Source organism: Micromonospora sp. NPDC007271, assembly GCF_040634005.1.
In the GTDB taxonomy this organism is placed as follows: Bacteria; Actinomycetota; Actinomycetes; order Mycobacteriales; family Micromonosporaceae; genus Micromonospora.
In genome coordinates this window covers 3,968-59,743 of sequence record NZ_JBEYER010000029.1, presented here as the reverse complement: position 1 = coordinate 59,743, position 55,776 = coordinate 3,968, and the positions used below count along the sequence as shown (strand labels likewise).

General features: G+C 73.4%; 53 protein-coding genes and 2 pseudogenes (1 of these 55 running past the window's edge). 26 read left to right on the top strand and 29 right to left on the bottom strand.

Going from position 1 to position 55,776, the window contains the following annotated elements; genetic code table 11:
- Window positions 1–995: the 3' portion of an adenylyl cyclase gene (locus tag ABZ570_RS13380; RefSeq protein WP_358061647.1), read on the top strand. 799 nt of this gene lie to the left of the window's left edge; the window shows 995 of its 1,794 coding nt (coding positions 800–1,794); its start codon lies off the left edge, out of view; its stop codon occupies window positions 993–995.
- Window positions 996–1,094: 99 nt separating this feature from the next.
- On the opposite strand, the gene ABZ570_RS13375 is transcribed toward ABZ570_RS13380, so the two are convergent.
- Both ABZ570_RS13375 and ABZ570_RS13370 read right to left on the bottom strand, forming a co-directional pair.
- Window positions 1,095–1,688, bottom strand: coding sequence for an ATP-dependent Clp protease proteolytic subunit (locus ABZ570_RS13375; RefSeq protein WP_358061644.1), 594 nt, complete (start codon window positions 1,686–1,688; stop codon window positions 1,095–1,097).
- 136 nt (window positions 1,689–1,824) lie between these two features.
- A complete protein-coding gene (locus ABZ570_RS13370; protein WP_358061641.1) occupies window positions 1,825–2,409 on the bottom strand; it encodes a helix-turn-helix transcriptional regulator in 585 nt (194 codons plus the stop codon).
- A 145-nt stretch (window positions 2,410–2,554) separates the two neighbouring features.
- Here ABZ570_RS13370 and ABZ570_RS13365 point away from each other — a divergent pair, with 145 nt between their 5' ends.
- Window positions 2,555–3,568, top strand: a complete 1,014-nt coding sequence (locus ABZ570_RS13365; RefSeq protein ID WP_358061638.1) for a potassium channel family protein — start codon at window positions 2,555–2,557, stop codon at window positions 3,566–3,568.
- A 61-nt stretch (window positions 3,569–3,629) separates the two neighbouring features.
- Here ABZ570_RS13365 and ABZ570_RS13360 read toward each other — a convergent pair whose 3' ends face one another.
- From ABZ570_RS13360 to ABZ570_RS13350, 3 genes are all read right to left on the bottom strand, one after another.
- Complete coding sequence (locus tag ABZ570_RS13360; RefSeq protein ID WP_358061635.1) at window positions 3,630–4,664, bottom strand: 2-oxoacid:ferredoxin oxidoreductase subunit beta; 1,035 nt, start codon at window positions 4,662–4,664, stop codon at window positions 3,630–3,632.
- Window positions 4,657–6,504 (bottom strand): 2-oxoacid:acceptor oxidoreductase subunit alpha, encoded by a 1,848-nt coding sequence (locus ABZ570_RS13355; protein WP_358061632.1) that lies wholly within the window; start codon window positions 6,502–6,504, stop codon window positions 4,657–4,659. The genes ABZ570_RS13360 and ABZ570_RS13355 overlap by 8 nt, the downstream gene beginning before the upstream one ends.
- A gap of 288 nt (window positions 6,505–6,792) precedes the next feature.
- Window positions 6,793–7,827 carry a hypothetical protein gene (locus ABZ570_RS13350; RefSeq protein ID WP_358061629.1) on the bottom strand — a complete coding sequence of 345 codons (1,035 nt, stop codon included), beginning with the start codon at window positions 7,825–7,827 and terminating at the stop codon, window positions 6,793–6,795.
- A 126-nt stretch (window positions 7,828–7,953) separates the two neighbouring features.
- On the opposite strand from ABZ570_RS13350, the gene ndhC reads away from it, so the two are divergent.
- Entirely contained in the window at window positions 7,954–8,331 is a 378-nt protein-coding gene (ndhC, locus tag ABZ570_RS13345; protein WP_358061626.1) for an NADH-quinone oxidoreductase subunit A, read from the top strand.
- 16 nt (window positions 8,332–8,347) lie between these two features.
- Here ndhC and folP read toward each other — a convergent pair whose 3' ends face one another.
- Window positions 8,348–9,217: a dihydropteroate synthase gene (gene folP, locus ABZ570_RS13340; RefSeq protein ID WP_358061623.1), complete on the bottom strand. Its 870-nt coding sequence runs from the start codon at window positions 9,215–9,217 to the stop codon at window positions 8,348–8,350.
- A gap of 152 nt (window positions 9,218–9,369) precedes the next feature.
- On the opposite strand from folP, the pseudogene ABZ570_RS13335 reads away from it, so the two are divergent.
- From ABZ570_RS13335 to ABZ570_RS13315, 5 genes and pseudogenes are all read left to right on the top strand, one after another.
- A pseudogene (locus tag ABZ570_RS13335) lies at window positions 9,370–9,729 on the top strand (DivIVA domain-containing protein); the annotation flags it as partial.
- Window positions 9,730–10,271: 542 nt separating this feature from the next.
- Complete coding sequence (locus tag ABZ570_RS13330; protein ID WP_358061620.1) at window positions 10,272–10,766, top strand: SRPBCC family protein; 495 nt, start codon at window positions 10,272–10,274, stop codon at window positions 10,764–10,766.
- Window positions 10,767–10,813: 47 nt separating this feature from the next.
- Window positions 10,814–11,398, top strand: a complete 585-nt coding sequence (locus ABZ570_RS13325; RefSeq protein ID WP_358061617.1) for a DNA-3-methyladenine glycosylase I — start codon at window positions 10,814–10,816, stop codon at window positions 11,396–11,398.
- A gap of 62 nt (window positions 11,399–11,460) precedes the next feature.
- The gene (locus tag ABZ570_RS13320; RefSeq protein ID WP_358061614.1) at window positions 11,461–12,081 is read left to right on the top strand and encodes a hypothetical protein; all 621 of its coding nucleotides are present in this window, start codon (window positions 11,461–11,463) and stop codon (window positions 12,079–12,081) included.
- Window positions 12,082–12,145: 64 nt separating this feature from the next.
- On the top strand, window positions 12,146–12,898 hold the full coding sequence (locus tag ABZ570_RS13315) for a glucose 1-dehydrogenase (protein ID WP_358061611.1): 753 nt from the start codon (window positions 12,146–12,148) through the stop codon (window positions 12,896–12,898).
- Between the two features lie 21 nt (window positions 12,899–12,919).
- On the opposite strand, the gene ABZ570_RS13310 is transcribed toward ABZ570_RS13315, so the two are convergent.
- Both ABZ570_RS13310 and ABZ570_RS13305 read right to left on the bottom strand, forming a co-directional pair.
- Window positions 12,920–13,711: an enoyl-CoA hydratase-related protein gene (locus ABZ570_RS13310; protein WP_358061608.1), complete on the bottom strand. Its 792-nt coding sequence runs from the start codon at window positions 13,709–13,711 to the stop codon at window positions 12,920–12,922.
- Window positions 13,712–13,714: 3 nt separating this feature from the next.
- Window positions 13,715–14,533, bottom strand: a complete 819-nt coding sequence (locus ABZ570_RS13305) for a PaaX family transcriptional regulator C-terminal domain-containing protein (protein WP_358061605.1) — start codon at window positions 14,531–14,533, stop codon at window positions 13,715–13,717.
- A gap of 190 nt (window positions 14,534–14,723) precedes the next feature.
- On the opposite strand from ABZ570_RS13305, the gene ABZ570_RS13300 reads away from it, so the two are divergent.
- Window positions 14,724–14,891: a DUF3117 domain-containing protein gene (locus ABZ570_RS13300; RefSeq protein ID WP_013283866.1), complete on the top strand. Its 168-nt coding sequence runs from the start codon at window positions 14,724–14,726 to the stop codon at window positions 14,889–14,891.
- A 146-nt stretch (window positions 14,892–15,037) separates the two neighbouring features.
- Window positions 15,038–16,498 (top strand): leucyl aminopeptidase family protein, encoded by a 1,461-nt coding sequence (locus ABZ570_RS13295; protein WP_358061602.1) that lies wholly within the window; start codon window positions 15,038–15,040, stop codon window positions 16,496–16,498.
- A gap of 82 nt (window positions 16,499–16,580) precedes the next feature.
- Here ABZ570_RS13295 and ABZ570_RS13290 read toward each other — a convergent pair whose 3' ends face one another.
- Window positions 16,581–17,231, bottom strand: coding sequence for an O-methyltransferase (locus ABZ570_RS13290; protein WP_358061671.1), 651 nt, complete (start codon window positions 17,229–17,231; stop codon window positions 16,581–16,583).
- A 215-nt stretch (window positions 17,232–17,446) separates the two neighbouring features.
- On the opposite strand from ABZ570_RS13290, the gene ABZ570_RS13285 reads away from it, so the two are divergent.
- Window positions 17,447–18,835, top strand: coding sequence for a trypsin-like peptidase domain-containing protein (locus ABZ570_RS13285; RefSeq protein WP_358061668.1), 1,389 nt, complete (start codon window positions 17,447–17,449; stop codon window positions 18,833–18,835).
- Window positions 18,836–18,908: 73 nt separating this feature from the next.
- Window positions 18,909–19,331: a preprotein translocase subunit TatB gene (locus tag ABZ570_RS13280; protein ID WP_358061599.1), complete on the top strand. Its 423-nt coding sequence runs from the start codon at window positions 18,909–18,911 to the stop codon at window positions 19,329–19,331.
- Window positions 19,332–19,383: 52 nt separating this feature from the next.
- On the opposite strand, the gene ABZ570_RS13275 is transcribed toward ABZ570_RS13280, so the two are convergent.
- The 3 genes from ABZ570_RS13275 to ABZ570_RS13265 form a co-directional block, all read right to left on the bottom strand.
- The gene (locus ABZ570_RS13275) at window positions 19,384–20,529 is read right to left on the bottom strand and encodes an Mrp/NBP35 family ATP-binding protein (RefSeq protein WP_358061596.1); all 1,146 of its coding nucleotides are present in this window, start codon (window positions 20,527–20,529) and stop codon (window positions 19,384–19,386) included.
- Between the two features lie 85 nt (window positions 20,530–20,614).
- Window positions 20,615–21,211, bottom strand: coding sequence for a DUF1003 domain-containing protein (locus ABZ570_RS13270; protein WP_358061593.1), 597 nt, complete (start codon window positions 21,209–21,211; stop codon window positions 20,615–20,617).
- Complete coding sequence (locus ABZ570_RS13265) at window positions 21,204–22,490, bottom strand: CBS domain-containing protein (protein WP_358061590.1); 1,287 nt, start codon at window positions 22,488–22,490, stop codon at window positions 21,204–21,206. Before ABZ570_RS13265 ends, ABZ570_RS13270 begins: the two co-directional genes overlap by 8 nt.
- 32 nt (window positions 22,491–22,522) lie before the next feature.
- Between ABZ570_RS13265 and ABZ570_RS13260 the strand changes: the two genes are divergently transcribed.
- Together ABZ570_RS13260 and ABZ570_RS13255 are read left to right on the top strand one after the other, a co-directional pair.
- Window positions 22,523–23,392, top strand: coding sequence for a PhzF family phenazine biosynthesis protein (locus ABZ570_RS13260; protein WP_358061587.1), 870 nt, complete (start codon window positions 22,523–22,525; stop codon window positions 23,390–23,392).
- Window positions 23,393–23,509: 117 nt separating this feature from the next.
- Window positions 23,510–24,019 carry a hypothetical protein gene (locus ABZ570_RS13255; RefSeq protein ID WP_358061584.1) on the top strand — a complete coding sequence of 170 codons (510 nt, stop codon included), beginning with the start codon at window positions 23,510–23,512 and terminating at the stop codon, window positions 24,017–24,019.
- 137 nt (window positions 24,020–24,156) lie between these two features.
- Here ABZ570_RS13255 and ABZ570_RS13250 read toward each other — a convergent pair whose 3' ends face one another.
- A complete protein-coding gene (locus ABZ570_RS13250; RefSeq protein ID WP_358061582.1) occupies window positions 24,157–24,837 on the bottom strand; it encodes an HAD family hydrolase in 681 nt (226 codons plus the stop codon).
- 107 nt (window positions 24,838–24,944) lie between these two features.
- Between ABZ570_RS13250 and ABZ570_RS13245 the strand changes: the two genes are divergently transcribed.
- Window positions 24,945–25,901 carry a DMT family transporter gene (locus tag ABZ570_RS13245; protein ID WP_358061579.1) on the top strand — a complete coding sequence of 319 codons (957 nt, stop codon included), beginning with the start codon at window positions 24,945–24,947 and terminating at the stop codon, window positions 25,899–25,901.
- A gap of 90 nt (window positions 25,902–25,991) precedes the next feature.
- Window positions 25,992–28,193: an APC family permease gene (locus tag ABZ570_RS13240; protein WP_358061576.1), complete on the top strand. Its 2,202-nt coding sequence runs from the start codon at window positions 25,992–25,994 to the stop codon at window positions 28,191–28,193.
- A gap of 266 nt (window positions 28,194–28,459) precedes the next feature.
- Here ABZ570_RS13240 and ABZ570_RS13235 read toward each other — a convergent pair.
- Together ABZ570_RS13235 and ABZ570_RS13230 are read right to left on the bottom strand one after the other, a co-directional pair.
- Window positions 28,460–28,870, bottom strand: a pseudogene (locus ABZ570_RS13235) (GNAT family N-acetyltransferase); the annotation flags it as partial.
- A 46-nt stretch (window positions 28,871–28,916) separates the two neighbouring features.
- Complete coding sequence (locus ABZ570_RS13230) at window positions 28,917–29,747, bottom strand: SDR family NAD(P)-dependent oxidoreductase (RefSeq protein WP_358061573.1); 831 nt, start codon at window positions 29,745–29,747, stop codon at window positions 28,917–28,919.
- 127 nt (window positions 29,748–29,874) lie between these two features.
- Here ABZ570_RS13230 and ABZ570_RS13225 point away from each other — a divergent pair, with 127 nt between their 5' ends.
- Entirely contained in the window at window positions 29,875–30,831 is a 957-nt protein-coding gene (locus ABZ570_RS13225; RefSeq protein ID WP_358061570.1) for a CoA ester lyase, read from the top strand.
- Window positions 30,832–30,894: 63 nt separating this feature from the next.
- Here the strand turns inward: ABZ570_RS13225 and ABZ570_RS13220 are convergent, their stop codons facing one another.
- Window positions 30,895–31,416: a DUF4190 domain-containing protein gene (locus ABZ570_RS13220; protein ID WP_358061567.1), complete on the bottom strand. Its 522-nt coding sequence runs from the start codon at window positions 31,414–31,416 to the stop codon at window positions 30,895–30,897.
- A 117-nt stretch (window positions 31,417–31,533) separates the two neighbouring features.
- On the opposite strand from ABZ570_RS13220, the gene ABZ570_RS13215 reads away from it, so the two are divergent.
- Complete coding sequence (locus ABZ570_RS13215; RefSeq protein WP_358061564.1) at window positions 31,534–32,424, top strand: SDR family NAD(P)-dependent oxidoreductase; 891 nt, start codon at window positions 31,534–31,536, stop codon at window positions 32,422–32,424.
- 3 nt (window positions 32,425–32,427) lie between these two features.
- On the opposite strand, the gene ABZ570_RS13210 is transcribed toward ABZ570_RS13215, so the two are convergent.
- Window positions 32,428–32,868 carry a DUF4190 domain-containing protein gene (locus ABZ570_RS13210; protein WP_358061561.1) on the bottom strand — a complete coding sequence of 147 codons (441 nt, stop codon included), beginning with the start codon at window positions 32,866–32,868 and terminating at the stop codon, window positions 32,428–32,430.
- Between the two features lie 176 nt (window positions 32,869–33,044).
- On the opposite strand from ABZ570_RS13210, the gene ABZ570_RS13205 reads away from it, so the two are divergent.
- On the top strand, window positions 33,045–34,241 hold the full coding sequence (locus ABZ570_RS13205; protein WP_358061558.1) for an acyl-CoA dehydrogenase family protein: 1,197 nt from the start codon (window positions 33,045–33,047) through the stop codon (window positions 34,239–34,241).
- A 69-nt stretch (window positions 34,242–34,310) separates the two neighbouring features.
- Window positions 34,311–36,203 carry a hypothetical protein gene (locus ABZ570_RS13200; RefSeq protein ID WP_358061555.1) on the top strand — a complete coding sequence of 631 codons (1,893 nt, stop codon included), beginning with the start codon at window positions 34,311–34,313 and terminating at the stop codon, window positions 36,201–36,203.
- 31 nt (window positions 36,204–36,234) lie between these two features.
- On the opposite strand, the gene ABZ570_RS13195 is transcribed toward ABZ570_RS13200, so the two are convergent.
- A complete protein-coding gene (locus ABZ570_RS13195) occupies window positions 36,235–36,885 on the bottom strand; it encodes a PH domain-containing protein (RefSeq protein ID WP_358061552.1) in 651 nt (216 codons plus the stop codon).
- 94 nt (window positions 36,886–36,979) lie between these two features.
- Between ABZ570_RS13195 and ABZ570_RS13190 the strand changes: the two genes are divergently transcribed.
- A complete protein-coding gene (locus ABZ570_RS13190; RefSeq protein WP_358061549.1) occupies window positions 36,980–37,633 on the top strand; it encodes a TetR family transcriptional regulator C-terminal domain-containing protein in 654 nt (217 codons plus the stop codon).
- A gap of 25 nt (window positions 37,634–37,658) precedes the next feature.
- Here the strand turns inward: ABZ570_RS13190 and ABZ570_RS13185 are convergent, their stop codons facing one another.
- Window positions 37,659–38,066: a CoA-binding protein gene (locus ABZ570_RS13185; RefSeq protein WP_358061546.1), complete on the bottom strand. Its 408-nt coding sequence runs from the start codon at window positions 38,064–38,066 to the stop codon at window positions 37,659–37,661.
- A 36-nt stretch (window positions 38,067–38,102) separates the two neighbouring features.
- Entirely contained in the window at window positions 38,103–40,166 is a 2,064-nt protein-coding gene (locus ABZ570_RS13180; protein WP_358061543.1) for an intein-containing Rv2578c family radical SAM protein, read from the bottom strand.
- 91 nt (window positions 40,167–40,257) lie between these two features.
- On the opposite strand from ABZ570_RS13180, the gene ABZ570_RS13175 reads away from it, so the two are divergent.
- Window positions 40,258–40,638: a DUF393 domain-containing protein gene (locus ABZ570_RS13175; protein WP_358061540.1), complete on the top strand. Its 381-nt coding sequence runs from the start codon at window positions 40,258–40,260 to the stop codon at window positions 40,636–40,638.
- 59 nt (window positions 40,639–40,697) lie between these two features.
- On the opposite strand, the gene ABZ570_RS13170 is transcribed toward ABZ570_RS13175, so the two are convergent.
- The 6 genes from ABZ570_RS13170 to ABZ570_RS13145 form a co-directional block, all read right to left on the bottom strand.
- A complete protein-coding gene (locus ABZ570_RS13170; protein WP_358061537.1) occupies window positions 40,698–41,396 on the bottom strand; it encodes a cellulose binding domain-containing protein in 699 nt (232 codons plus the stop codon).
- A 122-nt stretch (window positions 41,397–41,518) separates the two neighbouring features.
- Window positions 41,519–41,899, bottom strand: coding sequence for a DUF742 domain-containing protein (locus tag ABZ570_RS13165; protein ID WP_358061534.1), 381 nt, complete (start codon window positions 41,897–41,899; stop codon window positions 41,519–41,521).
- Entirely contained in the window at window positions 41,877–42,323 is a 447-nt protein-coding gene (locus ABZ570_RS13160; RefSeq protein ID WP_358061531.1) for a roadblock/LC7 domain-containing protein, read from the bottom strand. The genes ABZ570_RS13165 and ABZ570_RS13160 overlap by 23 nt, the downstream gene beginning before the upstream one ends.
- A complete protein-coding gene (locus tag ABZ570_RS13155; protein WP_358061528.1) occupies window positions 42,324–44,276 on the bottom strand; it encodes a nitrate- and nitrite sensing domain-containing protein in 1,953 nt (650 codons plus the stop codon).
- A 43-nt stretch (window positions 44,277–44,319) separates the two neighbouring features.
- Window positions 44,320–46,899, bottom strand: a complete 2,580-nt coding sequence (locus tag ABZ570_RS13150; RefSeq protein ID WP_358061525.1) for a LuxR C-terminal-related transcriptional regulator — start codon at window positions 46,897–46,899, stop codon at window positions 44,320–44,322.
- Between the two features lie 5 nt (window positions 46,900–46,904).
- Window positions 46,905–48,176 carry an Hsp70 family protein gene (locus ABZ570_RS13145; protein ID WP_358061522.1) on the bottom strand — a complete coding sequence of 424 codons (1,272 nt, stop codon included), beginning with the start codon at window positions 48,174–48,176 and terminating at the stop codon, window positions 46,905–46,907.
- A 286-nt stretch (window positions 48,177–48,462) separates the two neighbouring features.
- Between ABZ570_RS13145 and ABZ570_RS13140 the strand changes: the two genes are divergently transcribed.
- The 3 genes from ABZ570_RS13140 to ABZ570_RS13130 all read left to right on the top strand — a co-directional run bounded on the left by ABZ570_RS13140 (window position 48,463) and on the right by ABZ570_RS13130 (window position 52,814).
- Entirely contained in the window at window positions 48,463–49,377 is a 915-nt protein-coding gene (locus tag ABZ570_RS13140) for an IniB N-terminal domain-containing protein (protein ID WP_358061519.1), read from the top strand.
- Window positions 49,378–49,488: 111 nt separating this feature from the next.
- A complete protein-coding gene (locus tag ABZ570_RS13135) occupies window positions 49,489–51,351 on the top strand; it encodes a dynamin family protein (protein WP_358061516.1) in 1,863 nt (620 codons plus the stop codon).
- Window positions 51,348–52,814, top strand: coding sequence for a dynamin family protein (locus ABZ570_RS13130; protein ID WP_358061513.1), 1,467 nt, complete (start codon window positions 51,348–51,350; stop codon window positions 52,812–52,814). The genes ABZ570_RS13135 and ABZ570_RS13130 overlap by 4 nt, the downstream gene beginning before the upstream one ends.
- Here ABZ570_RS13130 and ABZ570_RS13125 read toward each other — a convergent pair.
- The 3 genes from ABZ570_RS13125 to trxA form a co-directional block, all read right to left on the bottom strand.
- Complete coding sequence (locus ABZ570_RS13125; protein ID WP_358061510.1) at window positions 52,728–53,630, bottom strand: MFS transporter permease; 903 nt, start codon at window positions 53,628–53,630, stop codon at window positions 52,728–52,730. The genes ABZ570_RS13130 and ABZ570_RS13125 overlap by 87 nt on opposite strands.
- Window positions 53,627–54,067: a hypothetical protein gene (locus ABZ570_RS13120; protein WP_358061507.1), complete on the bottom strand. Its 441-nt coding sequence runs from the start codon at window positions 54,065–54,067 to the stop codon at window positions 53,627–53,629. The genes ABZ570_RS13125 and ABZ570_RS13120 overlap by 4 nt, the downstream gene beginning before the upstream one ends.
- 146 nt (window positions 54,068–54,213) lie before the next feature.
- Window positions 54,214–54,576 (bottom strand): thioredoxin, encoded by a 363-nt coding sequence (gene trxA / locus ABZ570_RS13115; protein WP_358061504.1) that lies wholly within the window; start codon window positions 54,574–54,576, stop codon window positions 54,214–54,216.
- A gap of 547 nt (window positions 54,577–55,123) precedes the next feature.
- Here trxA and ABZ570_RS13110 point away from each other — a divergent pair.
- On the top strand, window positions 55,124–55,639 hold the full coding sequence (locus ABZ570_RS13110; protein ID WP_358061501.1) for a MaoC family dehydratase: 516 nt from the start codon (window positions 55,124–55,126) through the stop codon (window positions 55,637–55,639).
- Window positions 55,640–55,776 lie beyond the last annotated feature (137 nt).

Genomic DNA, 55,776 nt, shown 5'->3' with positions numbered 1-55,776 from the left:
GGCGGGTGGCCGTCCCCGGGCTGCGCCACCACACCGCCGGCACCACCTGGGGCGCGGGTGCCCGGCCGGTGCCCTCGCTGCCGCTGGCCGACTTCTTCGTCGCCAGGCCCACCGACTCGGCGAAGCGGATCAACCAGGAGTTGTCCGGGGGGCGACACCTGTTGCTCACCCCCGGCGTCTACCACCTGGACCGGGCGCTGCGGGTCAAGCACCCGGACACCGTCGTGCTCGGCCTCGGCATGCCCAGCCTCGCCCCGACCACCGGCGACGCGGCCCTGCGCATCGAGGACGTGGACGGGGTACGCATCGCAGGGGTACTGGTCGACGCCGGGCCGGTCGAGTCGGAGGTGCTGGTCGAGGTCGGCAGGCGGAACAGCCACCGGTCGCACGCGACCAACCCGATCTCGCTCCAGGACGTCTTCTTCCGGATCGGCGGGCCGTACGCGGGCCGGGCGGCCACCAGCCTGGTGGTCAACAGCCGGCACACCCTGATCGACAACATCTGGGCCTGGCGCGGCGACCACGGCAAGCCGGGCACCATCGGCTGGACCGTCAACACCGCCGGGACCGGGGTGGTGGTCAACGGCGACGACGTGACCGCGTACGGGCTCTTCGTCGAGCACTACCAGCGGTGGCAGACCGTCTGGAACGGCGAGCGCGGACGCACCGTCTTCTACCAGAGCGAGCTGCCGTACGACCCGCCGAGCCAGGCCGCCTGGCGCAGCCCCACCGGGCAGGGTTGGGCGTCGTACAAGGTTGCCGAGCACGTCCGCGAGCACGAGGCGTGGGGCCTGGGCGTCTACTCGTACTTCAATCAGAAGGTGGACATCCGCTGCGACCGGGCGATCGAGGCGCCGCGCCGGGCCGGGGTGCGCTTCCACGACGCGATCACCGTCTTCCTGGACGGCAGTGGCGGCATCGAGCGCACCGTCAACGAGGCCGGTACGCCGGTCGTCGGCTCGTACGGCACCAGCCCGGTGATCAGCTACCCGTGAGACGAGCGCGGCCGGCCGGCGGGACCAGCCCGCCGGCCGCCGTCGCGTTCGCGTCCACCTCGCCGGCCGCCCCGTGCCGCCCGGCGGGCCCCGCGCCCGTCAGGCCGGAAGCTGCTCGGCGCGGGTGATGACCTGGTCGATCAGGCCGTACTCGCGGGCCTGCTCGGCGGTGAACCAGCGGTCCCGGTCCCAGTCGCTCTGGATCTCGTCCAGCGTGTGCCCGCTGTGCCGGGCGATCAGCTCCTGCATGGTCCGCTTCACGTGCAGCATGTTCTCCGCCTGGATGGTGATGTCGGCGGCGGTGCCACCCATCCCGCCCGACGGCTGGTGCATCATGATCCGCGAGTGGGGGAGCGCGAAGCGCTTGCCGGCCGCGCCGGCGCAGAGCAGGAACTGCCCCATCGAGCCGGCCATCCCGAGCGCCAGGGTTGCCACGTCGTTCTTGACGTACCGCATGGTGTCGTAGACCGCCATCCCGGCGCTGACCGAGCCGCCCGGCGAGTTGATGTAGAGGAAGATGTCCCGCTCCGGGTCCTCGGCGGCGAGGAGCAGGATCTGCGCGCAGATCTGGTTGGCCGAGGTGTCGGTGACCTCGGTGCCGAGGAAGATGATGCGCTCCTTGAGCAGCCGCTCGAAGACCTGGTCGCCGAAGGACGGCTGCCCGCCGTCCAACATCCAGATGCCGTACCCCATGACCTGACCACCCTCCGTGCCGCCGGTGGGCGACGGACCGCCCGGCAACCGGCGATCTCCAGCCTCCGGCCGACGGCGGCGCAGGGGCCAGCGCTTCTGCCGCCGGCAGATCCGCCGTGGGCAGAACCGGCCGGGCCTACGCGGCGGTCAGCCGCCGCCCGCCGGCCCGGGCCCGCCGCCGGGCCAGCGTGACCGAGGTACGCGGACGACGGCGCACGGCCGGTGGCGACGGGATCAGCCAGATCCGGGTGCCCGTCCCGAAGACCGCCGGCGACGCGTACCCGATCGCGGGACCGATGGGCGCCGGCCCGGTGGCCGACGGCCGCAGCGCCCCGCCGAGGAGCGGGACCGGGGTGCCGGGACGCCGGGTGACGTGCAGCCGCGGCCCGCCGCCGACCCGCAGCTGCGGGCCGCTGCGCGCGCCGCGCCCCGCCGGCGCCCGGTCCAGCCGGGCCAGCGTCAGCCCGGAGGTCACCGGCGCCCGCCGTTCCACCCGTCGCAGCTCGTCGCGGGCCTCCTCGAGCAGGTCGGAGAGGTGGATGCCGAGCGCCCGACAGATCGCCGCCAGCACCTCCGAGGAGGCCTCCTTGCGGCCGCGCTCCACCTCCGACAGGTACGGCAGCGACACCCCGGCCGCCTGGGCGACCTCGCGCAGCGTGCGGCCCTGCCGCAGCCGAACCCGGCGGAGCACCCCGCCGATCACCCGTCGCAGCAACGACATGCGGGCCTCCTCGCGGTCGTCGTCCCGACGCCCCCATCATGCCCCGTCCGGCCGCCCGGGAGGCAACCGCGACCCGAGCGGCCGACGAGCGACGTACCCGCTATCTTGTGCACGTGCAGGCGACGGTGGCGGGGCAGGGCCGACGGTGATCCATTTTCCGGCGCACCGACGGGCGCCGCTGCGCGCGCTCAGTCTGCGCCTGCTCGCGGCACTGGCCCTGGTCTGTGCCACCGTGGCGGTGGTCTGGCTGGACCGGGACGGCTACCACGACGGCAACAACGAGGGCGGGCTGACCCTCCTCGACTGCTTCTACTACGCGGTGGTCTCGCTCTCCACCACCGGCTACGGGGATGTCACCCCGGCCAGCCAGTCGGCACGGCTGGTCAACGTCCTGTTCGTCGCCCCGGCCCGGGTGCTCTTCCTGGTCATCCTGGTCGGCACCACCCTGGAAGTCCTGACCGACCAGTACCGGAACGGCCGGCGTCTGACCCGGTGGAGGAGGACCGTGAAGGACCACGTGATCATCTGCGGCTACGGCACCAAGGGCCGCAGTGCCGTCTCCGCGCTGCTGGAGAACGGGATGGACAAGTCGCGGATCGTGGTGGTGGAGCGCAGCGCTGCCGCGCTGCGGCAGGCCACCTCGGCCGGGCTGGTCACCATCGAGGGCTCGGCGACCCGCTCGGCGGTGCTGGAGGAGGCACACGTCCGGACGGCCAAGGCGGTGATCATCGCGACCGACAGCGACGACTCGTCGGTGATGGTGGCGCTCACCACCCGGCAGCTCACCGCCGGCCAGGTCCGGATCATCGCCGCGGTCCGCGAGGCGGAGAACGCGCCGCTGCTGAAGCAGAGCGGCGCGCACCACGTGATCGTCTCCTCGGCTACCGCCGGCCGGCTGCTCGGTCTCTCCACCTCCGCCCCGCCGCTGATCGACGTGGTGGAGGACCTGCTCACCCCGGGGCAGGGCATGGCGCTGGCCATGCGCTCGGCCGACCGCGACGAGGTGGGCCGGTCGCCGCGCGAGCTGGACTCGCTGGTCATCGCCCTGGTCCGGCGCGGTCGGGTGGTGACGCTCACCGACCGGGCCGGCGCGGAGATCGAGACCGGCGACATGATCGTGTACGTGCGCGACGACCGCCCCCAGACCACCACCGTCTGACCTCCGAACGCGAAAGGCGGCCGCCCCGGTCGGGACGGCCGCCTTCGGCATGGTCAGCGGATCACCTGATCGTCCAGGTGTCGCCGCTGGCGAGGAGGCCGGCGAGTTGCTGCTCCGGGGTCTGGTCGACCTTCGCCTTCGCGGTGGCGACCTGTTCCTGCACGACGCTGTCGTACGTGGGGCGGGTGACGGAGCGGAACACGCCGATGGGGGTGTTCCGCAGGTCCAGGCCGGGCAGTCGGGTCAGGGCGAAGGCGTAGGCGGGGTCGGTGACCGCCGCGTCGTGGACGACGATCTGGTCGGCCGGGGTGGTGGCGGTGTCGCGGACCTCCAGGCCGAAGCCGCCCGGCGGGTGGACGACACAGTGCTGGCCGTCCTTGCCGAACGTGATCGGCTGCCCGTGCTCGAGCCGGAGGAGGAAGTCGTCGCGGGTGGCCGGCTCCTTGAGCTGGTCGAAGGCGCCGTCGTTGAAGATGTTGCAGTTCTGGTAGATCTCCACGAACGCGGAGCCCTGGTGCTCGGCGGCGGCCCGCAGCACCGACTGCAGGTGCTTACGGTCGGAGTCGATGGTGCGGGCGACGAAGGTGGCTTCCGCGCCCAGCGCCAGGGACAGGGGGTTGAACGGGGCATCCGCCGAGCCGACCGGGGTCGACTTGGTGATCTTGCCGACCTCGGAGGTGGGCGAGTACTGCCCCTTGGTCAGGCCGTAGATCCGGTTGTTGAACAGCAGGATCTTGAGGTTGACGTTGCGGCGCAGGGCGTGGATGAGGTGGTTGCCGCCGATGGACAGGGCGTCGCCGTCGCCGGTGACGACCCAGACGGACAGGTCCGGCCGGGTGGCGGACAGGCCGGTGGCGATCGCCGGGGCGCGGCCGTGGATGGAGTGCATCCCGTAGGTGTTCATGTAGTACGGGAACCGCGACGAGCAGCCGATGCCGGAGATGAACACCATCCGCTCGCGGGGGATGTTCAGCTCCGGCATGAAGCCCTGGACGGCGGCGAGGATGGCGTAGTCGCCGCAGCCGGGGCACCAGCGGACTTCCTGGTCGGACTTGAAGTCCTTGGCGGTGAGCTTGAGGGCCACGGGCTCAGACATTCTTGCAGACCTCTTCCAGCATCGTCTCCAGCTCGGCGGCGGTGAACGGCAGGCCGCGGACCTGGTTGTAGCCGATCGCGTCGACCAGGTATCTGGCGCGGATCACGTGGGCGAGTTGGCCGAGGTTCATCTCGGGGATGACCACCCGGTCGTAGGCGGCCAGCACGTCGCCGAGGTTGGCCGGCATCGGGGCCAGGTGCCGCAGGTGGGCCTGCGCGACGGGCAGGCCGCGTTGGCGCAGGCTGCGGCAGGCCGCACCGATCGGCCCGTAGGTGGAACCCCAGCCCAGAACGAGCACCCGGGCGTCACCGTCGGGGTCCTCCACCTCCACGTCCGGCACCGGGATCGTCTCGATACGGGCCGCGCGGGTGCGGACCATGAAGTCGTGGTTGGCCGGATCGTAGGAGATGTCGCCGGTCTTGTCGGCCTTCTCCAGGCCGCCGATACGGTGCTCGAGACCGGGGGTGCCGGGGATCGCCCACGGCCGGGCCAGGGTCTGCGGGTCCCGCAGATACGGCAGGAACGTCACCCCGTCCTCGCCGTTGGGGGCGGTCGCGAAGTCCACCCGCAGGTCCGGCAGCGACTCCACGTCGGGCAGCAGCCACGGCTCGGAGCCGTTGGCCACGTAGTTGTCGGAGAGCAGGATCACCGGCGTGCGATACGTCAGCGCGATCCGCGCCGCCTCCAGCGCCGCGTAGAAGCAGTCCGCCGGGGAACGGGGGGCGATCACCGCGACGGGGGCCTCACCGTGCCGGCCGTACAGGGCCATGTTCAGGTCGGCCTGCTCGGTCTTGGTCGGCATGCCCGTCGACGGGCCGGCCCGCTGCACGTCCACGATCACCAGCGGCAGTTCCAACGCCACCGCCAGGGAGATCGTCTCCCCCTTGAGCGCCACGCCGGGGCCGCTGGTGGTGGTCACCCCCAGGGAGCCGCCGTAGGAGGCGCCCAACGCCGCGCCCACGGCGGCGATCTCGTCCTCGGCCTGCATCGTGACCACGCCGAAGCGCTTGTGCTTGCTCAACTCGTGCAGGATGTCCGACGCCGGCGTGATCGGATACGCGCCCAGGAACACCGGCAACCCCGACCGCACCCCCGCGGCCACCAGGCCCAGCGACAGCGCCTGGTTACCGGTGATGTTCCGGTAGGTGCCCGGCACCATCCGCGCCGGCTTCACCTCGTACCGGACGGAGAAGTCCTCCGTGGTCTCGCCGAAGTTCCAGCCGGCGCGGAAGGCGGCCACGTTCGCCGCGACCAGCTCCGGGCGGGCGGCGAACTTGCGCTCCAGGAATCGCAGCGTCGACTCGAACGGCCGCGAATACATCCAGGACAGCAGACCCAGCGCGAACATGTTCTTCGCCCGCTCCGCGTCCTTCTTCGACACGTCATGCCCGGCCAGCGCGCCGATCGTCATCGACGTCAACGCCACCGGGTGCACCACGTACCCGTCGAGCGAGTCGTCCTCCAACGGGCTGGACGTGTAGCCCACCTTGGTCAGGTTCCGCTTGGTGAACTCATCCGTGTTCACGATGATGTCCGCGCCCCGCGGCAGATCCACCAGGTTCGCCTTCAACGCAGCCGGATTCATCGCCACCAGCACGTTCGGCGCGTCGCCCGGGGTCAGAATGTCGTAGTCGGCGAAGTGCACCTGGAAACTCGACACACCCGGCAACGTGCCCGCGGGGGCCCGGATCTCCGCCGGGAAGTTCGGCAACGTCGAGATGTCGTTGCCCAGCTGGGCCGTCTCCGACGTGAACCGGTCACCGGTGAGCTGCATGCCGTCACCCGAGTCACCGGCAAACCGGATCACGACCCGGTCCAGTTGACGGATCTGCTTGGTCACGCCCGCACCTCGCTTCGCTCAGCGCCGTCCCAGGGGCGGCTGAACATGATGGTGACGCCGCCTTGCCCGGCCACGTGCCCTCCTAGACGCGCTGTTGCCGCCGGCCGTCCGTGGGTGGCCCGGCCCGCTCCATTTCTCACGTCAGAGCCTACGTCGGCCCCTTAGGGCAACCTTGGTCGAGGTCCGACGTATGGGACCCGACCAAGCCACTGTATGCCCGGATTTGGGGCGTTTAGTGCCGCTGCTCGTAATTCACATCACCGCAGGACCGGACACCGGCGGCACGGGTCACTCGGAGGTGACGGGACCGCCGGCCGGATCGGCCGCCGGCGCGTTCAGCCGGCGCCGCAGCGAGATGGTGGCCAGCACCAGAGCGAGCACCACCAGCAGCAGGGAGCCCGCGATCAGCGTGACCGCCAGCCGCTGCGACGAGTCGCGGCCGTCGCCGGCGGCGGCCCGCCCGACGGCCAGCACGCCCTGCGAGCCGGCCGGGGCCGGCACGGCGACCGGCGGCGTGGCCAGCGCGGCGGCGGCGCTGATCCGGAAGCTCATCCGCACCTGCCGGTCCCGCCCGTTGCCCGGGTCCAGTCGGCCGACGACCGTGCCGGACAGCGGCGCCCGCCGCTGGGCCTCCGCCGTGGCGGCCACCGGGAGCCGCAGGGTGGCGCTCTGCCCGGCCGGCACCCGGCCCAGGTCGCACCGGGTGCGGCCCGGGGCCGCCGCGCTGCACCCGGCCGGTGGATCGGTGACGCTCACCCCCTCGGGAAGGACCACGTCGACCCGGCCGGCGGCGCCGACCCTGCCGGTGTTGCCGAGGCGTACGTCGAGGGCGCTCGGGGTGCCGTTGATGTCGAAGAGCACCTCCTCGGCGCGAAGTGCGATGCCGGGATCGCTGGTCATCCGTACCCCCGGCCGGCCCCCGGCCGGGCCGCTCGAAGGCGGGGTCGCGACGGAGGGCGCGACGGTCGGGGGAGCGGGGGCGGCGGGCCCCGGTGCGCCGGTGGCGGGCGCCGGGCCGCCGGGGGCGGTGGTCGAGGCCGGCGGGGTCGGCGTCGTGGTCTTCGGGGGTGCGCTCGCCGTTGGTGGGGCCGTGGTCGGCTCCGTGGTGGTGGGGCCCACGGTCGGCGTCGTGTCCGTCGGGTCGGCGGCGGGCTCCGTCGCCGGGTCGGTGGCCGCCCGAACCACGCCGGTCACCGTCGGTGCGGCCGTCGCCCACGCGGGCCACCCCGTGACCGCCGCCGCGAGTCCGGCGGCCAGGACGGGCGCGAGCAGCACGGAGGTGCGTCGGTGCGCGACCGGCCGGGCGGTACGTACGCGGGGCATCTGTCCTCCGTGACGCAGTCGGTTCTCATTATTCGCCAACAGTTGCTGTGCGGCACTAGTCCCACACGAAAATGAATTTGTAACGTGTCCGGAACATCCGGAGGCCGGCCCGGTAGGCTGCCGACCGTGACCGGTTACCTCGGCTCGTACGCCACGCTCGGTCTCCTCCTGCTCGCCGCCCTCCTCTTCTTCGTTACGGCGTTCTCGGCCAATCGGCTGTTACGTCCTGGCCGTCCGGCCGATCCCTGGGGCAAGCGGGCCAGCTACGAGTGCGGCATCGACCCGGTCGGCGGCGACTGGGCGCAGATGCAGATCCGCTACTACGTCTACGCGTACCTGTACGTGCTCTTCGCGGTGGAGGCGGTCTTCCTCTTCCCCTGGGCGCTGGTCTTCGACCGGCCCGGGTTCGGCGTGACCACCGTGGTCGAGATGGCGGTCTTCGTCGGCGTGGTGGCGCTCGGCATCCTCTACGCCTGGCGCAAGAACATCCTTCGCTGGACCTGAGGACGGCTCCCAGGGCTCAGGCCAGGCCGCGGCGGGTCAGCGCCGGTGGCCGGTCCCCCTTGATCGAGGCGACCATGTCCAGCACCCGCCGGGTCTCGCGGACCTGGTGGGCCCGGAACACCCGGGCGCCCAGCCAGGCCGACACGGCGGTGGTGGCGAGCGTGCCCTCCAGCCGGTCCGGCACCGGCAGGTCCAGCGTCTCGCCGATGAAGTCCTTGTTCGACAGGGCGACCAGCAGCGGCCACCCGGTGTCGGTGAGTTCCCCCAGCCGCCGGGTGATCTCCAGCGAGTGCCGGGTGTTCTTGCCGAAGTCGTGCGCCGGGTCGATCAGGATCCCGTCCGGGCGTACGCCGAGGGCGACCGCGCGTTCGGCGAGCCCGGTCACCGTCGTGACCACGTCGGCCACCACGTCGTCGAACGCGGCCCGGTGCGGCCGGGTCCGCGGGGCGAGGCCGCCCGCGTGCGAGCAGACCAGCCCGGCACCCGTCTGCGCGGCCACCCGGGCCAGCGCGGGATCCGCCCCCGACCAGGTGTCGTTGAGCAGGTCGGCGCCGGCGGCCACCGCCTCCACCGCCACCTCGGCCCGCCAGGTGTCGATCGAGATGACCACCTCGGGGAAGGCGGCCCGGACCGCGGCGATGGTGTCCACCGTCCGCCGGAGTTCCTCGGCCACGTCGACCTCGTCGCCGGGCCCGGCCTTGACCCCGCCGATGTCGATGATCTCCGCGCCCTCGGTCACCGCCCGCTCCACCGCGCGCAGCGCGCTGTCGTGGGCGAAGGTGGCGCCCCGGTCGAAGAACGAGTCCGGTGTGCGATTGACGATCGCCATCACGACCAGCTCGCCCGGGGAGAACGTCCGCCCACCGAGCCGCAGCGCCCCGGCCATGCCCGCCTCCTGATCCCCGGTCGTCCGCCCGGCCGTCCCCGACGCTATCCGGTCCCGCTCCGGCCGGCCCGCCCGGTACGCCGAGGCAGCGAATCATGATCTGAGCGTGTGGAGGGCTCGCCCGATCCCGGCCCGCATGCCACGATTTCCCCATGGGTCAGGTTCTGCTCCTCTTGGTCGTCGCGCTGACCGTCGCGGCGGTGGTGTTCGGAGTGACGGTGCTGGTGTCCGGGCGCGATCCGGGCCTGACACCCGTCGAGCCGGACGGGTGGGCCGTGCCCCTGCCCGGCACCCGCCCGCTGCACGAGTCGGACGTCGCCGAGGTGCGCTTCGACACCGCGCTGCGCGGGTACCGGATGGCCCAGGTCGACCAGGCGATGCGGCGGGCCGCGTACGACATCGGCTACAAGTCCGAGCTGATCGGCGTGCTGGAGTCCGAGGTCGCCGCGCTCCGCGCGGGGCGGATCGAGGAGGCCGACGCGCTGCGCCGGACCAGGGAGCGGGCCGCCGGCAACGGCGATGCCCTGGCCGACCCGACGAGCCCGGCCGCCGATCGCCCGGCCGCCGATCGCCCGGCCGGCGCGACGCCCCCGACCGCCGACCCCGCTGCCGTCGAAGGCAGTGCCAGCGACCGCGCGGCCACCGGCCGCGGTGCCGACGACGACAGTGCCAGTGACCGCGGTGCCGGCGATCACCTGGGTGCCGAGGCGGGGGTGGCTGCCGCGCCGGCCGCAGCCGCCGTCGAGGACGAGACGGTGCCCGCCACGGACGTCCCGGCGCCGGCCGGCCCGCTCGCCCCGGTCGCCGCGCCCGTCGAGCCGGAGCAGGCCGACCGCCCCGTCTCCCTGCGCCCGCCGGCCGACGCCGGCTCCGCCGCCCCGGCCGCCACCGAGCCCGACGGACAGCAGGCCGGCGGCACCGGCCAGCAGGTGGCGGGCACCGGCCAACCGGCGGCCGGCAGGGTCGGTACCGCCGGCCCGGCCGGCGCTGCCACGGATGACGCCGACGTCGACGGTGACCGGGAGCGCGGCGGGGTGGTCCGGTCGGAGTCGGCGTGACGGGCCCGGAGGGCGACGGATTCGCCGAGGCGGCCCAGCCGGGCGCCGGAGAGGTCACCGCGGCGGTGATCGTCAACGCGCGGGCCGAGCGGGTCTTCGCGGCGCTGACCGACTGGGAGCGGCAGTCCGACTGGATCCCGCTCACCACTGTGCGGGTGGTGGAGGGGGACGGCGGCGAGGGGAGCCTGGTCGAGGCGGTCACCACGCTCGGACCGGCCGTGCTGCGGGACGAGATGCGGGTGGTCCGGGTGGACGCCCCGTACGAGGTCGGGGTGGTGCACTGCGGCAAGCTGCTGCGCGGCCCGGGCGTGCTGCGCTGCACGCCGGTGGAGCGGGACCGGACCCAGGTGGTCTGGCACGAGTGGTTCCACCTGCCCGCCGGGACCGCCGGCCGGGTCGCCCGGCCGGTGCTCTGGCCCGGCTCGAAGCTCGGTCTCACCCAGGCGTTGAAGCGGTTCGCCCGGCTGGTGGAGCAGGGTCGGCTGCCCTGACCGGCGGGCCCGGCCCGGTGTCGGTGGCTTGGCCTACCGTGTACGCCGTGACTGACCTGGTGACGGGCACCGACGGGCTGCCCCGCTGCGCCTGGGGGGCGAGCACCCCGGACTACGCCGTCTACCACGACCGGGAGTGGGGCCGGCCGCTGCGCGGCGACGACGCGCTCTACGAGCGGCTGACCCTGGAGGCGTTCCAGTCCGGCCTGTCCTGGCTGACCATCCTGCGCAAGCGCCCGGCCTTCCGGCTCGCCTTCGACGAGTTCCGGATCGAGAAGGTCGCCGGCTACGGCGAGGCCGACGTCGCCCGGCTGCTCGCCGACGCGGGGATCGTGCGCAACCGGGCCAAGGTCGAGGCGGCCGTCGCCAACGCCCGGGCCGCCCTGGCGCTCCCCGACGGCCTCTCCGCGCTGCTCTGGTCGTACGCGCCGCCGCCCCGGCCGGCCCGGCCGCGGTCGTTCGCGGAGGTGCCGGCGCTCACCCCGGAGTCCACCGCGCTGGCCAAGGCGCTCAAGAAGCGTGGCTTCCGGTTCGTCGGCCCCACCACGGCGTACGCGCTGATGCAGGCCACCGGGATGGTGGACGACCACCTCGCCGGCTGCCACGTCGCCGTCGAGCCGGCTCGGGCGTGACCCGGGCGGCGTCCGGCGGACGTGGCGGGACCGGCACCGGCCGGGCGTGATGGGATTGCCCCATGACCGACACCGAGCTCCGTACGAGCGGGACGAGCGAGAGCACCTCGTCCGGCGCCTGGGCGGTGCTGCTGCCCGCCGAGCGGTACGAGGCCGAGCGGCTGGTGCACCACGACACGCTGGAGCTGACCGGGCTGGACGGCGTGGCCCGGCCCCGGCCGGGTGACCGGGTCGCGGTGCTGGTCGGCGAGCCGCTGCGGCTGGTGGCCCTCGGCCGGGTCGCCCTGGCCACCGCGGAGACCCGGGAGGATCCGGACGACCCGCAGTCCGAGGCGGGCCCGGGGGCGCTGGTGGTGACGTACACCCGGCGGGTGCTCGACGAGCCGGTGCCGGTCGACGGCCTGGCCCTGGACGGACCGGTGACCGGGCTCGACCCGGCGGTGTGGCGGGAGTTGGCCGACCGGGTCGGCCCGCCCCCGGCCCGCCGGTCCTGGCTGGTCAGCCTCGACCTGCCGATCGAGGCGGCCTCGCCCGCCGAGGCGGTCCGCCTCTTCTGGTCGTACGTGCAGGAGCTGGGCCCCCGGGAGCTGCCCGCCTTCGTCTCACCCAGCGGCGACGAGCTGGCCATGCAGGCGTTCGTGCTCGGCGCCGAGGCCAACCAGGATCCGGAAGAGGACGACTGACCCCTGGCGGCCCGGTTACCGTGCCCGGGAGGGCCGGCGACGGCCGGCGGCGCGAGGGGGGCGGATGCGGTTCGAGGACAAGGTCGCGTTCATCACCGGCGGGGCGTCCGGGCTCGGTGCGGCGACTGCCCGACGGTTCGCGGCCGAGGGTGCCAAGGTGGTGATCGCCGACATCGACGCCGAGGCCGCCGAGCGGACGGCCGCGGACCTGCCCGACGCGTACGCGGTGACCGTGGACACCGGCGAGGCCGCCTCCGTCGAGCAGGGCATCGGCGACGCCGTGCGGCGGTACGGCCGGATCGATGTGATCTTCAACAATGCCGGCATCGACGGTCAGCAGCAGCCGTTGCACGAGATGGATCTGGCGAACTGGGAGCGGGTCCGCCGGGTCAACGGCGACGGGATGTTCTTCGTCCTCCGCTACGGCATCGCGGCCATGCTCCAGGGCGGCGGGGGCGCGATCGTCAACACCTCGTCGACGACCGCGCTGGCCGCGCAGGAGAACATCTCCCCGTACACCTTCACCAAGGCCGGCATCGTCGGCCTGACCCGTTCGGCGGCGATCGAGTACGCGGCGCGCGGCATCCGGGTCAACGCGGTCGCCCCGACCGTGGTGATGACCCCGCTGGTGGAGCACTTCATCGACAGCGCCCCCGACCCCGCGCAGATGCGCCGGCAGATGGCGGCGTTCAACCCGAAGCCCGGCATCCCCACCCCGGACGACGTCGCCGGCGTGGTGCTCTTCCTCGCCTCGGACGACGCCGCCTGGATCACCGGGCACACCATCCCGATCGACGGTGGCTACGTCGCCCGCTGAGGCCCGGCGGGACGGCGGCGGTCAGCGGCCCTCGAACGTGGGTCGCTGCTTGTTGACGAAGGCGAGCGTGGCCGCCTTGTGGTCGGCGGTGGCGCCGCAGATCGACTGCGCCTGCGCCTCGGCGGCGAGCGCGTCGGCGAGGGTGCCGGCGTCGGCGATGGAGAGCTGGCGCTTGATCGCCCCGTACGCCACGGTCGGGCCGGCGGCGAGCCGGGCGGCCAGCTCCTGCGCGGTCGGCAGCACCTTCTCGTCGTCGTCGACCAGGCGGGTGAGCAGCCCGAGGCGGCCGGCCTCCTCGGCGCCCACCGGTTCGGCGAGCATCAGCAGTTCGACGGCCTTGGCGTGGCCGACCAGCCGGGGCAGCGTCCAGGAGGCGCCGGTGTCGGCGGCGAGCCCGACCCCGGCGAAGGCCATCAGGAACTTCGTCTTCGGTCCGCCGATCCGGAAGTCGGCGAGGAACGCCAGCGAGGCGCCGGCCCCGGCGGCCATGCCCCGGACCGCGGCGACCACCGGCTTGGGCAGGTTGGCCAGCCGGGCCGCGATCGGGTTGTAGTGGGCCCGTACGGTGGCCAGCGGGTCCTGGCCCCCGGACTCGAGCGTCTGCACGTGCTCCCGCAGGTCCTGCCCGGCGCTGAACGAGCCGCCCGCGCCGGCCAGCACGATCGCCCGGCAGGACTTGTCGGTCTCCAGCTCGGTCAGGGTGTCGCGGAGCGCCTCCTTGAGCGCGACGTCGAGCGAGTTCATCGCCGTCGGGCGGTTGAGCGTCAAGGTGACGACCGCGTCGGTGCGGTCGACGAGCAGCGGCTCGGTCACGTTCTAACGACCCTTCTGTCGGGCGAGGCGGTTGTTGGCGTCGAGGCACTGCTCGACGTACCGGTCGGCGGCCGGCCGGAGCCGGGCCGCGTGCCGGTCGAAGAAACCAGCCGCGCTGGTGCCCGGCCAGCGCTCGGGGAGCAGCGCCGGAGGCAGCTGCGGGTCCCGGAAGAGGAAGGTACGCCACGCGTGCACGAGCCGGAACCGGGCCGCGTACGCGTCCTCGTCGCTGCTGCGCACGGTGACCCCGGACAGGAGCGGCTTCTGCTCGGCGACGAACCGCTCGTACGCCCGGCCGATCTCGGCCAGGTCCCAGGCGCGGCGGACCACCCCCATCGCGCCGGGGGTGCCGGCCGCGTGGGCGGCGGTGAACCGCTCGTAGCGCACGCCCGCCTCGGCGAGCAGGACGTCGACCTCCTCGCCGGGGCGGGTCGCCACCCAGGTGCAGTCGTCGAGCGTGCCGTATCCGAGGTAGGTCAGGTTGGCGGCGAGCCGCTGCCGGTCCCGCCGGTTGACGGGCGCCTCCAGCACCAGCAGGTCGAACCGGCCGTCCCAGCTGTGCCGGCCGGTCCGGTAGATCCGCGCCGCCGCCTCGTCGAGGCGCCGGCCCGCCTTGGGAGTGATTGAATACCCCGGCCCGGACGCGAGCCGGAGCGGTTCGAGCCAGCCCTGCCGGACCATCCGGGAAACCGCGGTGCGCACCGCCGGAGGAGCGATCCCCAGCGGCGCCAGCAGCTTGACCAGGGCGGCGACGGGTGCCCGGCCGCCCCTGGTCCGGAGGTGGTCGCCATACAGGTCGAAGAGTGCCGACCGTGCCTGCATGACCGCACATTGTGACAGGCGTACTCAAGATATGCTAGGTGCTGTTACATCAATGCTGCTTCGGTTTGGGTCCGGCGGTGTTCATCAGGGAAAATCGTTGGTCGACGCCCCCGCGGTGGTTGCGGGTGGTTATGGCGAAGTGGCTGTGGGGCAACCCACCGACCCTGGTGTAGGTCTGAGGGGAGACAACATGGCGGCGATGAAGCCGCGGACGGGCGACGGTCCGCTGGAAGTCACCAAGGAGGGCCGGGGCATCGTCATGCGGGTCCCGCTGGAGGGTGGTGGCCGGCTCGTCGTCGAGATGACTCCCGACGAGGCCACCGCGCTGGGTGACGCGCTGAAGGCGGCCGCCGGCTGATCGAGGAGCGGTCCGCGCGGCGCGCGTCGCGCGAACGTTTCGTCGGTCCCTGAGCCACCGGCACCGCCGGTGGCTCAGGGGCTTCGTCGGCTCAAGAGCGGCGAAAAGTCCCGCTCTGAGAACTTTCTTCGGAGGTACGGTCCAGCGTGCTGGCCATTCATCTGGTGAGCGAGCCCGTGCGGCTCGACACCCTCGTCCTGCCCGTTCGTCCCGAAGGGCCGGACGCGCCGGCCGCCCTGGTCGCGACCGCCTCGCCGCCCGCCGACGACGTCCGGGCCGAGGTCGCCGCCCTGCTCCCCGTCGCCCGGCTGGCCGGCGACGCCGGCGAGCTCCGGGAACACCTGCGCCCCGCCGGCACGCCGGCACGACTGATCCTGCTCGGCATCGGCGCGGGCGACGAACACGCGTGGCGGAGCGCGGGCGCGGCGCTGGCCCGGGCCGCCAAAAATGAGACGTGCGTCACAGTCGCGCTGCCGGCCGGCGACCCGGCGGCGCTCCGCGGTCTGGTCGAGGGCCTGCTGCTGGGGTCGTACCGGTTCCGGCTCACCGAGGCCGGCGGTACGCCCGCGTTGGCCGAGGTGGACGTGGTGGTGGGCGACCCGGAGGCGCTCGCCCCGACCCTGGCGACGGCCCGGACCACGGCGGAGATGACCCGGCTGGCCCGCGACCTGACCAACACCCCCTCGTCGACCAAGAACCCGGCCTGGTTCGCCGCTCAGCTCGAGGCCGCCGTGGCCGACCACCCCGACCTGCACCTGCGGGTACGCGAGCCGGCCGAACTCGCCGACGAGGGCTTCGGCGGCATCCTCGCCGTCGGTGGGGGCTCGGCCAGCGGTCCCCGCCTGGTCGAGCTGGACTGGCGGCCGGCGGACGCGCGGACCCACGTGGTGCTGGTCGGCAAGGGAATCACCTTCGACACCGGTGGCATCTCCATCAAGCCGGTGCCGGCGATGAAGCTGATGCGCAAGGACATGGCCGGCGCCGCCGCGGTGGTCGCGGCGACCCTGGGCGCCGCCGCGCTGCGGCTGCCGGTGCGGGTCACCGCGCTCGCTCCGCTGGCCGAGAACATGGTCAGCGGCTCGGCGTTCCGCCCCGGCGACGTCGTCCGCCACTACGGCGGCCTGACCAGCGAGAGCACCAACTCCGACGCCGAGGGCCGGCTGGTGCTCGCCGACGCGATGGCGTACGCGGAGCGCGAGCTACGGCCCGACCTGCTGGTCGACCTGGCCACCCTGACCGGTGCCAACGCGGTGGCGTTGGGCAAGCGGCACGGCGCGCTCTACAGCGAGAACGACGAACTCGCGACCGACCTGCTGACCGCGATCGAGGCGGCCGGCGAGCGGGCCTGGCGGATGCCGCTGCCCGCCGACTACGTCGAGTACCTGGGCAGCGAGGTGGCCGACCTGCACAGCTCCCCGGACCGGGGCGCCGGCTCGGTGGTCGCCGCGCTCTTCCTCCGCGAGTTCACCGGTGAGCTGCGCGACCGCTGGGTGCACGTGGACATGTCCGCCCCCTCGTGGTCGGAGGACGAGCACGCCGAGCTGACCCGGGGCGCCACCGGCTGGGGCGTACGCGGGCTGCTGCGCTGGCTGGCGACGCTGGGCTGACCGGCGTCCGGACCCGGCGCCCGGCCTGCCTGGGCGCTGGGCCCGTGCGCTCGCACCCCACGCCGACAGCGGCCGGCGCGGATCAGCTCTTCACGGCGGCGAGCAGGCCGTGCCCGACCGGCAGCAGCGCGGGGATCCAGTGCTCCGACTCCCGGACCGCCTTGATGGCCTCCCGGACGGTGACCGTCTCCGCGTCGCGCGCGGCCGGGTCGCCGATCCGGCCGTCGGCGAGGGCACCGTTGAGCGCGAGCACCCCGCCGGGCCGCAGCAGCCGCAGCGCGGCGTCCACGCAGGCGGTGAAGCCGGTCGCCTCCGCGTCGACGAAGACCAGGTCGTAGGCACCGTCCGCGAGCCGCGGCAGCACGTCGAGGGCCCGCCCGGTGATGATCCGGGCACGCCCCGGCGGAAAGCCCGCCTCCACGAAGATCCGCCGGGCGATCCGCTGGTGCTCCACCTCCACGTCGATGGTGGTGAGCACCCCGTCGGGGCGCATGCCGCGCAGCAGCCAGACACCGCTGACCCCGGTGCCGGTGCCGATCTCCACCACGGCGCGGGCGTTCCCGGCGGCGGCGAGCAGCCGCAGCGCCGCTCCGGCCCCCGGGGTCACCGCGTCCACACCCACCTCCCGGGCGAGGCTGCGGGCCGTGCGCAGCACGAGATCCTCGGTGACGTACGACTCGGCGAACTGGAGCGCCTGGGCCGTCGAGTTGCCGGAACTGGCGACCGTGGCGATGGGACACCTCCGGGCGGCGGGAGTGGTGCGAGGGGCTGTTGCGGTATGAAGCCTAGAGGCGGGCCGCGAGGGGCGCAGCCGCGAGTCGGCCGCGGTGACGATCACGGCGGGCAACCCCTGACTCCACTCCGGGCATCCGTGCAATCCTGGACGGTGTCCCGTGTGGCACGGTCGGCCGGCACCGCCGGCCCCCGGCGCGGGACGCGCGGGACGGACTGGGAGGCACCGACGTGACCGACGGCTGGGACTGGCGCCAGTCCGGCGGGACCTCGGCACCGGCGGGAGGGCCGGCGCCCGGGAGCCCGCCCCAGGGTCCTCCGGGCACCCAGGGCGCCGGGCGCGGCACGACCTCGCCCTGGAGCCCGACCCAGGGCCCTCCGGGGGCCCAGGGCGCCGGGAGCGGCCTGGCCTCGCCCTGGTGGTCCGACGCGCTCGCCGATCCGTGGCGCGATCCGTACGCGCCGGCCGCGGTCGTGGTTCCCGCCGCCCCGCTCGGCGCCGGCAGCCAACCCGAACCGGTCAGCGACCCGGACGCGCCGAGCCGGCCCGGGCTCCGGCAGGTCGTGCTGGTCTCGCTGATCACCGCTCTGCTCGCCGGCTCGCTCGGCAGCGCCCTGACGTACGCCTTCCTGCGCGGCGGCACCGGCGTGCCCAGCCTCGGCGCGCAGTCGGCGGAGGCCCCGGCGCTCGCCCAGCGGAAGCCCGAGTCACTGGCCGGCGTCGCCGAGAAGGTGCTGCCCAGCGTGGTGACCCTGCGGGTGGCCAGCCTGGGCGGTGTCAGCGAGGGCTCGGGCTTCGTGGTCAGTGCCGACGGGCACATCGTCACCAACGACCACGTGGTCACCGGCGGCACCGGCAAGGCCACGGTGATCTTCAACGACGGCAGTTCAGCCCCGGGAACCGTGGTCGGCCAGGACCCGGAGTCGGACCTGGCCGTCGTCAAGGTGACGCGTACCGGGCTGAAGCCGGTCGAGTTCGGCGACTCGGACGCGCTCGCCGTCGGTGACCCGGTGCTCGCCGTCGGCTCGCCGCTCTCGCTGGCCAACACCGTCACCGCCGGCATCGTCAGCGCCCTGGACCGGACGATGCAGGCCGGCGAACCGGGCGGCCCGACGCGCTACTACGCGGCGATCCAGACCGACGCCGCGGTCAACCACGGCAACTCCGGCGGCCCGCTGGTCGACGGCGCCGGGCGGGTGGTCGGGGTGAACTCCACGATCAAGTCGCTGGTGGCCGACGGGCAGGAGGCCGGCAACATCGGGCTCGCCTTCGCCATCCCGATCAACCAGGCGAAGCGGATCACCCAGGACATCATCGGCACCGGCAAGGCCCGGCGTACGGTGATCGGCGCCCAAGTGGGCGGCACCGGCGTGACGGGCGGGGGCGTACGCCTCAACGCCGTCGAGCCGTCCGGGCCGGCGGCGGCCGCCGGGCTGCGCGCCGGGGACGTGGTGCTCCGGCTCAACAGGCACCCGATGCACGACCCCACCGATCTGGTGGCGCTGGTCCGCAAGTACGCCCCCGGCTCGGTGGTGACGGTGGAGTACCGGCGGGGCACGAACCGGCAGAACGCCTCGGTGACGCTGGCCGCAGACGCGAAGTGAGCAGCCGTCACCCCCTCCCGGTCAGCACCCTGACGTGCGTAGTCTTGCCCTGGGCACGGACGAGGAGGCCGGAGTGTTCGAAAACCTGAACTGGTGGGAGATCGGCGCGCTGCTGCTCCTGGCGCTGCTGATCTTCGGGGACCGGCTGCCCACCGTGATCAGCGACGGGCTCCGGATGGTCCGCAACCTGCGCAACATGGCCCGCAACGCCACCGGCGACCTGAGCCGTGAGCTGGGCACCGACATCCAGCTGGAGGACCTGCACCCGAAGGCGTTCATCCGCAAGCACCTGCTCAGCGAGGAGGACGAGCAGGCCCTCCGGAAGCCGCTGCAGAGCATGTACGACGACCTGCGCTCGGACGTCACCGGCGTGCACGACGACCTGAAGCAGGTCGCCAAGGCGGCCGACCTGCGGAGCACCCGCCCCACCACCGCCACCGGCGGCACCTCGTCCCCCGCCCCCGCCCCCCGCCCCAGCTTCGACGACGCCACCTGACCGGCGCTCCGGCCAGGGCAGCGCGGACCTTGACGGGCGCGCGAGCCCCGGGTCAGCGGGCGGCGGGCTTGAGGCCGAGGGGCTTGCCGAGGAGGGACTCGCGCCGGACGGCGAGGCGGTCGGCGACCTCGGACAGCGCCCTGGCCGCCGGGGCGTCCGGCTGGGCCAGCACGATCGGGGTGCCGGCGTCGCCGCCCTCGCGGACCCGGGTGTCCAGCGGGATCTGCCCCAGCACCGGCACCTGCGCGCCGATGGTCCGGGTCAGCGACTCGGCGACCGCCTCGCCACCGCCGGCCCCGAAGACCTCCATCCGGGAGCCGTCCGGCAGCTCCAGCCAGGACATGTTCTCGATCACACCGACCACCCGCTGGTGGGTCTGCAGCGCGATCGCGCCGGCCCGCTCGGCCACCTCGGCGGCGGCGGCCTGCGGCGTGGTGACGACCAGGATCTCCGCGTTCGGCAGGAGCTGGGCCACCGAGATCGCGATGTCGCCGGTGCCCGGGGGCAGGTCGAGCAGGAGTACGTCCAGGTCGCCCCAGTAGACGTCGGCGAGGAACTGCTGCAACGCCCGGTGCAGCATCGGACCGCGCCAGACGACGGCCGCGTTGCCCGGGGTGAACATGCCGATCGAGATGACCTTCACGCCGTGCGCCTGCGGCGGCATGATCATGTCCTCGACCCGGGTCGGTGCGCCCTCGGCCCCGAGCATCCGGGGCACCGAGTGGCCGTAGATGTCCGCGTCGACCACACCGACCGAGAGGCCGCGCGCGGCCAGCGCGGCGGCCAGGTTGACCGTGACGCTCGACTTGCCGACGCCGCCCTTGCCGCTGGCGACCGCGTACACCCGGGTGCGGGATCCGGGCTGGGCGAAGGGGATCACCGGCTCCTGGCCGCCGCCCCCGCGCAGCTTGGACTGCAGCTGCTGGCGCTGCTCCGGGCTCATCACACCGAACTCGATCTCGACACCGGTCACCCCGGGCACCGCGGCCACGGCGGCGGTGATGTCGGCACGCAGCTTGTCCTTCAGCGGGCAGCCGGCCACGGTGAGCAGCAGCTCGACCCGGACGACGCCGTCGTCGCCGACCTCGGCGGAACGGACCATGCCGAGTTCGGTGATCGGCCGACGGATCTCCGGGTCGTTGACGGTGGCCAGGGCGGCCTGGACGGCGTCGGAGACGGTGCTGACGGGTGCTGACATGCCCGCAATGCTACGTCGGTGACCATCGGTGACCGCCGCTGGCGGGGCCGGTGTGAGCGATTCGATGGCCCCGGCCGGGACCGGCTCAGTCGCCGTCCAGCTCGTCGCGGGGCTCGTCGAGCGGGTCGGCGCCCACCAGCCGCCGCCCGGTCTCGCGCTCCCGTTCCCGCTCCTGCTGCCGGAGCTCCCGTCGCTGCCGGCGCTGTGCCGCCTCGTCCAGTTCCTCGGCCAGCCGGGCCAGCTCGGAGCGGACGAAGTCCCGGGTGGCCACCTCGCCCATCGCGATGCGCAGCGCGGCGATCTCCCGGGCCAGGTACTCGGTGTCGGCCTTCTGCATCGTCGCCCGCCGCCGGTCCTCCTCCAGCGCGATGCGGTCCCGGTCCGACTGCCGGTTCTGCGCCAGCAGGATCAGCGGGGCCGCGTACGACGCCTGGATGGAGAGGATCAGGGTGAGGAAGGTGAAGGTGTACGGGTCGAAGCGCCAGCTCGGCGGGGCGAGGGTGTTCCAGGCGAACCACGCGCCGATGACCAACGTCATGTAGACGATGAAGTTCGCCGTGCCCATGCTCCGCGCGATCCCCTCGGACCACCGGCCGAAGGTCTCCTGGTCGACCCGGGGCAGCCGGAGGCCCCGGGGGACCCGCGGCTGGTCCAGCCGTTCCGTACGCCGCTGCTCAGCCATCGGATCCGCCCAGCGGCTCCTCGACGGTCACGGGCACGGCGCGCATCGCCTCCCGGCTCCGCCAGTCGCGCGGCAGCGAGTGGTCCAGTACGTCGTCCACGGTCACCGCCCCGACCAGCCGGTTGTTGCGGTCCACCACCGGCATGGCGACCAGGTCGTAGGTGGCCATCCGGCGGGTGATCTCGGGCAGCGGGGTGGCCGGCCGGAGCGGGTCGATGTCGTTGACCACCACCCCGCCCAGTAGGTCGGCCGGGGGCTCGCGGAGCAGCCGCTGGAAGTGGACCATGCCCAGGTAACGCCCGGTCGGCGTGGTCAGCGGGGACCGGGCCACGAAGACCTGCGCCGCCACGGCGGGGGAGAGCTGCGGCTCGCGGATGCGGGCCAGCGCCTCGGCCACCGTGGCGTCCGGCGGCAGGATCACCGGCTCGGAGGTCATCACGCTGCCGGCGGTGCCGGAGGCGTAGTGGAGGAGCTGGCGTACCGGGTCGGCCTCGTCCGGCTCCATGAGGTCGAGCAGCACGTCCTGCTCGGGCGGGGGCAGCTCGTGGAGCAGGTCGGCGGCGTCGTCCGGGTCCATCTCCTCCAGCACGTCGGCGGCGCGTTCCCGGCCCAGCGCGGCCAGGATCTCCACCTGGTCGCGCTCGGGCAGCTCGCTGAGCACGTCGGCGAGGCGCTCGTCGTCCAGCGCCGCCGCCACCTCGTTGCGCCGGGCGTCGGGCAGGTCCTGCAACGCGTTGGCCAGGTCGGCCGGGCGCATGTCCTCGAGTACGGCGAGCAGGTTGGCCGTACCCCGGTTGTCGCCGACCCCGCCGAGGCCGCCCACCCGGTCCCACTCGATCTGGTGCAGGTGACCGCGGCGGGTGAGCCGGCCGGTCTGCTCGCGGACGGCGACCCGGGTCAGCGTCCACTCGCCGGTACGGCCGCACTCCATGGCCACGTCGACCACCGAGCCGGGCTGCCCGCCCTCCAGCTGGACCCGGCGGTCCAGCAGCTCGGCGAGCACGAGCAGTTCGTTGGGGCGTTTCTCGAACCGGCGCAGGTTGAGGGTGCCGCTGCCGAGCACGACCGCGTCGGGGTCGATCGAGGTGATCCGGTTGATGGAGAGGAAGATCCGCCGCCGCATCGGCATCTCGGCCACCAACCCCACCACCTCGGGCGGGTGCGGGTTGGGCCGGATCCGGGCGACGGCGTCGCGGACCCGGCCCACCTGGTCGCCGTTCGGGTCGAAAACGGCGACTCCGGCGAGTCGAGCGATGTAGACCCGGTTCGGCGTGCTCACGGCACCAGCCTAAGGGCCTAGTGTTTATCAACATGTCGACCTTGGCCTACGAGATCGTGGACGTCTTCACCGACCGCCCGTTCGCCGGCAACCCGCTGGCCGTGGTGTTCGGCGCCGAAGGGCTGGCCACCGAGCAGATGCAGGCGCTCGCGCTGGAGTTCAACCTGTCGGAGACGGTGTTCGTGCTGCCGCCGACACAGGTGGGCGCGACGTACCGGGCACGGATCTTCACCCCGGCCGAGGAGCTGCCGTTCGCCGGGCACCCGAGCGTGGGCGCCGCGGTGACCGCCAGCCGACGTGGGATGTTCGATGTGGGCACGGTCAGCCAGGAGTGCGGCGCCGGGGTACTGCCGATCGAGGTGACCGGGACCGGGGCGACCCTCACCGGCGGGACGCCCACCCTCGGTCCGGAACTCGACCCGGAGCCACTGCTGGAGATGGCCGGTCTCAGCGCCGCTGACCACGTCGGGCCGGCGCCCCGGGTCGCCGGCTGCGGTCTGGAGTTCCCGTACCTTCCGGTACGCCCCGACGCGGTGGCCCGCGCCAAGGTGAACCCGGCGGCGGCGGAGCGGTACGGCGTGGAGCACGTCAGCGTCTTCTCCTGGGACGCCGAGAGGCGCACCGCGCACGCCCGGGTCTTCGTGCCAGGGCTCGGCGTGCCGGAGGACCCGGCGACCGGCTCGGCCGCCCTCGGCCTCGGCGTCTGGCTGGTCGCCAGCGGGCTGCTGCCCGGCGAGGGCCGCTCGGAGTACGCGGTGCGCCAGGGCATCGAGATCAACCGGCCGTCCTCGCTGGCCTGCACGGTGACCGCGGCCGGCGGAGCCGCCCTCGGCGCCACGGTCTCCGGCCAGGTGATGCCGGTCGCCCGCGGCGAGATCGCCGTGCCACCCTTCCTGGGCTGACCGGAAAGGAAGGGCCCCTTCTTAACGCCTGACGTAGCGCAGGGGCCCCTTGTTAACAGCCGCGCCGACGCCGGCGGGGCGGCCGACGGTCTCCGGGCGACGCGAGAGGATACCGGGGTGAGCGAGGACGAGCGATCCACCAGCCCACTGGTGGACGAGGCGGTGAAGAAGGCCGCCGTGGCGTGGGTGTCGGTGGCCGGCGGGCCGGCGTACGCGTTGTGGTGCCTGCCGCTCGACGGCGCGCTCCTGGTGGTGAGCGGTCCGGGTGAGCAGTCCGCCCCCGGGCTCGCCGAGGCGGACACGGCCGAGGTGACCCTGCGCGGCGACCACGGCGGCCGGATCGTCACCTGGCCGGCCCGGGTGGCCCGGCTGCGGCCGGGTACCGAGGAGTGGGAGGCCGCCGCGCCGCTGGTCGCGGCGAAGCGGCTCAACGCGCCCGGCCCCGCCGCCGAGCTGATGCGCCGCTGGGCCACCGAGGGCTGCGCGGTGAACCGGCTCACCCTGGCGGGCACCCCGGTCGCCGGTGCCGAGCTGCCGGCCGGCTCGCTGGCCGAGCGGCCCCGGGAGGCCCCGGTGGTCCGGGCCACCCGGGCACCGTTCCGGCTGCACAAGGTCCGCCGCCGCTGACCACCCGGGCCACCCGGGCGCCCGTCCGCCGCCGCTGACCACCCACCCCAGCCCGCCTCGTCCCCCGGCTCCTGGAACGGCGGTGAGAAGGGAACCCTTCTCTACCGAAAGCGTTAACAAGGGACCCTTCCTTCCGGTCAGGCGTAGGCGGCGGCCACCTCGGCCAGCGAGGCGAACACCGGGCCGTGCCAGGACCGGTCGGCGTTGAAGACCATGTGGTCGACCAGATCCGGGGCGGCCAGCCGGACCGCCGTCATGCCGGCCCGTTCCGCGCCGGTGAGTTCCTGGCTGCCCCCGTCGCCCACGTAGAGGCAGTCGGCCGGGGTGAGGCCGAGCCGGTGGCAGGCGGCCCAGTACAGCGCCGGGTCGGGCTTGCAGCACCCCAGCTGCACCGAGAAGACGCGTACGTCGAGCAGCGGCGCGATCGCCAGTTGGGGCAGGAACGCCGGCAGCTCGTGGGTGCAGTCGCTGATCAGCCCGGTGCGTACGCCCCGCTGGCGCAGGGCGGCCAGCACCGGCACCGCCTCCGCCCGGAGGCGGGTGTCGGCGAGTACGGCGTGCTGGCGTGAGGCGACGGCGGCGCGTACCGCCCGCTGCGAGGGGCGGACCCCGGCCTGCTCGCAGACCCAGCGCAGGGTTGCCTCGGCGTCGCCGAGCCGGCCGCTGGCGCGCTGGTAGTAGGTGCGGTCGAGCACGTCGATCAGCGTGTCGGGTGGGCAGCCGAGCGACTCGGCGATGGCCCGGTGGGCGGCGCCACGCTGGACGCCGTAGGTGAGCGTGCCGAAGAAGTCGAACAGCATCGCCTGGTAGCTGGGCATGGGGGAGTGCCTCCGGACGTCGAGGGGAGGGGTCGCCGGGACGCGCATGATCGTAACGGAGCGTTGACGGTCGGTGGTGCCCGCTGTTCGTGTGAGGATTGCTGCCCGTGTCCTCCGTTCCGTACCGCCCGCCGGTCGACGCGCTGACCCTGAGCGCGCTCGCGCTGGCCGTCACCGCGGTCTCGTCGTCCGCCCCGCTGGTCGCGTTCGCCGCCGCGCCGGCCCTCGCCGTCGCCTTCTGGCGGAACCTGCTCTCGCTGGCCGTGCTCGGCCCGGTCTCGCTGGCCCGGCGGCGGGCCGAGTTCCGGGCGCTGACCGTGGGCGCCGGCCGGCGGGAGGGGCTGTACTGCGTACTCTCCGGGGTGGCGCTGGCCGCCCACTTCGCCACCTGGATGCCGAGCGCGAAGCTCACCACGGTCGCCGCGGCCACCGCGCTGGTCGCCACCCAGCCGGTCTGGCAGGGGCTGATCGCCCGCTGGCAGGGGCGGCGGCTGCCGCCGGCGGTCTGGGCCGGGATCGGGGTGGCCGTGCTCGGCGCGGTGCTGGCCACCGGCGCGGACGTCACCGTCTCTGGCCGGGCCTTCGCCGGTGACCTGCTCGCCGTCGCGGGCGGCCTCTTCGCCGCCGTCTACACCGCCTTCGGCGAACGCGCCCGCACCACCATCAGCACCACCACGTACACCACCATCTGCTACGGCGTCTGCGCGGCGATCCTGCTGGTGGTGTGCCTGCTCGGCGGGGTGCCCCTGCACGGCTGGGCCCCGGGCACCTGGCTGGCGATCCTCGGTCTGGTGGCCGGCGCCCAACTGCTCGGCCACTCGATGTTCAACTACGCCCTGCACCGGGTCTCCGCCACCACGGTCAGCGTGCTGGTCCTGCTGGAGGCGCCGGGCGCGGCCCTGATCGCCTGGGTCTGGCTCGGTCAGCTGCCCCGCCCGCTCGCCCTGCCCGGGCTGGCCCTGCTGCTGGCCGGCGTCGCCGTCGTCGTCCTCGGCGGCGCCCGCGCCGGCCGCCGCACCGAGCCCGTTCCGATCCCCGCCAGCGCCGCCCCGCTCGCCGACTGACGCGCCGTCCGGCCCTGTCGAGGACCCCGTCGAGGCCGCACTTTTCTGGTTTCGCCTCCCCAGGCCTCGCTTTCCGTGAAAGTGCGGAGGGTGGGGAAGGGAGCGAAGCAGCCGAGCGGCCGCGAGCCGGATCGGGGGAGTCTCGTCACGCCCTCGGCCGAGTTCCCGCCGCTGGGTCCGGAGGAGCGGGCGGCGCTGGGCCGGATCGGGGAACGCTGGCGCGTGCCCCGCCGCCCCGACGAGCTGCCCGTCGACCCGACCCTGGGCCGCAACCGCCCCGGCCCGGCGCCGAGCCGGTTCGGGCGGCTGGCCCCGATCGACATGTTCACCGTCGAGGAGCCGGGCGAGCTGCGCGCCACCGGGCCGGCCCACGAGCCCGGCTCCCGGACCGGGCGGGTGCTCGCCCGGCTGCGCCGGACGCTGTTCGGCCCGCCGCTGGCCAGCTCCGCCGTCGTCTACGAGCGGATGCGCAAGCTCGTCGCCGTGCCGATCCTCTCGTCCGACGTGCTCAGCTCGGTGGCGTACGGGCCGGAGGCGATTCTTGCGGTGCTGGTGCTGGCCGGCAGCGGCACACTCGGGCTCTCCCTGCCGATCGCCGCGCTGCTGGCGCTGATGATGATCGCGGTGGGGCTGTCGTACCGGCAGACCATCCCCGCCTACCCGCACGGCGCGGGGTCCTACATCGTGGCCGGGGACAACCTCGGCACCACGGCGGGGCTGATGGCAGCGGCGGGACTGATGCTCGACTACGTGCTCACCGTTTCGGTGTCGATCGCGGCCGGGGTGAACGCGATCACCTCCGCACTGCCCGGGCTGGCGCCGGCCACTGTGCTGTTCGGGGTGCTGGTGATCGCCATGCTGCTCGCCGGGAACCTGCGCGGGATCCGTACCGCCGGCAACATCTTCGTGCTGCCCACGTACGCCTTCCTGGCGGCGGTCCTCGCGCTGCTGCTGGTCGGCTACGCGCGCGCGGCGGGCCGGGGCTTCGCGCCGGTGCCGCCGCCCGCGGTGCCGGCCACCGAGGGGTTGGGCCTGCTGCTGTTGCTACGCACCTTCTCCTCCGGCGCGGTGTCGATGACCGGGATCGAGGCGGTGTCGAACGCGGTGCCGGCCTTCCGTCCCACCGAGTGGCGCAACGCCCGCACCTCGCTCGGCTGGATGATCGGCATGCTGGTGGTGCTCTTCGCCGGGCTGGTCGGCCTGATCCACCTGAACGGCCTGGTGCCCCGGTCGGACCAGACGATCCTGTCCCAGCTCGGCCGGGTCACCTTCCCCAGCGGCCCCTGGTACGCGCTCCTCCAGGCCACCACGGCACTGATCCTGCTGCTGGCGGCGAACACCGCCTTCAACGACTTCCCCCGGGTGCTCTTCTTCATGGCCCGCAACGGCCACGCACCCCGCCGGTTCCTGCACCTGGGGGACCGGCTGTCGTTCAACAACGGCCTGGTCGCGCTCGCCCTCGCCGCGGCGCTCATCTTCGTCGCGTTCGGTGGGCACACCCAGTCGCTGATCCCGCTGTACGCCGTCGGTGTGTTCCTCGCCTTCACGCTGTCCCAGGCCGGCATGGTGGTCCACTGGCGCCGGCACCGGACCCGGGGCTGGCGACGCCGGTTGCTGCTCAACGCGGTCGGTGCCACGCTCTCCGGGCTGGTGCTGGTGATCGCCGCGGTCAGCAAGTTCACCCAGGGTGCCTGGCTGGTGGTGATCGCGGTGCCGGCGCTGGTGCTGCTCGCCCGGCGGATCCACCGCCACTACGCCGCGCTGCAGCACGCCCTGGCGTTGCACCCGCCGTCGCCCCCCGGGCCAGCGTCGTCCGCCGGGCCCGCGCCGGGTGGCCCGGCGCGGGAAGGCGCCGGGTCCGCCGAGGGCGAGGAGCTGCCCCAGGAGGTACGCCACCTGGTGGTCGTGCCGGTGGCCCGGCTGAACCGGGCGTCGCTGCGGGCCCTGGCGTACGCGGCGTCGCTGGGCCAGCCGACGCTGGCCGTGCACATCGCACCCGAGGACGCCGAGGCGGACCGGTTCCGTGAGCAGTGGCGCGCCTGGGGTGACCACCTGCGGCTGGAGACGATCGTGTCGCCGTACCGGGCGGTGATCGGGCCGTTGGCGCACTACCTGGAGGCGCTGCACACCGCCCGGCCGGAGCTGACGCTGACCGTGATCGTGCCCGAGGTGGTGCTGCGCCGCCGCTGGCACCGCTTCCTGCACAGCCGCGCCGAGCACCGGCTCCGCGCCGCGCTGCGGGCCCTGCCGGGCGTGGTGGTCACCAGCGTCCCGGTCCACCTCGCCGAATGAGGGTCAGTGGACCGGTCAGAGGCGAACCGGATCACGTGCACCTCGGTCCGCCCGTCCCCGGTGCGCAGCCGTCGTTCCAGCTGTCCGCCGTGCCGGCCGAGCAGCGCCAGCACCGCATCCTCGTACCGCCGGCCGGCCTCGGCGTCGGCGCCCAGGTCGACCAGGGCGACCACCCGGAGCACGCCCGCCGGGTCGTCGACCAGCGGCTTCCAGAACTGGTGGTCGACGTGGCCGCCCGGAATGCCGTCCCGGATCCCGGTTTCCGTGTAGCCGTGCCGGCGGTAGAAGGCCGGCGCCTGGAACGAGAAGGACGCCACCGAGATCTCGGTACAGCCGCGCCGGCGGGCCTCCTCCTCGACGGCCCGCAGCAGCCGGCCGCCCCATCCCTGGCGGCGGCGGTCGGCCCGTACCCACACGGTGTTGATCCCGGCCCGGCTGCCCCAGGTCCAGCCGGTCAGCCCGGCGACCAGCTCGCCGTCCGGGTCGACCACCCGGACCGACAGCCCGGCCTCGTCGTCCGCGCCGGTGGCCGCGTTGTTGTACGCGGTCAGCTCCCGTTGGGTCCGGGCGGTCAGGTCGTCGTCCTCGCCGCCGACGTGCAGGGTCGCTCCGTCGTCCTCGATCACATGGTGGAGTGTCGCACCGGCAGCCGCGCCGACACCCCCGCCTTCGGCCATCCGCAGCAACTTCCGTCGCCGCGCCGGCCCCGGTTCGCGGCGACCATCACCCACGGTCATCCAGGCCGACGGCCTGTGCGCTGGCGGTCCAGAGCCGGGTGGCGAGCGCCGGGTCGGCCGCCTTCGGCAGCGGCCGGCGCGGCCGCCGGTCGTGGTAGTAGCCGCCGGAGGTCAGCCGGGAAGGCGCCTGGTTGGCCAGCCAGACCAGGGTCTCGGCGCCCCGCTCCGGACTGCGGAAGGGCAGCAGCCGCATGCCGAGGGCGACCACCGGGCTCTCGTTGCCGAACCGGGTGCGCACCACGCCCGGGTGGAACGAGTACGCCGGCACCTCCGGCCAGCGCCGGGCCGCCTCGGCGGCGAAGAGGATGTTCGCCTGCTTGCTGGTGCCGTAGGCGCGCATCGGTCGGTAGCGGCGCAGCGTGGCGTTGAGGTCGCCGGGGTCGAGGGCGCCGCTGCGGTGCGCCCCCGAGGCGGTCACCACCATCCGGCCGATCCGGTCCCGCAGCAGGTTGCTGAGCAGGAACGGGGCGAGGTGGTTGGCCTGCATCGTCAGCTCGAAGCCGTCGACGGTGGTGACCGGCTGGAGCACGATCGCGCCCGCGTTGTTGGCGAGCACGTCGATCCGGTCGTACGCGGCGCGCAGCCGCTCGGCGAGCCGGCGTACGTCGTCCAGGACGGCGAAGTCGGCGCGGAAGAGTTCCGGCTGTTCGCCGCAGCTGTCGCGGACCCGGTCCCCGGCGTCCCGGAGCCGGACCGGGTCCCGGCCGACCAGTACCACGCGGTCGCCGCGGCCCGCCAGAGCGACGGCCGCGGCCAGTCCGATGCCCGAGCTGGCGCCGGTCACCACGACGGTCCGACGGTCAGTGAGATCTTCCACAGGTCCATTCACGCCGGTCACGGCACGAGGTTACCGTGGCGTCACCACGACCTTTGGGATCGTTAAGTTCGCGGATCTTCATCTCTGTCGGCGTCGGCCTGCCGCCGACGCTGGAAGGAGCGCACCCATGGCCGCTGTCGGTCGCCCCCGCCGGTCCTGCCTCGCGGTACCCGGTTCCAGCGTCAAGATGCTCGGCAAGGCGCAGGGCCTCCCCGCGGACCAGGTCTTTCTCGACCTGGAGGACGCGGTCGCCCCGCTGGCCAAGCCGGACGCCCGCAAGAACATCGTCGCCGCGTTGAACGAGGGTGACTGGGCCGGCAAGACCCGGGTGGTGCGGGTGAACGACCTGACCACGCCGTGGACGTACCGGGACGTCATCGAGGTCGTCGAGGGTGCCGGCGCGAACCTGGACTGCATCATGCTGCCGAAGGTGCAGAACGCCGCCCAGGTGCAGTGGCTGGACCTGACCCTCACCCAGATCGAGAAGACGCTCGGCCTGGAGGTCGGCCGGATCGGCATCGAGGCGCAGATCGAGAACGCCGCCGGGTTGGTCGACGTGGACGCGATCGCGGCCGCCTCGCCCCGGGTCGAGACGATCATCTTCGGCCCGGCCGACTTCATGGCGTCGATCAACATGAGGTCGCTGGCGGTCGGCGCGCTGATCCCGGACTACCCGGGCGACCCCTACCACTACATCCTGATGCGGATCCTGATGGCCGCCAGGATGCACGACAAGCAGGCCATCGACGGCCCGTTCCTGCAGATCCGGGACGTGGACGGGTTCCGCGAGGTGGCCAAGCGGTCGGCCGCGCTGGGCTTCGACGGCAAGTGGGTGCTGCACCCGGGCCAGATCGACGCCGCCAACGAGGTCTACTCCCCGGCCCAGGCCGACTACGACCACGCCGAGCTGATTCTCGACGCGTACGACTGGTACACCTCGGAGGCGGGCGGCAAGCTCGGCGCGGTGATGCTCGGCGACGAGATGATCGACGAGGCGTCCCGGAAGATGGCCCTGGTGATCGCGGCCAAGGGTCGGGCGGCCGGGATGACGCGTACCTCGTCCTTCACCCCGCCCGCACAGTGACGGCCGACCGCCGGCGATGGTGACGAACGGGCCGGCGCGGTGTACCGGGCCGGCCCGTTGGCCTCAGTAGCCGCTGGTGTCGTAGCTGGACGGGTCCTGGTTCGCCAGCCAGACGAAGAAGACCACCAGGCCGATGGTCGCCAGCACCGCGATCGCGGTGGCGATCCAACCGACGATGATGCCGGCGTTGGCGAACCCTTCGCCGCTCTCGCCACGCTCCCTGATCTGCTTACGGGACACGTGGCCGAGGATTGCGCCGACGATGCCGATGTAACCGCCGAGGCCGTACCCGCAGAGCCCGAGTGCGCCGACGATCGAGACGATCATGGCGGCGATGGCGAGGCTGTTTTGCCGCTGGCTGGGCTGGTTACCGTACGTCGGGTACGCCGACGGGTAACCGGGCGGCGCGTAGCCGGGAGCGGCGTACGGGTCGCCCGAGTTGATGCCGGCGTACGGGTCCGCCGGGGTCGGCTGGCTCGGGATCGGGCTGCCGCCCATCGGCAGGGTCGGATCGGCGGGCGGGCTCGACTGCTGGCCGGGCGCGGACGGGTCGTGCCAACCACCGGACGGTGGGGGATAGCTCATCAGGTCATCTCCAGATACATGCGGGTTTGGTCAGGGTAGCCAGTGGTCGGCGACACCGAGACCCCCCTTTTCGGGTGCTGCGTTGCCCGGAACGTCCACAGCGGGCAGGATCTCGGCATGGGCATTGACGCGCGCGGCGGTCGGTCGCGACGGGACGTGAGCCGCCCCGGGCTGGTGCGGCGCACCCGGGGCAGCCTTCCGGGCGGATCCGCCGAGCAGGACCAGCCAGCCCCCCTCGCCGAGCCGGTCACCATGCGCCTGGACGGCCGGATCGCCCTGGTCACCGGTGCCGGCAGCCCCGACGGCATCGGGTACGCGACCGCGCGCCGCCTCGCCGACCTGGGCGCCCGGGTGGCGATCGTCTCCACCACCCGGCGGATCCACGAGCGCGCCGGCGAGCTGGGCGTCACCGGCTTCGTCGCCGACCTCACGGACGAGTCCGAGGTGGGCGCGCTCGCCGACGCGGTGGCCGAGCAGCTCGGCGACGTCGAGGTGCTGGTCAACAACGCGGGCCTGGCCAGCCGGGCGAGCCCCGAGGTGCTGCGGCCGGTGGCCCAGCTCAGCTACGACGAGTGGCGCGGCGAGATCGACCGCAACCTGACCACCGCGTTCCTGTGCAGTCGGGCGTTCATCGGCGGCATGGCCGAGCGGGGCTGGGGGCGGATAGTCAACCTGGCCGCCACCGCCGGCCCGGTCAACGCGCTGCCCACCGAGGCCGGGTACGCGGCGGCGAAGGCGGGCGTGGTGGGGCTGACCCGGGCGCTGGCGATGGAGATGATCGCCGACGGGGTGACGGTGAACGCGGTGGCGCCCGGCATCATCCACACCGCGGCGTCCACCATGGCCGAGATCAAGCAGGGGCTCGGCACCCCGGTAGGCCGGCCTGGCACGCCGGACGAGGTGGCCGCCGCGATCGCCTTCCTCTGCTCGCCGGCCGCCTCGTACATCACCGGGCAGATGCTGGTGGTGGACGGCGGCAACAGCGTCCGGGAGGCGCAGTTCCGCTGACCGTCAGCGGTAGTGGCCGTTGTCCGAACTCGCCCAGATGACCAGGGCGATCCAGCCGCAGCAGAGAAGCAGCCCGATCGCGGTGAAGACGTAGCTGAGGATCAACCCCCAGCGGGCGAGCTGGCCGCCCTCCTCACCGGTCTGCCGGATCTGCCGCTGGGCCAGGTGGCCGAGGACGATGCCGGCCGGCGGGAAGACGACGGCGAAGACCAGCGACAGGATGGCCAGCAGGTTCGGCCCCTCGCCGCGCGGTCGCGGCCCTTCCCCGGGCGGCCCGTACTGACCGTACGGGGGCTGCGGGGCGTACGGGGGCTGTTGGCCCCACGGTGGCTGCTGCGGGTGCCCGTACGGCTGGCCGTAGCGTGGCGGCTCGTGCGGCTGGCCGTAGGCCGGCGGCTCGTACGGCGACGGTGGCTGCTCCGGCTCACCGGGTGGTTGGCTCACGCCCGCTCGCCCCCTCCGTCGCAGGTCAACAGCGCTCTCTTGCGGACGCTACCCGCAGCGGTGAACCTTTTCACAGCGGTTGTGTGGACTGGTCACCTTGGCCTCGCCGGTCGCGGGGTCGATACTGATCGAGCGTTCAGTTACCCATGAGTAATGCGCCGACCCCGGAGGCTGACATGGCCCGACTCGCCCAGACACCCGGCCTGACCGACGTGCAGCGGTCGATCCTGGAGACCGTACGGGAGTTCGTCGACAAGGAGATCATCCCGCACGCCCAGCGGCTGGAGCACGCCGACGAGTACCCGACCGACATCCTCGCCGGGATGCGCGAGATGGGCCTGTTCGGCCTCACCATCGCCGAGGAGCACGGCGGGCTCGGCGAGTCCCTGCTGACGTACGCCCTGGTGGTCGAGGAGCTGTCCCGGGGCTGGATGTCGATCTCCGGCATCGTCAACACCCACTTCATCGTCGCGTACCTGATCTCCCAGCACGGCTCCGCGGAGCAGAAGGCCCGGCTGCTGCCGCGGATGGCCACCGGCGAGGTGCGCGGCGCCTTCTCCATGTCAGAACCGGAGTGCGGCTCCGACGTATCGGCGATCAAGTCGAAGGCGGTCCGCGACGGCGACACCTTCGTGCTCAACGGCCAGAAGATGTGGCTGACCAACGGGGCGTACTCGTCGGTGGTGGCCACCCTGGTCAGGACCGACACCGGGGCCGACTCGGTCTACGGCAACATGAGCACCTTCCTGCTGGAGAAGGACCCCGGCTTCGGCGAGACCGCGCCCGGCCTGACCATCCCCGGCAAGATCGACAAGATGGGCTACAAGGGCGTCGAGACCACCGAGATGGTGCTCGACGGCGTTACCGTGCCCGCCTCCGCCGTGCTCGGCGGCGAGGAGAAGGTCGGCCGCGGCTTCTACCAGATGATGGACGGCATCGAGGTCGGTCGGGTCAACGTGGCCGCCCGCGCCTGCGGCATCTCCATCCGGGCCTTCGAGCTGGCCGTCGCGTACGCCCAGCAGCGCCGCACCTTCGGCCAGCCCTTGGCCAAGCATCAGGCCGTCGCCTTCAAGCTCGCCGAGATGGGTACGAAGATCGAGGCCGCGCACGCCCTCATGGTCAACGCCGCCCGGCTCAAGGACGCCGGCCAGCGCAACGACGTCGAGGCCGGCATGGCGAAGCTGCTCGCCTCGGAATACTGCGCCGAGGTCGTCCAGGAGGCGTTCCGCATCCACGGCGGCTACGGCTACTCCAAGGAGTACGAGATCGAGCGGCTGATGCGGGAGGCCCCGTTCCTGCTCATCGGCGAGGGCACCTCGGAGATCCAGAAGACCATCATCTCCCGCGGCCTGCTCAAGGAGTACAAGCTCTAGTTCCTGAGGAGGACCCCCTCCGCCGGGCGCCGCTGCTGAGGGGTGGCACCGACGCCGTACCGTACGCCCGTGCCCACCCCGCCCCGCCGTCGCGCGCTGCTGCAGATCCTGCTGGTGCTCGTACCGTTGTTGCTGGTCCAGATGTTCTGGGGCCTGCTCCCGCTGCCCTGGGCCGACCCGGCGCGGGTGGTCAACGGCATGCTCGTCCTGCCAGCCACCGGCGTCGACGCCCTGGTCATGGTCGCCGCCTGGGCCTGGGCGGTGACCGCCGGCATCGCCGCGATGGCCGGCGTCGACCGGCCGCTGCTCCGGGCGCTCCGGGCGCTCCCCACCGTCGGTGCCGCCCTCCTCGCCGCCGTCATGGCGCTGCTCGCCGCGGTCCTCCTGCTCGGGCTCGTCCTGCCCGCCGTGGAGGAGGGAATCTGGGTCGTCATCGCGCTGCTCGCGCTACCGGTCGGAGCGTTCCTGGTCCGCCTCGCCCTGGTACTGCCTGTCGGTCTGCTTGAGGGCCGGCGCGGCAGGCTCGCGTTCCGAACCGCGTCCGCCGACGTCCGCGGCCGGGCCGTGGGCCTCGGCATCCTGCTGCTGGTCGGCTTCATGGCACCGGCCCTGCTCCACAGTTGGGCCTTCGCCCGCCCCGAGGAGCACGTGTCCAGTCATCTCCAGGGTGCCCTGGTCTGGCTGCTGCGCGACGCCAGCCTGGTTGTCGTGACGGCACTCCAGGCGGCCACCCTCCTGGCCGCCTATCGCCGCCTTCCCGGGCGCCTGCTGCGGCCGCTCGCCATCCCGGGTGCCGGACCCGCCGAGGCCGTGCCGAACCGGCTCAGCCGGCGGCTCAGGCGGCTCACCGCGTCGCTGGGCCTCGCCGCCGTCCTGCTGCCCAGCCTGCTCGCCGGTGGCGTTGTCGCCGCGGACCGCCTGCCCGAGGTCACCGTCCACACCCCGGCCCTGCCACATCGGATGATCGCGGTGGGCTGGCCCGCCGGACGAGGGCCGATCCTCGTCGGACAGCAGTCGATCGAGGACTGCCTCGACGACGGCTGCCGTACGCGTCGCCGCACGGAGCTGTCGGTGACCATGTACGAACCCTATGGCGGAGTGGCATTCGGGGCGGACGGTGCCGTCTTCGCGCTGGGCCAGTACCAGTTGGAGCAGTGCGACGCGCAGCGGGTCTGCCGACGGCGCCCTGGTGACCTGCCCGGCATGCGGAATTCCGGAGCGGCGGCGATCGCGCTTGCTCCGAGTGGGGATATTCTCATCGCCACCGCTACGGAGATCCGGCCGGCCAAGGGCGCGGGCGAGGCCGGGCAGGTCGAACTGAAGCTCCTGCGGTGCACCGACGTCTTCTGCGCCACCCCGAGAATCACCAGCCTCGGCACCGCGCCGGGCTCCCTCAAGGAGCAGGTGAACAGCTGGCGGCGCCGCTGGATCGCGGTCGGTACCGACGTTGCCGGGCGGCCCGTGGTTGTCTTCCGGTCTCCGTCGCGCGGCACCGTGTCGGTGGGCTGGTGCGTGACACCCGACTGCGCCGCAGGCGACCTCGCAGAGCTGGGTGATCCACGCCGTCCCGGCATGCCCACCGTCGAGGAACTGGCGCTGCTCGACTTCGACGACATGTTCGACTGCGCACGGCTGCCGGACTGCACCGGCGACGAGCCGATCGTCGTGGTCCACCCACCGCACGGTGGCCTCTACGGTCTGACCGTCGCCCCCGGCCGCCCAGCCGGATTCCATGTCCGGATCGGCAGCCCGGCGCCACCGGCCCGCCGCCTGACGCTGCGGGTCTGTGCCGACACCGGTTGCCACGGTCCGAGGCTCATTCCGCTGGTCGAGCTGGTGACGCTCTACAGCAACGTGCCCGGGCGGCAGTCCAACGAGTACTGGCTGATGGCGGTCGACCCCGGCGGCCGGATGGTGGCGACCGACCTCTACGGGAACCAGTTGGTGATTACCGAGCTGTGAAGCGACCCGGCGCTGCGGCGGTGGTCAGCGATCAGCCGTCTGAGCCGGGCAGCCGTACCGCCAGGTGCTCGCGGGCCCGGGCGACCAGGGCCGCCGGGTCGTCGGCGTAGAGGCGGATCTCGTGCACCGGCCTGCTCGGCCCGTTGGGCAGCCGGACCGAGAGCGGCTCGCGCAGCACGACGTCGACGCTGGTCTGCTTGCCGGTGGCGACGTTCAGCACCATGCCCGCCTCGTCCGGCTCGATCTGCACGCTCCGGCCAGAGGGCAACGAGCGGTAGCGGGCGTCGACCCGGGCGATGGCCGCCCACGGCACCAGGAAGCCCACCGAGAAGCCGTTGCGGACGCGCAGTCCCTCGACGTCGGCGACGTGCGGGTGGATCCGCAGGGCGGCGAAGAGGCCGATCATCCAGAGCAGGCCCCAGATGCCGAGCGCGAGCACGGTGTGCCGTACCGACGGCCACGGCAGGGTGTGCCGGAGGATCAGGTCGAAGATCGGGATCTCGATGGCGGAGAGTGCGATGAAGGCGAAGAGGATCGGCTTCACCACGCCGACGTAGCTGAACGCCGCCGCCCCGGGCTCCACCGCCGGGGGGCGGCGGAGCAGCCACCGGCCCAGGCTGACCCACATCCCCACCTCGTACGCGATCACGCGACGCAGCATCGCGACGGCCTGCTTCCACATGGGTCACCTCGCCTTCCCCGTTTGCATTGCAGTTGCAACGTAAACTGTGGTTCGGGGACGTGTCAATGCAGTCGCATTGTGAAACGATGGGGTCATGCCGAAGCGGGTCGATCACCAGGAGCGCCGCAAGCTGATCGCCGACGCCCTGATGCGGGTGGCCGCCGAACGCGGGCTGGAGGCGGTCAGCCTGCGGCACGTGGCGGCGGAGGCCGAAGTCTCCTCCGGGATGGTGCAGCACTACTTCCGCACCAAGGACGAGATGATGACCTTCGCGCTCTCCGTGGTGCGCGAACGCGGCGAGGCCCGGGTGACCCGCGCCGTCGCCGCGTTGGGGGAGGACCCCTCCCCGCGTACGCTGCTCCGGACCATGCTGGCCGAGCTGCTGCCGTTGGACGAGGCACGCCGGGCGGACGGCCGGGTGGCGCTGGCGTTCCTGGCCTACACCGCCGTACGCCCCGCCGTCGCCGCCGGGCTGCACCGGGAGACCGCCGAGCTGCTGGCCTTCATCGCCGGACAGATCCGCGCCGCCCAGGCGGCCGGCGCGGCGGAGACCCGCGTCGACCCGGACCGGGCCGCGGTGGCGCTGCTCGCCGTCATGGAGGGGCTGGGCGTCTATCTGCTCGGCGGGCACTACCCGCCGGAGACGGCGCTCGGCGCACTGGACGCCCAGCTGGACCTGCTGCTCGGGCCGGCGCCGCCGGCCCAGCGCGGTCGCGCCGTACCGCCCCGACGCCCGTCGAAGCCCTGACCGGGGCCGGGACAGCCGGGCCGGGTCAGCCGAGTCGGGTCAGCCCCGCCGCGGCCCGCTCCACGATGAGGCACCGGTCCTCGACGTAGTCGATGCCGGCCTCCTCGGCGATCCGCCGCGCCTCCGCCGAGACGATCCCGAGCTGCAACCACACCGCCGGGGCGCCGATCGCCACCGCCTGCCGGACCACCTCGACCGCGTCCTGGGCCGGACGGAACACGTCCACCAGGTCCACCGGGTGCGGGATGTCGGCCAGCGACGCGTACGCCCGCTCGCCGAAGAGTTCGTCCACCGTCGGGTTCACCGGGATGATCCGCCAGCCGTACCGCCGCATCTCGGCCGGCACCCGGTGCGCGGCCTTGCCCGGGTCACGGGACGCTCCCACGACGGCGATCACGGTGGAGTCGGCGAGGATCTGCTGGGCTGAGCGCACGCCGCGAGCCTAACCCGGCCGGATCGCGGCCGCCGCTCAGAGCAGCGTCAACTGCTCCGCGGGGGCCGGCGGCGGCTCGGGTCCTCCTCGGTTGTCGCCGCGCTCGCCCCGGTGCAGGCCGTGCCGGCGGGCCGCGATCCGGACCCGCGCGGTCAGCTCCCGCTGGTACGCCTGCGGCGCGTACGCGCCGGCCCGGTAGAGCTGGCGGTAACGGGGGACCAGGTGGGGAAACTCCCGGGCCAGCCAGTGCGCGTACCACTCGCGGGCACCGGGGCGCAGGTGCAGCGCCAGCGGCGTCACGCTGGTCGCCCCGGCGGCGGCGATCGCCGCCACGGTCGCCTCGATCGACTCGTCGTCGTCGCTGAGCCCCGGCAGGATCGGTGCCATCAGCACCCCCACCTCGAACCCGGCGTCGGTGAGCTGGCGGACGGCGTCCAGCCGCCGGCGCGGGCTCGGAGTGCCCGGCTCGACCGCCCGCCACAGCGCCTCGTCGACGAAGCCGACCGAGTACGAGAGCCCGACCCGGGTGACCTCGGCAGCCTGGTGCAGCAGCGGCAGGTCCCGCAGGATCAGGGTGCCCTTGGTCAGGATCGAGAACGGGTTGGCGAAGTCGCGCAGCGCCTCGATGATCGGCGGCATGAGCCGGTAGCGCCCCTCGGCCCGCTGGTAGCAGTCCACATTGGTGCCCATCGCGATGTGCGCGCCCCGCCAGCGCGGGGCGGCCAGCTCGCGGCGGACCAGCTCGCCCGCGTTGACCTTGACGATCACCTTCCGGTCGAAGTCCGCCCCGGCGTCCAGGTCGAGGTAGGTGTGGGTGTGCCGGGCGAAGCAGTTGTGGCTGACCACCCCGTTGGCAATGAAGTCGCCGGTGCCGGTGGTGATGTCCCAGAGGGGCAGCTCCAGCCCGAGGTCCTCGATGGTCACCACCCGCAGTGCTGCCTGGCACTTGAGTGCTGCGCCCTCGATGGACCGCTTACGGGTGATGGCCGGGTCGGCCAGATGGAAGAACCGGAGCCGGGCGGGGAGACCACCGGTGAGCCGGATGTTCCGAACCCGGTTCGGTAGGCCCAGATCCTCGAGTACCCAGGTGAAGCCGAAGCGGTTCAGGGCGTCAGCCGTCCGGTCGAGGATCTCGTCGTCACTGTTGCTGATCCGGAAGGCGCCTTGGCTGCAACTGCCCTCGGCGTCGAAGATGCCGGCGAGCAAGCCCAGCTGCCAGTCGTCGCTCGGCTCCGCCGGCCACCTGATCAGCTCGGTGATGGCATCGAGGTCACGCTGCTTGGAGGTGCGGATGGCGGTGACCGCCCGCCGGTTTGGGCTGACGGGGGCGAAGGAAAATCGCCTGGTCTCGACGCCCGCGTCGGTCAGGAACCGCTGCGTGCGATCCAGCGCCTCGCGGTCGACCAGGGCCAACCGGAACTGGTACACCCTCCCGTGAGAATACGAGTAAGTGCCGAGGTGGGCGTCGCCCCGCACCATGCCGCAGAGGTACCCGCGGCGATAGTCGGCTGAGTCTTTCGGCGGGGGCGCGAAGCGTCCGGTGCCGATCAGCCGGTTGTTGGTGGTCAGGTAGGGACGCCGCTCAGTGCCAGCCATCGTGCCGGTGACGTACTTCCAGCCCCGCTCAGAGAGGAAGCGGTGGTCACCGCTGGCGACCAGGGTGGTGCCATCCTCAAGCGTGATCCGGTAGGCACGCTTCACCGTCGACCACTTGTCGAGGACGGTGGTCACCACGTATCGCCGGTAGGCGCCCCGCCGCTCGGTGCCGTAGATCCGGTCGCCCGGCTCCAGCTCGCTGATCGGCTTCGTGCGCCCGTCGGCCATCAGGATGGGAGTGTCGCCGGATATGCAGTATTTACAAGCGTGACTGCATCCACGGTACGGGTTGATCGTCCACTGGAACGGCACGCGGGACGTGCCGGGCACCCGGTTGATGATCGATTTTGCCCGCACCTCGTAGAAGGTCATCCCGGCGAAGCCCGGGGTGTCGAAGGTGCGGGCGACGGCGCCGGGGAGCGCCAGCGGCAGGGGTGGAGCCGCTGGCGCTGCCCCGTCGGGAGCCCCCTCGTCCGGGGGAGCGGAGAGGTTGTCCCAGCGCATGAACCTCATTCGAACACGCGTACGAATGAAGTGCAAGTGACTCACCAGACACTCCTCACCGCAGCGGGCCGGCCGGGTGCAGGATGGAGGCATGGAGACGTCGACCTTCGTCTACGACGGCGACTGCGCGTTCTGCACCCGCTGTGCCGAGTTCATCGAGCGTCGGATCCCGACCCGCGCCCGGGTGCTGCCCTGGCAGTTCACCGACCTCGACGCGCTCGGCCTGACCGAGGCGGAGTGCGACGAAGCGGTCCAGTGGGTCGGCGCGGACGGCGTACGCGCCGCGGGGCCGGACGCCATCGCCCGGCTGCTCGGCGCCAGCAACCCGCTCTGGCGGATCGCCGGGGCCGGCCTGCGGCTGGCGCCGGTGCGGGCCGCCGCCTGGCCGGCGTACCGCTGGGTGGCTCGCAACCGTCACCGCCTGCCCGGCGGCACCGCGGCCTGCGCCGTGCCGTCCGCGAGCCGGCGCTGAGGCGCAGCCCGTCCACCGGCCGGCGCGGAGGACGCCGGCCGCGTCGGGCCGTTCGTCGGTCAGCCCGGCAGGCCCGTGCAGGCGACCTCGTCAATGGTGCACGCCGTGGGTGTGGCGCTGATCGCCGCGCCGCTCACCCGGAACGTCACCCGGACCGACCCGTGGCCGGGCACCACGCCGCCGCTCCCCTCCGGCACGAGCGTCCAGACCGCGCCGTCCCGGCTGGCCCGGGCACCGCTCACGGAGGTGATCTCGAGTGACTTCCTGGGCAGCACGATGACCAGCGCCCAGTCCGTCACCGCGGTCGGCCCGGGGTTGGCGATGGTCACCGCGGCACCGTAGCTGAGCAGGGCGTTCTCCACGACGGCGAAGTCGGCGCGGAGCGGGATCCGGGTGGGTGCCGCGGCCGCCGACGGTACCTCCACCGACGGTGCGCCGGGCGGCGGTGCGGCCGGCGGAGTGGTCGGCCGGCCACCCGTGGTCGCGGCGCGCGTGGGCGTCCGGCTGGTGGGGGTGGGGGAGGGCGGCTCGCCCGGGGTCCCCGTGGTCAGCACGCTCGTGGCCGCCACGCCCGGTGCCGGACTGACCGCCACCGGGGTCAGCCGTTCGGGCGTACGCAGCACCGCGACGATCGAGTACGTCGTCGCCAGCAGCACGCCCAGCGACGCGGCGATGGCCACGTGGGCGAGCCGGGAGCCGTCACCCCGGCCGCCGAGGGCGCGCCGTACGGCCCGGGCCCCCACGACGACCCCGTCCAACAGGATGATCGTCAGGGTCCGCCGTGGCTGGGACGGTGGTGGTGCCGGCACTGAGCCCCTCCCCCTCTTCGGATCGTCCGTCATACCGGTGCCCGCGGCTCGGCCGTGGCGGCCGGCGCCGGTCAGAGCGCCTGGAGCCCGGCGAGTAGCGCCTCAAGCAGTTCCTTCGATGGCCGCGACGACAGCGTCGGCGGATCGTGCATCTCGATCAGCCCGGCCCCCAGCAGATCGCCGAGCAGTACCCGGACGGTACCCAACGGCAGATCCAGCTCGGCGGCGACCTCCGCGACCGACAGTGGACGCTGGCACCGCTCGACGATCCGAGCCTGCTCAGGGTAGAGCCGTCCGGGGGTGGGGGCCGCCCGGCGGGCCACCACCAGGGAGATGACGTCGAGTTGGCCCTGGTCGGGCGCGATGCGCCCACCCGTCACCGTGTACGGGCGGGCCACCGGTCCGGCCTCGTCGTCGTACCACGCCTCGTCATGATCGCCGGTGGTCGGCACCGCTGTCCCCGCCAGTCGCGAGCCGGGCCGGCTCGAGGTACACGGGCAGGTCCCGCTCGGCCTGCGCCGCGAAGAGCGCCACCTCGTACGCCATCTCGCCGACGTCGGCGTCACCGCCCATCCGCACGGTGAGGATCGCTCCGCCCCGGGTGGTGGCAACGAAGACGAATGCCCGGGACATCTGCACGACGACCTGCCGGAGGCTACCCGCGTCGCACACCCGGCCGGCGGCTCGCCCCAACGCGTACAGGCCGCTGACCACGCTGGAGACCTGTTCGGCCAGCTCGTCCGCCACGTTCCCGGATCGGCCGAGCAGCAGCCCGTCCGGGGAGAGGACCACGGCGCACTCCGCCCCGGGCACCCGGTCGACCAGGCCGTCCAGGGCCGTGGTCAGGTTGTCGATGGTGACCACTGGATGAGGCATTCAGGTCCTCTCGCTGCTCTGGCCGAGCGGCATCTCGACGGTGTCCGAGGCGATGGTGCCCGGTGCGGGCCGGGGTGTGCGGGGACGGCGGACCCGGTTCGGTAGCCCGCCGCTGTCGGCGGGCACCGCTGACGAGGCCCGCGGGTACCCGGTACCCGCCTGCGCCGGAAACGACACCGCCCCATTGGCAACCGGGCCGCCTCCGGGTCCGGCCCCGGTGACCAGGCCGACCGGGAGCAGGACGACGGCGGCGGTCCCGCCGCGCGGGCCGGGGCGCAGGGAGACCCGGGCGCCGCAGCGGGCGGCGAGCAGGGCGGCGACGTACAGCCCGGCGTGGCCGCGGGGCGGGCCGTCCGACGGTGGGTGGGAGAGCAGCTCGTTCGCCTCGGTCAGCGCGACGGCGGCCAGGCCGGGCCCGTCGTCGACGATCACCACGGAGCAGCCCCGGGGCCCGTGCTCACCGGCGATCCGGACGGTGGTCTGCTCCGGCGAGCAGGCCAACCCGTTCTCGATCAGCTCGGCCAGCAGGTGGACGACGTCGGTCACCCCGGAACCCGCGAGCGACCATGGCCAGTGCGGTGCGACCAGGACCCGGTGGTAGTCCGGCACCTCGGCGACCGCCCCACGGACCACGTCGAGCAGCGGCACCGGACGCCGCCAGCGGCGGGCCGGTGCCGCACCGGCGAGCGTGACCAGCTTCTCCACGTTGCGCCGGATCCTGGTGGCGAGGTGGTCGAGCCGGAACAGGTCGCCGATCTCCTCCGCCGAGCGCTCGCGCCGCTCCATCGTGTCGAGCAGGTCGAGCTGGTCGCGCAGCAGGACCTGGTTGCGTTGGGTGAGTCGCAGGAACAACTCGCGGGTGGCGGGGTCCGCCGCACCGGCGGGCTGCGGCAGCACCTGGGTCTCCGCCGGGTCGAGCCCGCCCGGCCCGTCGAGTCGGTGCCGCCCGGTGGCCAGCCGACGGACGGCGCCCGACCACCCGATCAGCGTGACGAGCAGCGCGATGAGGCCGAGCCCCACCACCGCGCCGGTTCGCGCGATCACCAACGCGGCCCCGGGGGCGGCCCGCTCGACGCTGGCGCGCGCGGTGCTGATCACCAACTCGCGCAGCCCGTCCAGGGCCGGGTCGACCGCGGATCGCCAGCTCAGTCCGCTGATCCCGGCCGGGATGCCGGCACCTTCCGCCCGTAGCAGCCGGTCCTCCAGCCCGAGCAGTCCGGCGAACCGCGGCCCCTCCACCAGTCGCCGGTACTGCTCCCGGCCGGCGACCGGCAGTTCGGCGACCGCCGCCGTCCGGGCGTACCGCTGGTTGGCCACCAGCTCGGCCAGGTGGCGCCACTCGTCGGCGCTGATCGCACCTCCGGCCAGCGCGGCGGTGAGCAGCGTGTCCTCGCGGGCGAGCAACTCGCGGGCCCGGGCCAGCGCGATGACCGATCGGGTCTCGCCGGCCAGCGCGGTCTCGTGGCCGCCCCATTCCGGGCCGTACACGGCGAAGGCGGCGTCGATCAGCCGGTCGTACCGGACCACCGCGCCGGGCCGGTCGAGCCGCCCCGCGTCCACCTCGGACCGCAGCGTGGCCAGCCCGGTCAACCGCCGGACCAGCTCGCTCGCCCGGTCCCGGACCGCGCCCGCGGTGAGCAGCCGCAGGTCGTGACCGTCGGTGAACGCCCGCACCGGGGCGGCCGCCCGGTCGGTGCGGGCCCGTGCCCCGGCCAGCTCGGCCTGCGCCCGTCCGCCGCCGGCGATCGTCTCGGCGGTGAGCCGGCGTTCCGCCTGCAGGTGGAGGATCAGCAGGTCGGTGGGCTGGCCGAGGCTGTCCGCCAGGGCCCGGACCCGGACCAGATCGGCGGCGTCCCGGCCGGTCAGGTACGCCCCGTACGACCAGAGGGTGATCAGCAGGGCCGCCAGCGCGACGAGCTTCAGCCGGATCCGTTCGTCATCGCCCTGCCTCACGTGCCGCTCCGCCCGTTCCGCCGACCACCGCCGCACCATCGGCTCACCGCGCGACCCGTTCCGGCCGCGCCTGCCGACCCGGTGTGCTCGACCGGTCGGCGACGATGGTGCGCAGCAGGGCCAGCAGCTCCGCCCGGTTGGCGCAGTCCAACCGGGACCGCATCCGGGCCATGTGGTGCTCCACCGTCTTCGCTGAGATGAAGAGCCGATCACCGATCTCCCGGTAGGTCAGCCCGGCCAGCACCAGCTCGGCCACCTCGTGTTCGCGCTCGCTGAGCCGGCTCTGCGCGGGTCCGGTGAGGGCATTGGCGACCGGTGGGCCGCCCCCGTCGTCGGCCGTTGGGGGCTGCCCACCCCTGAGGGCGCCCGGCCGTCCCTGGAACAGTCGGGCGCACTCCAGCAGGCTGGTCATCGCCCGCCGGTCCGAGGTGCGGATCGCGGCCTGTCCGGCGAGGCGGGCGGCGTCCCAGCACAGTCCGGCGTCGTGCAGCCCACGGGCGGCGGCCTCCACCCGCACCGGGTCGACCACGCCGCGCAACACCTCGACCCAGCTCGCGGCGGCCGCGGCGACCACCGCGGCGTATCGACTGTGGTCGGCCGAGGCGCGCAGGGCGGCGAGGTGCTCGTCGGCCGCGGCCCGCTCCTCGGTCAGAATCGCGGCGTGCAGCCCGGTCCAGTGCAGCGGCGCGCTCCACAGTGCCGGAGCGCCGAGCCGGTCCAGCAGCAGCCAGGCCTCCCGCAGGTAGGGCTCCAGCCGGGGCAGATCGCCCAACCGTGCGCCCGCGACCGCGAGCTCGCCCAGGGGCAGCAACGTGAACAGGTCGACCGGGTGCCGCACCACCGCTTCCAGCGCCGGCCCCCAGCCGCGCTGGAGCGTGGCGAGGTCGCTGTTGCGCCGGGCGACACCCAGCTGGAGCGCGGTGGCGAGTAGCAGGTCGCGTGACTCCAGTGGCCGGTCGTCGGCGGCCACCGTGGCGAGGCACTCGGCCGCGGCGGCCGTGTGGCCCCGGATCATCCGGATCCACGCCTGTAGCAACTGGTGCCGGCGGGCCATCAGCGGCCCGCCGATGCCGGCCGTCACGGCGCGGTCCAGCACGCCCTCGGCGATGTCCAACTCGGCACAGTGGATCGCGGTCAACGCGGCGAGCGCGGCCGGACTGTCCGGCAGGAGCGCCGCCCGCCCGTCCGGTTCCAGCAGCGCAGCTGCCTGCACCAGCGTGGAGAGCGCGGCGGTCGGCGGTCCGCTGAGGCTCTCCCGGATCCCCTCGGCCATCAGCCGGGCGGCGCTGGCGTGCAGCGTGGGTGGCCCGCCGGCCGGGTCGTCTCCGGGCGCCTCCGCCCCGGGGGTCGAGCGGCCGAGGGCGAGCGCTCCGATGGCGGCGAACGCCGCGGACGGGACGTTGCCCGCCCACCGGTACAGCTCGACGCTGCGGCCCACCTGGCCGCGGTGCGCCAGCGCCGTCGCGGCTACCGCCGCCGCCTCCGCGCGGTCGCCGGGGACGGCCGCCGAGAGCATCCGGTCCGCCAACCGGAGGGCGGTGTCCAGGTCGCCGGCGACCGCGGCGGCGACCGCGTGGCGGGTGCCGGCCGGCAGCCCCGCCGCCGTGGCCGCGGCGAACAGGTCGGCCGCGAGCGGGGGATCCCCGCCCAACGCCTCCTCGGCTGCCGCCGCCAGGGCCGGGGCCGGACAGTCGCCGAGCACCCCGGACGCGCGCAGGGAGAGGACCAGCGGGAGCACCGGCGCGCCGCGGCCGAGCTGCAACTCGGTGAGCCGACGCCAGACCGTGGTGCGTTCGGTGGCCGGGCTGAGCGCGATGACGGCCCGCCGCACGATCGGTGAGAGCCGACCGTCGGCGCCGAGCAGGCCGGCCGCCCGGGTGGCCGCGAGCAGCTCGTCCACCGCCTCGGGCGCCTGGTCGAGCAACGGGCCGAGCAGGTCCATCGGCAGTGGTACGCCGGCGGCGACGGCCAGCAGCAGCCGCCGGACGTCGGGTGCCAGCTCCTCCAGATCCGGCCCGAACTGGAGCACCACCGGCCGGGGCGGCTCGGCCGAGACGGCCATCGGGTTCTCCTGCCCGCGCAGCCCGTGGACCAGCCGCTCGACGTCCCGGGGGACGCCGCCGGTCTGCGCGTGCACGAAGGCGACCAGGTCGCTCCGCTGGCCCAGCTCGGGGACACCGGCGAGATAGGCCCCGGTCTGCTTCGGGGTGAACGGGGTGAGCACGACCTGCTGCCCGTCCCGTTTGAACGCGTCGGCCAGCTCGGCCAGCGCCGCCGACCGGGGCCACGGACGGTAGCCGACCAGCAGCCGGTGTCGGCGGGTGACCACCAGCCGGCGCAGCGTGTCGAGACGTGCGTCGTCGAGCAGGTGCGCGTCGTCGACCAGCAGCACCGCCTCGGGGTCGACCGGGTCGGACGGGTCCGGGGCGGCGTCCAGCACCGTGGCGCCGGCTCGCCGGTGGGCCCGGGCCAGCTCCGTGAGCAGGGCGCTCTTTCCGTGGCCGCCGGGGCCCGTCACGCCGACGGCGAGCGGACGCCCGGGGTCCATCGCGATTCCGTCCAGCAGGGCCGTCGGTCCTTCGCCCAGCACCAGCCGGGTCTCCGCCACGCTACTCATGATCATGATCGTCATCCTTCGCGCCCCCGCCCGCGGGCCAGCGCCAGGCGGGACGGCTTCGGCAGGTTCAGCGGGGTGATCCGGACCGGGGGGCGGGGTGGTGGCTCGCCGTGGACGGCGGTGTCGTGCTCGGGGTGCCGCCGTGCCGGGACGGGTCCCTCGGCCCGTCCGGCGCCGCTGACCGGCATGGCGGCCGGTGCCGGCTCCGGCCGGCGAGGGCGTGGTGAGACCACCTGGCAGGCGGCGAGCGCCGCTCCGGTGGCGGCGGTCAGCTGGGGGTCGGGCTCCGTCTCGACGGGAACGGGAAGGGCCGCGGCCAGGAGTTCGGTGACCAGCGGGATCCGGGCGGAGCCGCCGGCGAGGAGGATGCCGTCGAGCTCCGCCGGCGCCAGGCCGGCGGAGTGCACGGTACGCGCCAGCAGGTCGACGGTCGCCCGTACCGCCGGCCGGATCATGTCCTCGAACTGTGCCCGGGTCACCGGTATCCGGACCTGCCCCGTCGGCAGGGCCAACATGACGTCGGTCTCGGTAGCGACGCTGAGCTCCCGCTTGACCCGCTCGCACTCCGGCATCAGCCCGCGCGACGTCGGGTACGTCTCCTGCTGCGCGGTGCCCGCGAACTCCCCGCCGAGCACGGTACGGACGTGGTCGGCGAGCGCCTCGTCGAAGTCGGTGCCGCCGAACGGTGCCAGCCCCTGCGGCAGGCCGAACGCCTCGAACGTGCCGCGCGGGCTGCGCCGGACCAGGGCCGCCTCGAAGGTGTTGCCGCCCAGGGCGTAGACCGCAGCCGTCGTGCCCGCGAAACCCCGGGCCGCGTGGCTCTCGGCCACCGTGACCGGGCGGGGGAGCAGCGTCACGTTGCGCAGGTCGAGGTCCCACAGTGCCCGGTGCAGCAGTTCGCGCCGGTGGGGGCCCCACCCCGCGGGATGGCTGAGCACGACCGCCTCGGCGAGCCCGCCCTCCCGGGCCGAGACCTGCTCCACCACCCACGCGGCCAGTTCCGCGATCAGCGTCTGCGGCGGGCACGGCTCGCCGCCGAGCAGCACGGGCACGTCGTCGCCGATGCGGCGGACGAAATCCCGGCTGGTGCGACCAGGATCGTCGATGGCCGGCTCGCCGACCGCGAGTGACCCGTCCGGCGACAGGTGCAGCACGGACGGTACGACGGTCGACCTGGCACCGAGCGCGACCACGTCGGGTCGGGCCCAGGTCCCGCCCCGCCACCGGGCGACGGCGGCACCCGTACCGCTGCTTCCGATGTCCATTCCCAGGACGTACGGCATGTTTTCTTCCTCCACCGCGAGTGGCCCTGGCGACGGTGCCGGCACCGCGGCTACCCACCCCCGGCGAGCCCCGTGGGCTCCTACGTTCGTACCAGACTTGGATCCCGGCCCGGTACCCTAACTCTGGCCGGACCGGCTCCCCCTGTCCCCCTAACGGTGGAGCGGGCGAAGGCCCTAATCGGGCCCGGCCGGTTGCGGGCGGCTCCCCGATGCCGACGTCGGCCCCCGGCCATAACGTCGTTGTCGAGGCACGACGGTGCTGACGCTACGTTCGAGGAGAGCCCGCATGGATTCGCACCAGACCCTGCACGACTTTGTGCTCAACCTGCTCACCGACCCCGACGCGCGGTCGGCCTTCGACCTCGACCCGGAGGGTGCGCTGCAGGCCGCAGGGCTCACCGACGTCACGGCCGCCGACGTGCGGGACGTGGTCCCGCTGGTGGTCGACTACGCCCCCGGCGCGGGCCTCGGGCCGCTGGCCCCGGCGGCCGAGCAGCTCGGGCTCGACCCGCTCGCGGCCGACGCCGCCGCCGTGGTGGGCCAGGTCCAGGCGGTGCCGTACCAGATCAACGTCAGCAGCTCCCACTCCGGCGTGGACGCCTCGGCCGGGGCGCTCGGCGCCATCGCGGTGGACCCGGCCGGCTTCTACGCCGGGGCGGCCGTGCTGCCGGGCATCGGCGTGGGCATCGGGCCGGGTGGCCTGGCGACCGACCTGATCGGGGTGCACGACGTGGCGTACACCCTCGACTCGGATGTGGTGGGCGCGGTGGACACCGTGGCCGACCCCGCCGTCGGCGACCTCGCCGGCACGGTCGGCAACCCGGTCGGCGCCACCGACGGACTGATGTCCGGCGGGGACGTGCTCGGCGGTGACCTGGGCGTCCTGCCCGGTACGCAGGCCCAGATCAACGGCCTCGTCGGGTCGCTCGGCGTCGACAACCCCCTGGGCGGGCTCGGCCTGCCCGGCGATGCCGGCGGTGTGGTTCCGCCGGTGCACGTGCCGGCCACCGTGGACGGTGTCACGCAGCAGGTGGACGGCGCCCTGTCCGGCGTGACCGGCACGGTCAGCGGCGTCACCGGCACGGTCGGCGGCGGCCTCACGGCAGGGGTGACCGGCCACTCCAGCGTCCACGGGGACGCGACCGTCCAGGGTGACGCACACGTCTCGTCCGACGGCGGCCTGCTGGGCGGTCTGCTCTGACCAGGAGTCGGTAGCGACGGGAGGCCGGATCGCCACGGCGATCCGGCCTCCCGTTCCCGTTCTGGTTTCCGGCCCTCTTGATAATTGGCCCGAAATCAGCACACTTGGTGCGTGGTCACGGCGATCTGGTTGGACGTGCTCGACGAGATCGCTCGTACGTGCAGCGCACACGGGCGAGGCGACCTGCTCCAGACGGTGCGACAGAAGCGGGCCCAGTTGCTGGACCCCAAGCTGCGCGTACTGGTCATCGGGGAGTCGCACCAGGGCAAGAGTCAGTTGATCAACGCCATCGTCAACGCGCCGGCCTGCCCGGTCGGCGACGGCCGCACCACGCTGCTACCGACCGTGGTGCAGCACGCCGAGGTACCCTCGGCCGCCGTGGTGCACGCACCACCGCCGTCGGCCCCGGGCCGGTCCGTCGGCACCATGGTCCCGGTGACCGGCGAACGGATCCCGGTAGCGCTGGACCAGGTCGCCGCAGGGGTGGCCGCCGCGCTCGGCCGGCGGCCCGGCGGCGGTGCCGCGCACGTCGAGATCGGACTGCCCCGCGCGCTGCTCGGCGCCGGGCTGGTGCTGGTGGACACCCCGGGCGCGGACGAGGTCGCCGCGCTCAACGCCGCCGGTCCGGCCGCCGCGCCGGCCTGGGCGGACACCGTGCTGCTGGTCTCCGACTCCACCCGGGAACTCTCGGCCGGCGAGCTGACCATGCTGCTGCACGTCACGCGGTCCCATCCCAACGTGGTGGTGGTCCAGACCAAGACGGATCTCGTGGCGGACTGGCGCGTGGTCGCCGAGCGCAACCGACAGCATCTGGCCGACGCGGGCGTGCCGGCACCGGTCGTCCCGGTCTCGGCGGCCCTGCGGCTGCGCGCCGCCGCCGCCGACGACAAGCAGCTCAACGCCGAGTCCGGCTTCCACGTGCTGATCGCCCGGTTGCGGCAGGACCTCGCCGGCAAGTCCGACCGCCTGGCCCGGGCCGCGGTCGGCGTGACCGCCCGGACGGTGGTGGAGCAGCTGGCCGCGCCGATGCGCGCCGAGCTGGCGAGCCAGGAGGCCGAGGAACAGTCCGGCCCGATCTCCCGGCTGCACGCCGCGCAGCGGGAGGTCGACGAGCTGCGCCGCTGCACCACCCGGTGGCAGAACACCCTCGCCGACGAGATGACCGACCTGATCGCCGACATCGAGTACGATCTGCGCGACCGGACCCGGCAGATCCTGCGTACGGTCGAGGAGGCGTTCGACACCGCCGACCCGTTGGTCAGCTGGGACGTCTTCCAGGAGTGGCTGGAGCGCAGCCTGGTGGAGGCGGCGGAGGCGAACCACGAATGGCTGGTCCAGCGCTGCGACTGGGCCACCCGCCGGGTGGCCGCCACCTTCGCCCGGTACGGGGCTGACGTGCTGCCGCCGTGGTCGATGGCGACGCCGGCGGACCTCGGCGACCGGCTGCCGGAGATCGAACGGCCACACATCGACCGGTTCACCCCGAGCCAGAAGCTGCTCACCGGCATGCGGGGCTCGTACGGCGGCCTGCTGATGGTCGGTCTGGCGACGACCCTGGCCGGAATGTCGATGATCAACCCGCTCTCGGTCGGCGTCGGCGCCCTGTTGGGCGGCAAGAGCATCCGCGACGAGAGCAGACAGCTGCTCCGCCGCCGGCAGGCGGTCGTCAAGACGGCGATCCAGCGGCACGTCGACGACTTCTTCGTGCAGGTCACCAAGGACCGTCGGGAGGCCGTCCGGCAGGTTCAGCGGATGCTCCGGGACCACTTCACCGCGCTGACCGAGGAGCTGCAGGAGGCCATCATCCAGTCGTTCCGCAGCGCCAAGCAGGCCGCCGACACCGAGGCGGCGGTCCGCGAGCAGCGGCAGCGGGAGATCCGGGCGAAGATGACCCGGCTGGCCGGCCTCTTCGAGCAGGCCCAGCAGCTGACCGGGTCCCGGCCCGCCCCGGCGTCGTTGGGACCCCGGGCATGACCGTCGGGCTGCGGCTGGACGAGGCGGTGTGGGGGCTGCTGAACCAGGCCCTCCAGCTCTACCGGGACAGCCCGCGGGCGACGGACCACCTGCGGTACCAGCTGGCCCGGCTGGAGCAGCCGCTGCGGATCGCGATCGCGGGCCCGTGGCGGTCCGGCAAGTCGACCCTGCTGAACGCGATCATGGGCGAGGAGGTCGCCCCGGTCGAGGGCGTGGACGGCAGCGACGTCTTCACCTGGTACGAGGACGGCGCCCAGCCGAACGCCACCGCCCACTCGACCAGCCACCCGCCGCAGGAGCTGGCGATCGTCAAGTCGGCGACCGGGATGCGGGTGGACCTCGTCGGCTGGCGGGCGGGCGAGTTGCGCGACATCGTGGTGCGGTGGCCCACCCGTACGCTGCGGCAGGTGACCCTGATCGACACGCCGCCCACCGGCGTCGACGAGCAGGGGCGGGCGCCGGTGATGGACCGGATCCTGCGGGAGGCGGACGCGGTGCTGTACCTGACCCGCGACGGCCGCGACAGCGACCTGCGGGTGCTGGAGACCGGCCGGGAGAGCGCCGTCGGGCAGGCCGCCGCGGTGCACGTGATCATGGTGCTGTCCCGGGCGGACGAGACCGGTGGCGGGCGGATCGACGGCCTGGTCAGCGCCCGCCAGCTGGCCCGGCGGCAGCAGCGCGACCCCCGGGTGAACGCGCTCTGCGCGAATGCCGTCGCGTGCAGCGGACTGCTCGGCCTGGCCGGCCGGATTCTCAGCGAGTCGGACTTCGCCGTGCTCGCGGAGCTGGCCCGGTTGCCGCGGCCGGAGCTGGAGCCGCACCTGCTCTCCGCGGATCGCTTCGTCCGCGGCGACGTGCCGTTGCGGCTGGACGCCGAGAGCCGGGCCGCGCTGGTGGACCGGCTAGGGCTCGTCGGGCTCCGGCTGGCCACCACGCTGGTCCGGGCCGGCTGCGACAGCCGGGCGAGGCTCTCCGCCGAGCTGATCCGGCGCAGTGGCCTGACCGAGCTGCGTGAGGCGATGGCCCGGCTCCTCATCGACCGGCGGGACACGCTCAAGGCGCGGTCGGCGCTGGTCGCCGTCGAGGCGCTGCTGCGGGCGGAGCCGGGCCGGGGCACGGACGAGCTGCTCGGCCGGGTCGAGCAGATCCTGGTCGGGGCGCACGAGTTCCGTGAGCTGCGGCTGCTCGCCGCGCTGCGGAGCAGCCGGCTCGGCTTCGACGCCGAACTGGCCGCCGAGGCGCAGCGGCTGATCGGTGGCGACGGGGTCGGTCTGGCGGCCCGGCTCGGCGTCGAGCACGACGCGACCGCCCAGCGGCTGTGGGAGGTCGCCGCCGAGGCGCAGTGGCGGTGGCGTAGCCGCGCGGAGGACCCGCTGCTACGGCTGAGCCAGCGGCGCGGGGCCGAGGTCGTCGTCCGCAGCTGCGAGGGGATGATCGCCGAGCTGGCCGAGGGGGGCCGGTGACCGTCGACGGCGGAGCAGGCTGAGCGGGCGGACCCGCTCCAGCGGCAGGAAGCAGGTCATGGCCACCAGGTGCGGGGCGAACGAGATGGTGATCGTCGCGATGGTCACCAGGTGGAACGAGTAGAAGAAGCCCACCGCGGCGAACCGCCACCGCTGGGGCAGCACGAAGACCAGCGGGCTGAGCAGCTCGAAGGCGATGATGCCCCACTGGGCGACGATCAGCAGGTGCGGCACCTGGGCGATCAGGTCGGCCAGGTCGGTGCCGCGCCGGATGATCGCCCGGGCCAGCACCGAGCCGGTCGCCCAGTCCAGGCCGCCGAAGCGGAACTTCGCCCAGGCGGCCAGGAAGTACGTGCAGATCACCGCGATCTGGGTGACCCGCAGCGCCCAGCCGCCCGCCTCGGTACGGGTGGGATCGCCGTGCCGGGCCCGCCCGGCGGTGGGCAGGACGGCCAGTGCGACGAGCAGCCCGAACCGGTCGTGGTCGACCTTGCCGTAGCTCATCGCGACGATCATCCACTCGAAGTAGAGCGCGAAGACCGCCCAGCCGAGCAGCCGGGGCGCCCGCCCGGTCGCGGCGAGCAGGGAGAGCGCCAGCAGCAGCCAGAAGATCACGCCGACCAGTGCCGGGGTGGGCGTGGGCAGCGGCAGCAGCCGGCCGATCAGCAGCGGCTGGTAGAGGTCTCCGGGTACGTCGACCCGGCTGCGTACCCAGGGCGTGAAGACGACCAGATCGGCGGCGACGAAGAGGTAGACGAGGGTGCGGAAGGCGGCCACCCGGCCGCGCGGGACCGCCTCGGTCAGCCAGCTGGTCACGGGATGGCCTGCCAGCGTACGGCGGTCTGGTCGGTCCAGCGACCGGTGGGGCGTCCGCCCTGGATGTCGTACCAGCGGACCACGATGCGGACCTCGACCAGCTCGGGGGCGGCGGGGTGGCGCTCGGCGTACGCGTCGGCGACCCGGCGCAGCCGGCTCGGGTCGGCGATGTAGCGGCTCTGCTGGCCCTCGATCTCGGCGCGGCGGATGCCCGTGGCGTCCTGGCCCAGTGCGACCACCGCGCCGGTGCGGTCGACACCCTCGACCCGGGTGTCCGGCGCGGGCGCGTCCGGCGGGTCGGAGGTGGAGTACATCCGGAACGGCCCGAAGGGGAAGTCGTCGTCCGTGCCCCGGAGGGTGCCGGCGAGGAGCAGCGCCAACCCGAGCACGGTGGCGCCCAGCCGGACCGCTCGCCCGCGGGTGGTCAAGGTCTCCATCGGCTGGTCACGATACGGGATCGGACCACCGGGAGGGTCCGTCCGTCGTCCAGTTGGCGCTGACCGTGTCGGCAGTTGGCTGTGGAGACGGCGCCGGCCGGGCCCCAGGGTGAGGGGACCCGGCCGGCTCAGGAGTTGGTGGTGACTCAGTGCTCGTGCGTGGCCATCTTCTCGCGGACCTCGTCCATGTCCAGCTTCTCGACCTGCTCGATCAGGTTCTCCAGCGCGGACTCGGGCAGGGCGCCGGGCCGGGCGTAGACGATCACGCCATCCTTGATCGCCATCACGGTGGGGATCGAGCGGATGTTGAACTTGGCCCCCAGCTCCTGCTCCGCCTCGGTGTCGACCTTGCCGAAGACGATGTCCGGGTGCTTCTCGGACGAGCGCTCGTAGACCGGGGCGAAGCGCTTGCACGGGCCGCACCAGTCGGCCCAGAAGTCGAGCAGGACGATGCCGTCGCGTTCGGTGACCTCTTCGAAGTTGGCCGTGGTCAGCTCAACCGTTGCCATTGCTCTCTCCGATCAGCGCGGATTGCCTACGTCCAGTGGAACCAGGGCCGATGTCGTCCAATTCCCGTGACGTACGCGACGAAACGCTCCGCAACGACGCGATCACGCTCCGATCCGCCGAGCTTAATCTCTCAACGCGGTTGTGTGGAACGCAAGTGCATGTCGCACTTGCGTGACGACAGGTGATGGGAGCGCTTCCAGGGAGATCGCGGCGAGCGCCTGACGCGGAACGTCAATTTGTCGCTTGACATGGAGCTATCCGGGGCCTGGAGATCGCTTTCGGGGTGGCCGCCCGTCACTCAGAGTGTTGTTACAAAAAGGTAAATGTGACCTCCGTCTCTGTCGATGTGGGGTCGCCGTACGGCAGAATCTCTCGCATCAGAGCGTGGGCGGCGGGTGCCGGGGAGGGCCCCGCCGCTCATTGCGTCTCCACCCCGATCGATCCGGGTGTGACATTTCCTGGCTGGCCGTGCCCTCGGCGTCGACTTAACACGCGGTAAGGCATGCTGTGCCGAACTCCATCGCCGCCCGTCGAAGGGGGACAAGGATGCAGTTCGGCCGCTACTACGAGGAGTTCGAGGTCGGTGCGGTCTACCGGCACTGGCCGGGGAAGACGGTCACCGAGTACGACGACCACCTCTTCTGCCTGCTCACCATGAACCACCACCCGCTGCACATGGACGCCCACTACGCCGGGTCGGCGACCCAGTTCAAGCGCAACGTGGTGGTCGGCAACTACATCTACTCGCTGCTGCTGGGCATGTCGGTGCCGGACGTCAGCGGCAAGGCGATCGCCAACCTGGAGGTCGAGTCGCTGCGGCACGTCGCCCCGACCTTCCACGGCGACACCATCTACGGCGAGACGACAGTGCTGGACAAGCGGGAGTCCGCCTCGAAGCCGGACCGGGGCGTGGTGGCCGTGGAGACCCGGGGCTACAACCAGGACGGCACCCTGGTCTGCGTCTTCCGCCGCAAGGTGATGGTCCCCAAGAAGGAGTACGCCGCCGCGGCTGTGCCCGAGGGCGTCGACCCGGAGCGGCCCAGCTTCCCCGAGCCGCGCTGACGCCCGATCCGCGACGCCAGGCCCCTTCCGATCCGAGTGGCAGGGGCCTGACGTGCGTTTCGGGGCATATGCTGGCGCCGGAGGTCCCATGAGCGAGCGCAGCGAGCGAATCAACAGGCTCAGCGCGTGGGTGCCTC

Excerpts from the sequence above, each read along its gene's own strand:
- ABZ570_RS13220 (WP_358061567.1), bottom strand. The coding sequence starts at position 31,416 with ATGAGCTATCCCCCACCGTCCGGTGGTTGGCACGACCCGTCCGCGCCC.
- ABZ570_RS13150 (WP_358061525.1), bottom strand. The coding sequence starts at position 46,899 with ATGATCATGAGTAGCGTGGCGGAGACCCGGCTGGTGCTGGGCGAAGGA.
- ABZ570_RS13205 (WP_358061558.1), top strand. The coding sequence starts at position 33,045 with ATGGCCCGACTCGCCCAGACACCCGGCCTGACCGACGTGCAGCGGTCG.
- ABZ570_RS13270 (WP_358061593.1), bottom strand. The coding sequence starts at position 21,211 with ATGGCTGAGCAGCGGCGTACGGAACGGCTGGACCAGCCGCGGGTCCCC.
- ABZ570_RS13190 (WP_358061549.1), top strand. The coding sequence starts at position 36,980 with ATGCCGAAGCGGGTCGATCACCAGGAGCGCCGCAAGCTGATCGCCGAC.
- ABZ570_RS13320 (WP_358061614.1), top strand. The coding sequence starts at position 11,461 with ATGACCGACACCGAGCTCCGTACGAGCGGGACGAGCGAGAGCACCTCG.
- ABZ570_RS13195 (WP_358061552.1), bottom strand. The coding sequence starts at position 36,885 with ATGTGGAAGCAGGCCGTCGCGATGCTGCGTCGCGTGATCGCGTACGAG.
- ABZ570_RS13130 (WP_358061513.1), top strand. The coding sequence starts at position 51,348 with ATGACCGTCGGGCTGCGGCTGGACGAGGCGGTGTGGGGGCTGCTGAAC.
- ABZ570_RS13175 (WP_358061540.1), top strand. The coding sequence starts at position 40,258 with ATGGAGACGTCGACCTTCGTCTACGACGGCGACTGCGCGTTCTGCACC.
- ABZ570_RS13375 (WP_358061644.1), bottom strand. The coding sequence starts at position 1,688 with ATGGGGTACGGCATCTGGATGTTGGACGGCGGGCAGCCGTCCTTCGGC.
- ABZ570_RS13275 (WP_358061596.1), bottom strand. The coding sequence starts at position 20,529 with ATGTCAGCACCCGTCAGCACCGTCTCCGACGCCGTCCAGGCCGCCCTG.
- ABZ570_RS13370 (WP_358061641.1), bottom strand. The coding sequence starts at position 2,409 with ATGTCGTTGCTGCGACGGGTGATCGGCGGGGTGCTCCGCCGGGTTCGG.
- trxA (WP_358061504.1), bottom strand. The coding sequence starts at position 54,576 with ATGGCAACGGTTGAGCTGACCACGGCCAACTTCGAAGAGGTCACCGAA.
- ABZ570_RS13350 (WP_358061629.1), bottom strand. The coding sequence starts at position 7,827 with ATGCCCCGCGTACGTACCGCCCGGCCGGTCGCGCACCGACGCACCTCC.
- ABZ570_RS13110 (WP_358061501.1), top strand. The coding sequence starts at position 55,124 with ATGCAGTTCGGCCGCTACTACGAGGAGTTCGAGGTCGGTGCGGTCTAC.
- ABZ570_RS13225 (WP_358061570.1), top strand. The coding sequence starts at position 29,875 with ATGGCCGCTGTCGGTCGCCCCCGCCGGTCCTGCCTCGCGGTACCCGGT.
- ABZ570_RS13315 (WP_358061611.1), top strand. The coding sequence starts at position 12,146 with ATGCGGTTCGAGGACAAGGTCGCGTTCATCACCGGCGGGGCGTCCGGG.
- ABZ570_RS13250 (WP_358061582.1), bottom strand. The coding sequence starts at position 24,837 with ATGCCCAGCTACCAGGCGATGCTGTTCGACTTCTTCGGCACGCTCACC.
- ABZ570_RS13300 (WP_013283866.1), top strand. The coding sequence starts at position 14,724 with ATGGCGGCGATGAAGCCGCGGACGGGCGACGGTCCGCTGGAAGTCACC.
- ABZ570_RS13360 (WP_358061635.1), bottom strand. The coding sequence starts at position 4,664 with ATGTCTGAGCCCGTGGCCCTCAAGCTCACCGCCAAGGACTTCAAGTCC.
- ABZ570_RS13260 (WP_358061587.1), top strand. The coding sequence starts at position 22,523 with ATGTCGACCTTGGCCTACGAGATCGTGGACGTCTTCACCGACCGCCCG.
- ABZ570_RS13140 (WP_358061519.1), top strand. The coding sequence starts at position 48,463 with ATGGATTCGCACCAGACCCTGCACGACTTTGTGCTCAACCTGCTCACC.
- ABZ570_RS13120 (WP_358061507.1), bottom strand. The coding sequence starts at position 54,067 with ATGGAGACCTTGACCACCCGCGGGCGAGCGGTCCGGCTGGGCGCCACC.
- ABZ570_RS13145 (WP_358061522.1), bottom strand. The coding sequence starts at position 48,176 with ATGCCGTACGTCCTGGGAATGGACATCGGAAGCAGCGGTACGGGTGCC.
- ABZ570_RS13305 (WP_358061605.1), bottom strand. The coding sequence starts at position 14,533 with ATGCAGGCACGGTCGGCACTCTTCGACCTGTATGGCGACCACCTCCGG.
- ABZ570_RS13215 (WP_358061564.1), top strand. The coding sequence starts at position 31,534 with ATGGGCATTGACGCGCGCGGCGGTCGGTCGCGACGGGACGTGAGCCGC.
- folP (WP_358061623.1), bottom strand. The coding sequence starts at position 9,217 with ATGGCCGGGGCGCTGCGGCTCGGTGGGCGGACGTTCTCCCCGGGCGAG.
- ABZ570_RS13180 (WP_358061543.1), bottom strand. The coding sequence starts at position 40,166 with ATGCGCTGGGACAACCTCTCCGCTCCCCCGGACGAGGGGGCTCCCGAC.
- ABZ570_RS13160 (WP_358061531.1), bottom strand. The coding sequence starts at position 42,323 with ATGCCTCATCCAGTGGTCACCATCGACAACCTGACCACGGCCCTGGAC.